The sequence below is a fragment of the Streptomyces showdoensis genome (assembly GCF_039535475.1).
GTDB classification, from domain to species: domain Bacteria; phylum Actinomycetota; class Actinomycetes; order Streptomycetales; family Streptomycetaceae; genus Streptomyces; species Streptomyces showdoensis.
Genome location: NZ_BAAAXG010000026.1, coordinates 1,414,914 through 1,468,754, shown reverse-complemented (window position 1 = coordinate 1,468,754; position 53,841 = coordinate 1,414,914). Strand labels below are relative to the sequence as shown.

Here is a 53,841-nt window from a genome sequence, read left to right as displayed (position 1 = left end):
AGCCCGAGCACGTCGACCGCTTCCTCGAGATCTGTGAGAAGTGGGACGTCATCGCGGTCGTCATCGGTGAGGTCACCGAGGGCGAGCGGCTGGAGATCTTCTGGCACGGCGAGCAGATCGTCGACGTCCCGCCGCGCACCGTCGCGCACGAGGGCCCGGTCTACCACCGGCCGTACGCGCGCCCGGAGTGGCAGGACGCGCTGCAGGCCGACGACGCCGGCAAGCTGCCCCGGCCGCAGAACGGCGCCGAGCTGAAGGACCAGGTCCTCCGGCTCGTCTCCTCGCCGAACCAGGCCTCGAAGTCCTGGATCACGGACCAGTACGACCGGTTCGTGCAGGGCAACACGGTCCTGGCGCAGCCCGAGGACGCCGGCATGGTCCGCATCGACGAGGAGACCAACCTCGGCGTGGCCATGGCGACCGACGGCAACGGCCGGTACGCCAAGCTCGACCCGTACACGGGTGCGCAGCTCGCGCTGGCGGAGGCGTACCGCAACGTCGCCGCCTCCGGTGCGAAGCCGCTCGCGATCTCGGACTGCCTGAACTTCGGTTCGCCCGAGGACCCGGCCGTGATGTGGCAGTTCGCCGAGGCCACCCGTGGTCTCGCGGACGGCTGCCTGCAGCTGGGCACCCCGGTCACCGGCGGCAACGTGTCGCTGTACAACCAGACCGGTGAGGTCGCCATCCACCCGACGCCCGTCGTGGCCGTCCTCGGTGTGATCGACGACGTCAACCGCCGCACCCCGATCGCCTTCGCGGAAGAGGGCCAGCTCCTCTACCTGCTCGGCGACACCAAGGAGGAGTTCGGCGGTTCGGCCTGGTCCGAGGTCATCCACAAGCACCTCGGCGGTCTGCCCCCGGCCGTGGACCTCGACCGGGAGAAGCTGCTCGGCGAGATCCTGATCTCGGCCTCCCGCGACGGCATGATCGACGCGGCCCACGACCTGTCCGACGGCGGTCTGGTCCAGGCGGTCGTCGAGTCCTGCCTGCGCGGCGGCAACGGCGCGCGCCTGGTGGTGCCCGAGGGCCTGGACGCGTTCACCTTCCTGTTCAGCGAGTCGGCCGGCCGTGCGGTCGTGGCCGTCCCGCGCAGCGAGGAGCTCCGCTTCACCGACATGTGCGGCGCGCGGGGTCTTCCGGCCACCCGCATCGGTGTGGTCGACGGTGACTCCGTGGACGTGCAGGGCGAGTTCGCGCTCTCCCTCACGGAGCTGCGCGAGGCGCACGAGGCGACGATCCCGGGCCTGCTGGCCTGATCGACAGCTCGACGGAGCCCCCGTCCGGACCTTCGGGTCCCGGGCGGGGGCTTTCCCGTTCCCCCGTGCAGCGCGACCACCTCAGCCGCGGCTCGCTGCCCGCGCCGGCCCGCGGGACGGGGAGGTCTTCGCCGCGCCGGAGCACGCGGCCTACGCGCCCTGACCCCAGAAGGAGTCCGCCTCCACGATGTCGGCCACGCACTCGTCGATGTCGGAGATCTTGTCGCCGACCAGCGTGAAGAACAGGCCGCCGTCCATCTCGATGCCCCGGTCGCCGCGGTCGGCGTGGAAACGGTGGGCGGTGATGGCATGGCCGCGCCCGTCCACGAAGACGCCCTTCAGCTCGACGCGGAAGGTGCCGCCGGTGAGCTCGGCCAGCTTGGCGTAGTAGCCGCCGAGGACGTTGTCCCGGCCCTTGTAGTGCCCCGAGATCAGGCTCTCGCCGGGGACGTGGTGGGTGCAGTCGCTGGTCATCATGGCGGCCAGCGTCTCCGTGTCGCCCGCGCTGAACGCTTCGTAACCCCGGCGGATCAGGGCGGCATCGGGGTGTTCGTGATGGGTCATGGTCCCCTCGCCTGCTTTCGCTGCGGTCGGCCCCTTCCCCCAGTCTCGCGGCTAGCCTCGGCCTATGCCACCCACCAAGAAGCGCGCCCAGCGCGTCCGCGGCTACGACTCCGCCAAGACCCGCGCCGCCGTCCTCGCCCAGTTCGGGCACGTCCGGGACGCGGTGCTCGCGCTGCCGCCGGAAGCGCTCGACGGGCCGACCCGGCTGGGCGCGTGGACGGTGCGCGAGCTGGCCGGTCACATCGCGTGGATGGTGGACTCGGTGCCCGCGCTGCTCGCCGCGCCCGAGCCGGCCCAGCGGGAACTCGCCCTCCTGGACTGGCCGTCCGTGACCTCCGCCGCGGCCGGGCGGATCGACGAGCACACCCGGGGGATCGGCACCGAGGACCTGGCCGGGCTGTACGGGCGGACCCTCGCGGCGTACGAGGAGGCGGTGGTGGCGGCCGCGGACACCCGGCTGCTCCCGGTGAGCTTCGGGGCGATGACCCTCGGCGACTTCCTGGTCACCAGGACCGTCGAACTCGTCGTCCACACCGACGACCTGAGCGCGGCGACCGGCGTGGAGATCCCGTACGACCGGCAGGCGCTCGCCGCCTGCACCCGGCTGCTCGCCGACGCCCTCGCGGCGAAGGCCCCGGGCGGGGCCGTGGAGGTGCGCGTCCCGCCGTACGCCGTGGTGCAGTGCGTCGAGGGGCCGCGGCACACCCGGGGCACCCCGCCGAACGTGGTCGAGACGGACCCGCTGACCTGGCTCCGGCTCGCGACCGGGCGGGCCGAGTGGGCGGTCGAGCTGGACGCGGCGCGGGTGAGCGCGAGCGGGGAGCGGGCCGATCTGGCGGAGCTGCTGCCGCTGATGGGCTGACCGGACGCCGGCCCCGGCACCGTACGGAATCCCGCGCGCCGCTCCCGGCACCGTACGGAACCCCGGACGCCGGCCCCGGCACCGTACGGAACCGTATGGGGAACTCGCCCGTCCCATCGGCATGAAGAAGCCGCTCGTGTGCGCCGCCCTGGTCCCGCTGCTCTTCCTCGCCGCCTGCGGTACGCAGCAGGGTGCGGGCCCGGGAGCCGGCAGCGTCGGCCCCGGCCTGCCCGTGGCGGGCACCCACTGGAAGATCGGCGCGGTCACGGTCGACGGCGCCCGGTCGGCGGCCCCGACCGGGGCGCGGGTGGAGATCACGGAGGACGGGCGGGCCCGGGGGAACAGCGGCTGCAACACCTTCGGCGCCGCCGTCACCGTGGCCGGGGACACCCTCACCGTCTCCCCCGCCGAGGTCACCGAGATCGGCTGCCCCGGCGATCTGGCCCGTTTCGAGACCGCCCTGCTGAAGGCCTTCAGCGGCAGGCTCACGGGCGAGCTGAAGGGGAAGGCGCTCACGCTGACCTCGCCCGACGGCCGCCGGGGCGTGGAGCTGACCGCCGAGCCCGACGCCCCGCTCGTCGGCACCACCTGGACCGTGGACTCGCTGCTCTCCGGCACCACGGCGGCCTCGCTGCCGGCCGGCTCCGAGGGCAAGGCGAAGGTGACCTTCGGCAAGGACGGCCGGCTCACCGGCAGCCTCGGCTGCAACCGGGTCACCGCGCCCGCGGAGATCAGCGCCGAGACGATCACGCTCGGCGCGATCGCGACCACGCGGATGATCTGCACCGGCCCGGAGATGGACCTGGAGACCAGGCTGTACGAGTCGCTCGACGGCCCCCTCGGCTACCGGGTCGACCACCGCACCCTGACCGTCACGGACGCGGACGGCCAGGGCTTCACGGCGACGGCGGCCTGAGCCTCCGGGCGGGGCGGGGGGCCCAGGTCCGGGGCCGGGGCCGGAGGCTCAGGCCGGGTAGGGCAGCAGTCCCGCGTTCACCCGCTCCCACGCGGCCCGCAGCTCGGCCAGGCGCTCCGGCTCGAAAGGTGCCCGGTCGGCCTGCTCGCGGGCGTCCTCGGTGAGGTGGAAGAGCTGGTCGCGCCCGCTCTTGCCCCGGTAGTACTTCCAGTCCCCGCGGCGCAGCGCCCGCTCGCCGCGGACCCGCCAGAACAGGTCGCGCTCGGCGGGCTCGTGGCCGCGCAGCAGGTGTCCGGCGAGGCTGGTGCCGTCCAGCGGGTAGGCGGGGTGCGGGCGGGCGCCGCCGATCTCCAGCAGGGTCGCGGTCCAGTCGGGCGAGAACACGGGTAGGTCGCTGACCTGGCCCCCGTCGATGGCCGCGGGCCAGCGCAGCACGGACGGGACGCGGATGCCGCCCTCCTGGAGGGAGCCCTTGTTGCCGGCGAGCGGCCAGTTGTAGGAGAAGCGCTCGCCGCCGTTGTCGCTGCCGAAGAAGACGAGGGTGTCGCGCTCGCGGCCGGCCCGGCGCAGGGCGGCGAGCACCTGGCCGACGGAGCGGTCGAGGTCCTCGACCATCTCCTTGTACTTCTCGACGGAGCCGCCGTCCTGGTGCCAGAGGGCGGAGCGGTCGCCGGCCTTGATCCGCCGCACGATCTCGGCGCTCGCCTCCTCGTCGCCGTCGGCGATCCAGGGCCAGTGCGGGGTGGTGAAGTTCAGGTTCAGGAGGAAGGGCCGGTCGTGGTCGCGGGCGACGTACTCGCTCGCCCGCTCGGTGAGGATCCGGGTGTAGTAGCGCAGGTCCTTGTACGTGGCGTCGCCCTCGTAGAGGTCGTACTCGCCGCCGAGGCCGAGCTTGGAGTAGTACTCCAGGGCGCCGCCGAAGTTCCCGAAGAACTCGTCCCAGCCGGAGCGGGTGGGGGAGTAGTCGGGCAGGTAGCCGCAGTGCCACTTGCCGATGAGGGCGGTGGTGTAGCCGGCCCCGCGCAGCAGGGAGGCGAGCGTGGGGTGGGTGGGGTCGAGGCCGACGGACTTGTCGGCTATGGGCTCGGCCAGTCCGCCCTTGGTGCGGCCGGGGTAGCGGCCCGTGTAGAGGCTGAAGCGGGTCGGGGAGCAGGTCGCGGAGCCGGAGTAGGCGTCGGTGAAGCGGACGCCCTGGCGGGCGAGCCGGTCCAGGTGCGGGGTGCGGATGTGCGGGGAGCCGTACGAGGAGAGGTCGGCCCAGCCGAGGTCGTCGCCGAGGATGAACAGGATGTTGGGGCGCTTCGGGTGCCGTCCGGGCGCCGCGCGGAACGGGCGCTCCTCCGTGGCGGCGGCCTGAGCGGCCTGAGCGGTGGGGGCCTGGGTGCCGAGCGCGACGGCGGCGGCGGTGCCGACGGCCGCCCCGCCCAGGGCGCGGCGGGACAGGGACGAGGAGGACATAGGGGTCTCCAAGGGGGAAAGCGGGGTGAGGAGCGCGTGCGGGCGCGCGGAAGCAGGCGCGGGAGCGGGGCGCGCGGCACGCGCGGTGATCCCGGCGGAGGGGGAGGGGCGGACGCCTGCGAGGGGCTCAGGGCCCCGAGGCGGTCAGGCGCAGCGACAGATCGCGCTGGCGACGCGGGCGAGGTCCACGTGCCGGCGCGCCACGAGGGTGACCGAGAGGTCGAGGTCGCTGACGGGCTGCATGATCACGAAGCCTGGCGGAGGGGCGTCGGGGGTGTCAACGGCCGTTCCGCCCCGTGGACTCCGTCACATCCCGACCGTTCGCTCCGGACCGTACGAGCGTCCGCTCGGTACGGTCCTGACCCTTGCTACCGACTGGTAACCCTTGCGTCCCTTGCTTTGTGGGCTCCGACAAGAACCGAAGGATCAGTTCGTGGGAACCTACGAGAGATCCGCGAGGGTGCCGGAGGGCCTACCACGACCCGCTCGCGCATTCGGACCGATGGCCGATCTCGCCTACACTCGGAGCCGTGCCACGTGGTGACGGTCGACTCAATCACGATCTGCTCCCCGGCGAGAAAGGCCCCCAGGACGCTTGTGGCGTCTTCGGTGTCTGGGCTCCGGGTGAAGAGGTCGCAAAGCTCACGTACTTCGGGCTCTACGCCCTCCAGCATCGGGGTCAGGAATCCGCGGGAATCGCGGTAAGCAATGGCTCCCAGATCCTCGTCTTCAAGGACATGGGCCTCGTGTCCCAGGTCTTCGACGAGACCTCTCTCGGTTCCCTCCAGGGTCATATCGCGGTCGGTCACGCCCGCTACTCGACCACCGGAGCCTCCGTGTGGGAGAACGCGCAGCCGACGTTCCGGGCGACCGCCCACGGCTCGATCGCGCTCGGCCACAACGGCAACCTGGTGAACACGGCGAAGCTCGCCGAGATGGTCGCCGAACTTCCCAAGCGGGAGGGCCGGTCCACCCGGGTCGCCGCCACCAACGACACCGACCTGGTGACCGCGCTCCTCGCGGGCCAGGCGGACGAGGACGGCAAGCCGCTCACCATCGAGCAGGCCGCCGCGAAGGTCCTCCCCGAGGTCCGGGGCGCCTTCTCCCTCGTCTTCATGGACGAGCACACGCTCTACGCGGCCCGTGACCCGCAGGGCATCCGCCCGCTGGTCCTCGGCCGGCTGGAGCGCGGCTGGGTCGTCGCCTCGGAGTCCGCCGCCCTCGACATCTGCGGTGCGACCTTCGTCCGCGAGGTCGAGCCGGGCGAGATGGTGGCCATCGACGAGAACGGCATCCGCACCTCGCGCTTCGCAGAAGCGAAGCCCAAGGGCTGTGTCTTCGAGTACGTGTACCTGGCCCGCCCCGACACCGACATCGCCGGGCGCAACGTGTACCTCTCCCGCGTGGAGATGGGCCGCAAGCTCGCCAAGGAGGCCCCTGTCGAGGCCGACCTGGTGATAGCGACGCCGGAGTCCGGCACCCCGGCCGCCATCGGCTACGCCGAGGCCTCGGGCATCCCGTTCGGCGCCGGCCTGGTCAAGAACGCCTACGTCGGCCGGACCTTCATCCAGCCCTCGCAGACCATCCGCCAGCTGGGCATCCGGCTGAAGCTGAACCCCCTCAAGGAAGTCATCAAGGGGAAGAAGCTCGTGGTCGTGGACGACTCGATCGTCCGCGGCAACACCCAGCGCGCCCTGGTCCGGATGCTCCGCGAGGCCGGCGCGGCCGAGGTCCACATCCGGATCTCCTCGCCGCCGGTGAAGTGGCCCTGCTTCTTCGGCATCGACTTCGCCACCCGCGCGGAGCTGATCGCCAACGGCATGACGGTCGACGAGATCGGCAAGTCGCTCGGCGCCGACTCACTCTCCTACATCTCGCTCGACGGGATGATCGAGGCGACCACCATCCAGAAGCCCAACCTGTGCCGCGCCTGCTTCGACGGCGAGTACCCGATGGAGCTTCCGGACCCCGAGCTGCTCGGCAAGCAGCTCCTGGAGACCGAGCTGGCCGCAGGCCCCGCCGCCACCGCGGCCGCGGACGCCCTGCGCCGCCCGTAAGACCCCCGCCGCTCGTGCCGCGACCCCGCGGCACGAGCGGTACGAGCAGTACGACGACACGAAAGCTCTGAAGCCATGTCTCAGACCACCGGTGCCAGCTACGCGAGCGCGGGCGTCGACATCGAAGCGGGCGACCGCGCCGTCGAGCTCATGAAGGAGTGGGTGAAGAAGACCCAGCGCCCCGAGGTCCTCGGCGGCCTCGGCGGCTTCGCCGGACTCTTCGACGCCTCCGCCCTCAAGCGCTACGAGCGTCCGCTGCTCGCCTCGGCGACCGACGGCGTCGGCACGAAGGTCGACATCGCCCGCCAGATGGGCGTGTACGACACGATCGGCCACGACCTGGTCGCCATGGTCATGGACGACATCGTCGTCTGCGGCGCCGAGCCGCTCTTCATGACCGACTACATCTGCGTCGGCAAGGTGCACCCCGAGCGGGTCGCCGCCATCGTCAAGGGCATCGCCGAGGGCTGCGTCCTGGCCGGCTGCGCCCTGGTCGGCGGCGAGACGGCGGAGCACCCGGGCCTCCTCGGCCCGGACGACTTCGACGTCGCCGGCGCCGGCACCGGTGTCGTGGAGCACGACCGGCTGCTGGGCGCGGATCGCATCCGTACGGGTGACGCGGTCATCGCGATGGCATCCTCCGGTCTTCACTCCAACGGGTACTCGCTCGTCCGCCACGTGGTCTTCGACCGCGCGGGCATGACCCTGGACCAGCAGGTCGAGGAGTTCGGCCGGACCCTGGGCGAGGAGCTCCTGGAGCCCACCAAGATCTACTCGCTGGACTGCCTGGCGCTGACCCGGACCACCGACGTCCACGCCTTCAGCCACATCACGGGCGGCGGCCTGGCCGCCAACCTGGCCCGGGTGATCCCGGACGGTCTGCACGCGACCGTGGACCGTTCGACCTGGGCCCCGGGCGCCGTCTTCGACCTGGTCGGCAAGGCCGGACAGGTCGAGCGGCTGGAGCTGGAGAAGACCCTGAACATGGGCGTCGGCATGATGGCCGTGGTCCCCGCCGACTCGGTGGACGCGGCCCTCGCCACGCTGGCCGACCGCGGGGTCGAGTCCTGGGTGGCCGGCGAGATCACCGAGCGCGGCGACCGCACGAGCGGCGCGGAGCTGGTCGGCGACTACGCCAAGTAGAGAAACCTATGAAGGGGTGCCCCCTCGGGGGGTGCCCCTTCGTCGTTTCCGCCCAAGGAGGCCCCCAGGAGGCCCTGAGGGCGGCCCCTGGACAGCGCAAAACCCGGTCCGGGGGTCCCCGGACCGGGTTGCGATGTTCAGAAGGTCAAGCGCGACGCTGAGTGGACGCCGGACCGGACTCGTCGTCCTCGTCCTCGTCGTCCGTGTTGTAGAGATCCGCGTACTGAGCGTACGGGTCGTCTTCCTCGTCGTCGTCCTCGAACGGCTCGCCATTCGGCGGCTGCTGCGAAGTCGATGCGCCCAGCTCGTTGGCCAGACGCGACAGGTCAGTCCCGCCGCTGCTGTACTTCAGCTGGCGGGCGACCTTGGTCTGCTTGGCCTTTGCCCGGCCGCGCCCCATGGCTCGACCCCCTCGGTGACGGGGCTCTCTGGCCCCAGAGTCTTGACACGCGTTCATGGTCCGGAACGGACTCTCGAATGAGAGACCGGTCCGTAGGGCTTCAACGGTACCTGTTTCCGTCGGTCTACGGTACGCCGCGCGCATCACATACCTCGGTACAGAACCATCGAGGTGCCCTGTCCTCGCTGGTCAATCGCGATTTTAACCCCTTCTTGAGGGGCGACCCGCCGATCGGCGTGAGCGAAGTCTCCCGAATCCGTCCGGAAGTGCTCCCCGTCGGCGGGCCGTCCCTGCCGGGGGTCAGGCGCGGCGGGCCTCGGCCATCCGCTGCTCGGCGATCCGGTCGGCCGCCGCGGCCGGCGGAATGCCGTCCGCCTTCGCACGTGCGAAGATTTCGAGCGTGGTGTCGAAGATCTTCGTCGCCTTGGCCTTGCAGCGGTCGAAGTCGAAGCCGTGCAGCTCGTCGGCGACCTGGATCACGCCACCGGCGTTGATCACGTAGTCGGGCGCGTAGAGGATGCCGCGCTCCGAGAGGTCCTTCTCGACGCCCGGGTGCGCGAGCTGGTTGTTGGCCGCACCGCAGACGATCTTCGCGGTCAGCACGGGCACGGTGTCGTCGTTCAGCGCCCCGCCGAGCGCGCAGGGGGCGTAGACGTCCAGGCCCTCGGTGCGGATCAGCGCGTCGGTGTCGGCGGCCACGGAGACCTGCGGGAACTTCTCGGTGATCCGGCGCACCGACTCCTCGCGGACGTCGGTCACGACGACCTCGGCGCCGTCGGCGATCAGGTGCTCGACCAGGTAGTGGCCGACCTTGCCGACGCCCGCGACGCCGATCTTGCGGCCGCGCAGGGTCGGGTCGCCCCAGAGGAACTGCGCGGAGGCGCGCATGCCCTGGAAGACGCCGAAGGCGGTGAGGACGGAGGAGTCGCCGGCGCCGCCGTTCTCGGGGGAGCGGCCGGTGGTCCACCGGTTGGTGCGGGCCACGACGTCCATGTCGGCGACGTAGGTGCCGACGTCGCAGGCCGTCACGTAGCGGCCGCCGAGGGAGGCCACGAAGCGCCCGTAGGCGAGCAGGAGTTCCTCGGTCTTGATCGTCTCGGGGTCGCCGATGATCACGGCCTTGCCGCCGCCGTGGTCGAGCCCGGCCATGGCGTTCTTGTACGACATGCCCCGGGAGAGGTTCAGCGCGTCGGCGACGGCCTCCGCCTCCGTGGCGTACGGGTAGAAGCGGGTGCCGCCGAGGGCCGGGCCCAGGGCGGTGTCGTGGAGGGCGATGACGGCCTTGAGGCCGGTGGCGCGGTCCTGGCACAGCACGACTTGTTCGTGGCCGCCCTGCTCCGAGTGGAACAGGGTGTGCAGTACATCAGGAACGCCGGTCACATCGGTCACGGTGGTGACTCCCAAGTTGATGCGGCGGAAGGTCCCCCCTGCGGGTGGGGGTGGGACCAGGTCGGCACGAGGGTAAGTCCTACCTGGCCGTAGGGGGTACGCAGTGCTGAGGATCACCCCCTCGCGGAGTACCCACGTGGAAGGATTTGCGACATGCCGGACCCGTCCTCCCCCTCCCGGGCGCTCGTCCCGTACGCCTCCTATCTGCGGGTGTACGAGCCGCTGGACGCCTTCCCGGAGCCGGAGCGGGGCCACTGGGCGCGCTACGCCCGCCGTACGGACCTCCCGGGGGCGCAGCAGGAACTGCGGCGCTCGCTGGCCGACTTGGTGCGGGTGCCGCCGGCCCCGGTGCCGGCGCGCGAGAGCGGGGACGCGTTCGTGCTGACGGTGGACGGGGTGGTGCTGGTCTGCCCGTGGCGGACCCGGCTGCGGGGGCGGCTGGCCCTGGAGGAGCTGGTGGGCGGGACGCTGCCGGCTCCGGTGCTGGACGCGATGCTGCCGCCGGAGGAGCGGGCGCGGGTGACGGCGGAGCACGAGCGGTGGCGGAAGCGGAACCCGGACGCGCGGCCGTGGATCCGCGGGGCGGTGTGGCACGTGCCGCTGCGCTGGTTCGCGCTCTTCTCGGACGAGGAGCGGGAGTACGGGCCGGGGTGCGGCGGCCCGGAGGGCTCGGGCGGACCGGGGGACGGGGCCGGCGGGGCTGCGCCGTCGGCGTCCGTGGTGCTGCGCTACCGGACGCCGATGGTGCAGGCGCGGCGGCGGATCGCGCGGGCCCTGAAGGCGCTCCGGGGGGCTATCGAGGAGGGGCCCATGACGGAGGGTCTGGTCGAGGTGGGCCGCTGGCTGGAGGAGTTCCATCCGCGGGCGGTCGTGGAGCTCGACTACGGCGGCCTGGTGCACGCGGTCGCGGCGGAGGCGCTGGCGGCGGACCGGTCGGCGGCGGATCTGGCGGTGGGGATCGCGGCGTTGCGGGACGGCGACGAGGAGGCCGCGCGGGCGGCGTACGGCCGGCTCGCGGAGCGGTGGCGGGCGGTCCGCGACCTCCAGTTCGCCAACTGAGCCCGAGGACGGGTCCGACCGGGCCCGCGGAAGGGTCCGGCCCGGTCACGAATCGGCCTCGTGGCCGGTTTGTGACCTTCTCGAAACCGACCGCCGTCCCGGTTATCGACATAATGGGTCCACCTGATGTAAATGATCTTCATCGCTGGACGCCTGTTCGGGTCTTTGGTGTGTACGCGTGGGGACGTTGGGGCGGGTGTGGCAGGACGTAGGTCCCGATCCGGGCCTTTGGCTCAAGCGTGACGGATAGCACTTACCGCACCCTTGCGCCCATCACCCACCCTCGTGCCAAAATAGGACAAGGAGTCCGGGGAGGGTTCCTTCCGTCCAAGTAAGGGCGGAACGCTCAGCATTGCACTCTATGGGGGGTCTGAGGACTCCTGATCGCTCTGTGACTGATCGTCACAGTGGCGTGACTGTCCGTTATGGCATGGTCCATCGACTTCCGCCGCTGATGAACACCTGCGAGGGCAATTCCATCGGTTTGGCCGACGTGGCTGGACGGATGGTGTAGTTGTAGTGCCGAGGACAAGCCGTTCGTCCTATAACCGACTCGGCCCGCTTCTGCCATTTCGGGCAACGCGGGTCAAGGTGCAGAATTTAGAGGAAAGAACCGAGATGGTTCGGTTCTCCCGAGGAGGCCGCTCATGACCGCTCGCACCCCTGATGCCGAGCCGCTGCTGACCCCTGCCGAGGTTGCCACGATGTTCCGCGTGGACCCGAAGACGGTGACCCGTTGGGCGAAGGCGGGCAAGCTCACGTCCATCCGCACCCTGGGTGGGCACCGCCGGTACCGCGAGGCCGAGGTTCGCGCTCTGCTGGCGGGCATTCCGCAGCAGCGCAGCGAGGCCTGAGGCGCTCGCGACTTACGCAACACCCCGTAATACCTGCAACACCGGGCACGCGCCGGGTCCCCCAATCCGGTCCGCCCACCCCAAGCTCTGCTGACGAACTACCTGCCCCAACAGGTTCTCCGTCGTCGATCGCGCTGGACTCCGCCGGGTCCAGCGCGATCTTTTTATGCCCTCCGCCGGCCCCGTCCAGCCCGTGCAATTGCACATATTAAATTGGAGGCATGTAGGGAGGGTGTAAGCGAAGCACTTCCGAAAACGGATTGAGTGACACCCGTCACATCGTCAAACTCTTGTCACTCAACAGCCTTCCACCTCGGGACAGCCTGTCGACGCGCCGTTGGTCACCCCTTGCCGGGACCTTGGTCCCTCGGCGCCGGGAACGCAAGAAGGTCCGCACCGATCGGTGCGGACCTTCTTCTAAAGCGATCCTGACGGGACTTGAACCCGCGACCTCCACCTTGACAGGGTGGCGAGCTAACCAACTGCTCCACAGGACCTTCGCGGCCGCTTTTCAGTGGCTGCGAGGAAGACTGTACAGCAGGTCAGCGGTCTGGTCGAACTCGCCCGGCGCGCCCGCCGAACGGGCTACGGAACCGCCGCGTCGATGGCCTTCACGATCCGCTTGTCGGAGACCGGGTGGGCCGTGCCCAGGGCGTGCGCGAAGTAGCTGACCCGCAGCTCCTCGATCATCCAGCGGATGTCCGTGACCTGGGCCGGCACCGGCCGGCCCTTGGGCAGCTGCTCCAGCAGCCACGCGTACTCGTCCAGCATCTCGTGGACCTTCTCCATGCGGGTGGTGTCCCGCTGGACGCCCGTCGGCATCTGCTGGAGCCGCCGGTCCACCGCCACCAGGTAGCGCATCAGGTCCGGCAGCCGCTTCAGGCCCGTACGGGTCACGAAGCCGGCCGGCACGAGCCAGGACAGCTGGTCGCGGACGTCCTTCAGGTTGGGCAGCAGCGCGGGGCTGGACGTGGCCTTCAGGCGCCGCTCGCAGGCCTGCCAGGCCGCCAGCACCTGCTGCACCTGGCCCACGGTCCGTACGGTCAGCTCGACGAGGTCCGTGCGGACCTTGTCGTAGAGCTTCCGGAAGGACTCCTCGTCCCACGCCGGGCCGCCGTGGTCCGCGATCAGCTTGTCGGCCGCCGCGGTCGCGCAGTCGTCGAACAGGGCCTGGATCGAGCCGTGCGGGTTCGCGGACAGGGCCAGCTTCTGCTGGTTGGTCAGCCGGTCCGAGGCGAACTTCGCCGGGTTCACCGGGATGTTCAGCATGATGAGCTTCCGGGTGCCCCGCCACATCGCCAGCTGCTGCTCGGCCTCCGTGTCGAAGAGCCGTACGGCCACGCTGTCGCCCTCGTCGACGAGCGCCGGGTACGCCTTCACCGGCTGGCCGGCCCGACGGGTCTCGAAGACCCGCGTGAGCGTCCCGATCGTCCAGTCCTTGAGCCCCGTGCGCTCCAGGGAGGGCCCGGAGCCGTCCGGGCCGCCCGTCGCCGCCGCGGCGGCCTTGGAGAGCGCCTGGCGGGCCTTGGGGCGCAGCTTCAGCTTCAGCGCCTCCAGGTCCTTGTCCTCGGCCAGCTTGCGGCGCCGCTCGTCGACGATCCGGAAGGTGATCTTGAGGTGCTCGGGGAGCTTCCCCCAGTCGAAGTCCTCGGCGGTCAGCGGGACGCCGACCATCCGCTGGAGCTCGCGGGCCAGCGCGCCCGTCAGCGGCTCCTGGACGGGGACGACCGCGTCCAGGAAGCGGCTCGCGAAGTTCGGCGCCGGGACGTAGTGGCGGCGGATCGGCTTGGGGAGGGACCGGATCAGCTCCGTGACGACCTCCTCGCGCAGGCCCGGGATCTGCCAGTCGAAGCCCTCGTCGGTCACCTGGTTGAGCACCTGGAGCGGGACGTGGACGGTCACGCCGTCGGCGTCCGCGCCCGGCTCGAACTGGTACGTCACCCGGAACTTCAGCGCGCCCTGCCGCCACGAGTCCGGGTAGTCGTCCTTGGTGACCGCCCCCGCCTTCTCGTTGATGAGCATCTCGCGCTCGAAGTCGAGGAACTCCGGCTCCTCGTGGCGCTTGTGCTTCCACCACGAGTCGAAGTGCGCGCCCGAGACGACGTGCTCCGGCACCCGCTTGTCGTAGAAGTCGAACAGCGTCTCGTCGTCGACGAGGATGTCCCGGCGCCGGGCCCGGTGCTCCAGCTCCTCGACCTCGGTGAGGAGCTTGCGGTTGTCGGCGAAGAACTTGTGGTGGGTGCGCCAGTCGCCCTCGACCAGGGCGTTGCGGATGAACAGCTCGCGGGAGACCTCGGGGTCGATCCGGCCGTAGTTCACCTTGCGGTCGGCGACGATCGGCACGCCGTACAGCGTCACCTTCTCGAAGGCCATGACCGCGGCCTGGTCCTTCTCCCAGTGCGGCTCGCTGTAGGTCTTCTTCACCAGGTGCTGCGCCAGCGGCTCGATCCACTCGGGCTCGATGCGCGCGTTGACCCGCGCCCACAGGCGGGAGGTCTCCACCAGCTCGGCGGACATGACGAAGCGCGGGGGCTTCTTGAAGAGCGCGGAGCCGGGGAAGATCGCGAACTTGGCGTTGCGGGCGCCGAGGTACTCGTTCCGCGTGCCCTCCCGCTTGCCGTCCCGGCCGCCGCCGTCCTTGGACTCCTTCACGTCCTTCAGACCGATGTGGCTGAGGAGGCCGGAGAGCAGGGAGACGTGGACGGACTGCTCCGGGGCGTCCTCCTCGTTGAGGTGTATCCCCATCTGCTTCGCCACGGTCCGCAGCTGGGCGTAGATGTCCTGCCACTCCCGGATCCGCAGGAAGTTCAGGTACTCCTGCTTGCACATCCGGCGGAAGGAGCTGGAGCCGCGCTCCTTCTGCTGCTCGCGGACGTAGCGCCAGAGGTTGAGGAAGGCGAGGAAGTCGCTCGTCTCGTCCTTGAAGCGGGCGTGCTGCTGGTCGGCCTGCGCCTGCTTCTCGGACGGCCGCTCGCGCGGGTCCTGGATGGAGAGCGCGGCCGCGATCACCATGACCTCGCGCACGCAGCCGTTCCGGTCGGCCTCCAGGACCATCCGGGCGAGCCGCGGGTCGACGGGCAGCTGGGAGAGCTTGCGGCCCTGCTCGGTGAGCCGCTTCTTCGGGTCCTTCTCACTCGGGTCGAGCGCGCCCAGCTCCTGGAGGAGCTGCACGCCGTCCCGGATGTTGCGGTGGTCCGGCGGGTCGATGAAGGGGAACTTCTCGATGTCGCCGAGGCCGGCCGCGGTCATCTGGAGGATGACGGAGGCCAGGTTGGTCCGCAGGATCTCGGCGTCCGTGAACTCCGGCCGGGTGAGGAAGTCGTCCTCGGAGTACAGCCGGATGCAGATGCCGTCGCTGGTACGGCCGCAGCGGCCCTTGCGCTGGTTGGCGCTGGCCTGGCTGACCGGCTCGATCGGCAGCCGCTGGACCTTGGTGCGGTGCGAGTAGCGGGAGATGCGGGCGGTGCCCGGGTCGATCACGTACTTGATGCCCGGGACCGTCAGCGAGGTCTCGGCCACGTTCGTCGCGAGGACGATCCGGCGGCCGGAGTGGGCCTGGAAGACGCGGTGCTGCTCGGCGTGCGACAGGCGGGCGTAGAGGGGGAGGACCTCGGTGTTGCGCAGGTTCCGCTTGAGGAGCGCGTCCGCGGTGTCGCGGATCTCGCGCTCGCCGGAGAGGAAGACCAGGACGTCCCCGGGGCCCTCGGCCTGGAGCTCGTCGACGGCCTCGCAGATCGCGGTGATCTGGTCGCGGTCCGACTCCTCCGAGTCCTCCTCCAGGAGCGGCCGGTAGCGCACCTCCACCGGGTACGTACGGCCGCTGACCTCGACGATCGGCGCGTCGCCGAAGTGGCGGGAGAAGCGCTCCGGGTCGATGGTCGCGGAGGTGATCACGACCTTGAGGTCGGGGCGCTTCGGCAGCAGCTGGGCCAGATAGCCGAGCAGGAAGTCGATGTTGAGGGACCGCTCGTGGGCCTCGTCGATGATGATCGTGTCGTAGGCGCGCAGCTCGCGGTCCGTCTGGATCTCGGCGAGCAGGATGCCGTCCGTCATCAGCTTCACGAAGGTGGCCTCGGGGTTCACCTGGTCGGTGAAGCGCACCTTCCAGCCGACCGCCTCGCCCAGCGGGGTGCGGAGCTCCTCCGCCACGCGCTCGGCGACCGTGCGGGCGGCGATCCGGCGGGGCTGGGTGTGCCCGATCATGCCCCGGACGCCGCGGCCCAGCTCCAGGCAGATCTTCGGGATCTGCGTCGTCTTCCCGGAACCGGTCTCACCGGCGACGATCACGACCTGGTGGTCGCGTATCGCCTCGGCGATCTCGTCCTTCTTCTGGGAGACGGGCAGCTGCTCGGGGTACGTGACCGCGGGCAGGCGCGCGGCGCGCGCGTCGACCCGTTCCTTGGCCTTCCCGGCCTCGGCGGCGATCTCGTCCAGGACGGCCGCGCGGGCCTCGGGCTTGCGGATGCGGCGGGCGCCTTCGAGACGGCGGCCGAGCCGGTGGGAGTCCCGCAGCGAGACCTCGGCCAGGACGGACTGGAGGGCGGCGAAGGAAGTAGACATACGGGATCCAGGATCGCACCTGCGGCCGAGAAGCGGCGAACCGATTTACGAGGGCGGGCCCCGGAGCCTGCGTAATATTTCGGGCACACCGGCCAGCACCGTCCCGAAAGGTTTCCGCATGTCCCGCACCGCCCGCGCGCTGCTGGCGTTCGCCGCGCTGGCGGGCCTGGTGCTGGGACTCGTGGTCTGCGGGGCCGCCACGCCCCCGCCCGTGGCGGGACCGCCCGTCGCGGGCGCCCCGGCGCCCGGTGCGCCGGGCTGCGGCCAGGGCCATCCGGCCGACGAGGGGGCCGCGGGCCCCGTCGTACCGCCCCGCTCCCACGGCTTCGGCGAGCTGCTGCCCGCGCTCCTGGGGGCGCGGGGCGGTTGCGCGACCTGGGCCGTGGACGAGGGTCCGGCCGAGGCGACCCGGGGCCGGGAGCCGCCCGCGCTGGTGCCGCCCTCGCCGGTGGAGCTGTCGATCCTGAGGGTCTAGACGGCCGGCGCCCCTCCTCGCCGCCCGTCCTCTTCCTCCGCACTCAGGAGCGCTTCCGCATGCCCAAGCCCACGTCCACGCCCACGTCGAAGTCGGCGTCCAAGCCCACGTCCAAGGCGACGTCCAGGTCCAAGCCCGTCCTGATCGTCAGCGGGGTGGTCCTTGCCGCCACGCTGCTCGGCGTCGCCTCCTACGCGACCACCAGGCCCTCCGGCTCGCCCTCCGGTGCCGGTTCCTCCGCGGCCGAGGTCTCCGCCGACCCGTCCGCCGGCGTCTACCCCGAGCTGGAGGCCTACGCCCGCCGGGACGCCGCCGACAAGCTGGCCCTCGGCCGGGCCGACGCCCCGGTCGTCCTGATCGAGTACGCCGACTTCAAGTGCGGCTACTGCGGCAAGTTCGCGCGGGACACCGAGCCCGAGCTGATCAAGCGGTACGTCGACGCCGGCACCCTGCGCATCGAGTGGCGGAACTTCCCGATCTTCGGCGAGGAGTCGGAGGCGGCCGCCCGCGCCTCCTGGGCGGCCGGACAGCAGGGCCGGTTCTGGGAGTTCCACAAGGCCGCGTACGCGGAGGGCGCCAAGGAGAAGGGCTTCGGCACGGAGCGCCTGGCCGCCCTCGCGAAGGAGGCGGGCGTCCCGGACCTCGCCCGCTTCACCCGCGACACGGACGGGGCGGCGGCCCGGGCGGCGGTGCGCAAGGACCAGGAGCAGGGCTACTCGCTGGGCGCCACCTCCACCCCCTCCTTCCTCGTGAACGGACGCCCGATCGCGGGTGCCCAGCCGATGGAGGCCTTCACCGGGGCGATCGACGCGGCGGCGAAGGCGGCCGCCGCGAAGAAGCCGGGGGCCGCCCAGCAGCCGGGGTCCGGCCGGTGACCTCCGGGATCGGCTACTTCGCCGCCTTCCTCGGCGGGCTGCTGGCCCTGCTCAGCCCGTGCAGCGCCCTGCTGCTCCCGGCCTTCTTCGCCTACTCCGTCGACGGCCGGGCCCGGCTGGTGGCCCGCACCGGCGTCTTCTACGCGGGCCTGGCCACCACCCTGGTCCCGCTGGGCGCGGCCGGCTCCTTCGCCGGGCGGCTGTTCTACGGCCACCGCGACCTGCTGGTGGCCGTCGGCGGCTGGCTGATCGTCGTGCTCGGGGTGCTGCAGATCCTCGGCCTGGGCTTCGCGTCCCGCCGGATGAGCGAGGCGAGCGGCCGGATCCGGCCGACCACCGCGTTCTCCGTGTACGCCCTGGGCCTGGTCTACGGCCTCGCCGGATTCTGCGCGGGCCCGATCCTGGGCAGCGTCCTGACCGTGGCCGCGCTCAGCGGCAGCCCGGTCTACGGCGGCCTGCTCCTCGCCGTGTACGCGCTCGGCATGGCCGTCCCGCTCTTCGTGCTGGCCCTGCTCTGGGACCGCTACGACCTGGGGCGGCGGCGCTGGCTGCGGGGCCGGCCGATCCGGCTGGGCCGCCTGGAGCTGCACTCGACCTCGCTGCTCTCGGGGCTGTTCTTCATCGCCCTCGGCACGCTCTTCCTGGTCTTCGACGGGACCACCGCGCTGCCGGGGCTGCTGTCCGTGGACGACTCCTTCGCCGTGGAGGAGCGGGTGGGCGCCCTGGGCCGCACGGTCCCGGACTGGGCGCTGCTCCTCGCGGTGCCGGCCGTGGTGGCGGCCGGGTTCGCGGTGCGGGCCCTGCGGGCGCGGCGGCGCGAGGAGGCGTAGCCGTACGGGGAGGAGGGCGCCGTCCTCCTCCCCGTAACCGGGCCGTCGGGGCGGACGTCCTGGGCTCCTGTCCGAGGCGCACACGAAGAAGGCCCCCGTTCTTTCGAACGGGGGCCTTCTCTTTGTGGCTGGGGCCGGGGTCGAACCGGCGACCTATCGCTTTTCAGGCGATCGCTCGTACCAACTGAGCTACCCAGCCACGAGACTGTTTCCAGCCTCAGCGACTCTGACGGGACTTGAACCCGCGACCTCCACCTTGACAGGGTGGCGAGCTAACCAACTGCTCCACAGAGCCATATGTTGTGCGAGAACCAGTCTCGCACAGGATTGTGCGTGCCCCCAACGGGATTCGAACCCGTGCTACCGCCTTGAAAGGGCGGCGTCCTGGGCCACTAGACGATGAGGGCTAAGGGCCCACCTGGGCGCTTTCCAGCGCGTCGGGGACGTGAGAAGCATATGGGATGCCGGCCGGTATCGCCAAAACGGTTTCTCCCGGCAGGTCCGAGGGGCCCTCGGGGGAGGGAGAATGGGCCCGTGCTGGAGATGACGCGCGAGGAGTTCGAGGAGCTCGTCGCCGAAGCCCTGGACCGGATCCCGCCGGAACTGACGCGGCTGATGGACAACGTCGCCGTGTTCGTGGAGGACGAGCCCTCGCCCGACGACCCGGAACTCCTCGGGCTCTACGAGGGAACTCCGCTGACCGACCGGGGCGAGTGGTACGCCGGCGTGCTCCCGGACCGGATCACCATCTACCGCGGGCCGACCCTGCGGATGTGCGAGTCGCGCGAGGACGTGGTGGCGGAGACCGAGATCACCGTGGTCCACGAGATCGCCCACCACTTCGGCATCGACGACGAGCGGCTGCACGCGCTGGGCTACGGCTGAGCCGCGCGGGGCCGGCGGGCCCGACCGGGCGGGCGGGCGCGCGGGTTCGGCCATGGCTGGGGCGTGTCCCTTGCGGCGCCACGGGAGTTGGGCAGGGCATGGCGTTCGATCGGCCCGATCGGCGCCCCGTTCCCGCCTGTCTTGTCCTGGAGGTGCCTCCGTGCGCCATTTGCCCACCCCTGTGCGCTGGGCCGCCACCGCGTTGGCGGTCGCCGCCTGCGCGGGTCTGAGCGGCTGTATGAGTGTCAGCGACGACGGCGCGAAGCCGGCGCCCAGCAACTCCGCGGGGAAGCGGGGCGCGGCGGCCGGTGCCGAGGAGGACGGCGGCCTGACGGGAGGGCACGGCGGCGGCGGCTTCGACCGGACGGTCCGGAGCGGGCCGGACGCGGACGGCTCGGGCAAGGAGTCGCCGGTGCCGAGCGGCTCCCCGACGGCCCCGGCCAAGCCGGCCGGCGGCACGGGGCCGGCGGGCGCGGGCGGGCTGCCGAAGCCGCCGCAGACGCCGGGCGGGACGGGCGGGCCCGGGGCGGGGTCCGGGGGCGACTCGGGGGTGCCGGGTGGCGAGACCACGCCACCGGTCGATCCGCAGCCGACGCCGACGACGGAGCCGAGCACCGCCCCGCCGGAGCCGACGTCCGAGCCGACGGTCACCGAGACGCCCACGACGACGCCCGGAGCGGACACCCACATGGGTGCCATGCGGGCGGCGGACGCGCCCGGCGGGCCTACCGAGCCGGAGGCATCGCCGCAGGCCAGGCCGGTGTGAGGGTGATCGGTTTGCCTTGGGTGGGGGGGGAGTGCGTATGGTGGTAGATCGTTTGATCCCATTTGCCCGGCGCCACGACCGAAGAGCGCCGTGACTGGCGCGTACTCTCCCTTGCCGTGGCTGACCGCATTGAGGCGGTCCGTAGTGCGAAACACGGAGTTGACGGGCGCGTGCCGAGACTCCGGAAGGTTTCGCATTTCGCATGTCCATTTTCAGTTCTGATCACGCCGTCCTGCCCGAGAACGAGAACGACGAGACCGTCACCGAGGCCGTAGCGGCCGCGGACGCCGTCGACACCGTCGAGGCCGCCGAGACCGAGGCCGTCGACACGGCCGCCGTCGAGGCCGACGAGACCCCCGCCGACGAGACCCCCGAGATCACCTTCGGTGACCTGGGTCTCCCCGAGGGCGTCGTGCGCAAGCTCGCCCAGAACGGCGTGACCACCCCCTTCCCGATCCAGGCCGCGACCATCCCGGACGCCCTGGCCGGCAAGGACATCCTCGGCCGCGGCCGCACCGGCTCCGGCAAGACCCTCTCCTTCGGTCTGCCCCTGCTCGCCACCCTGGCGGAGGGCCGCACCGAGAAGAAGAAGCCCCGCGGCGTCATCCTCACCCCGACCCGTGAGCTCGCGATGCAGGTCGCGGACGCCCTCCAGCCGTACGGCGACGTGCTCGGCCTCAAGATGAAGGTCGTCTGCGGCGGTACGTCCATGGGCAACCAGATCTACGCGCTCGAGCGCGGCGTCGACATCCTCGTCGCCACCCCGGGCCGACTGCGCGACATCATCAACCGCGGCGCCTGCTCCCTGGAGCAGGTCCAGGTCGCCGTCCTCGACGAGGCCGACCAGATGGCCGACCTGGGCTTCCTGCCCGAGGTCACCGAGCTGCTCGACCAGGTTCCGGTCGGCGGCCAGCGTCTGCTCTTCTCCGCCACGCTGGAGAACGAGATCGACACCCTGGTCAAGCGCTACCTGGTGAACCCGGTCACGCACGAGGTCGACCCGTCCGCCGGCGCCGTCACGACGATGACCCACCACGTCCTGGTCGTGAAGCCGAAGGACAAGGCCCCGGTCACCGCCGCGATCGCCGCCCGCAAGGGCCGCACGATCATCTTCGTCCGCACCCAGCTGGGCGCCGACCGCATCGCCGAGCAGCTCCGCGACTCCGGCGTGAAGGCCGACGCGCTGCACGGCGGCATGACCCAGGGCGCCCGTACCCGCACCCTGGCCGACTTCAAGGACGGCTACGTCAACGCGCTCGTCGCGACCGACGTCGCCGCCCGCGGCATCCACGTCGACGGCATCGACCTGGTCCTCAACGTGGACCCGGCCGGCGACCACAAGGACTACCTGCACCGCTCGGGCCGTACCGCCCGTGCCGGCCGCTCCGGTGTCGTGGTCTCCCTGGCCCTGCCGCACCAGCGCCGCCAGATCTTCCGCCTGATGGAGGACGCGGGCGTCGACGCCTCGCGCCACATCGTCGGCGGGGCGGGCGCGTTCGACCCCGAGGTCGCCGAGATCACCGGCGCCCGTTCGCTCACCGAGGTCCAGGCCGACTCCGCGAACAACTCGGCCAAGCAGGCCGAGCGCGAGGTCGCCGACCTGACCAAGCAGCTGGAGCGCCTGCAGCGCCGTGCCGTCGAGCTCCGCGAGGAGGCCGACCGCCTGGTGGCCCGCGCCGCCCGTGAGCGCGGCGAGGACCCGGAGGCCGCGGTCGCCGAGGTGACCGAGGCCGCCGAGGCCGAGGTCGCGGAGGCCATCGCCGCCGTGGCGGCCGAGCCGGTCCGCGAGGAGCGCCGCGACTTCGACCGCCGTGACGACCGCGGTGGCTACGAGCGCCGTGACAACGACCGTGGCGGCTTCCGTCGCGACAACGACCGCGGTGGCGACCGTGGCGGCTTCCGCCGTGACAACGACCGTCCGTCCGGTGGTTTCCGTCGGGACAACGACCGTCCGTCGTTCAACCGCGACCGTGACAACGACCGCGGTGGCTTCCGTCGCGACAACGACCGTCCGTCCGGTGGTTTCCGTCGGGACAACGACCGTCCGTCGTTCAACCGCGACCGTGACAACGACCGTGGCGGCTTCCGTCGCGACAACGACCGTCCGTCCGGTGGTTTCCGTCGGGACAACGACCGTCCGTCGTTCAACCGCGACCGTGACAACGACCGCGGTGGCTTCCGTCGCGACAACGACCGCGGTGGCGACCGTGGCGGCTTCCGCCGTGACAACGACCGTCCGTCCGGTGGTTTCCGTCGGGACAACGACCGTCCGTCGTTCAACCGCGACCGTGACAACGACCGCGGCGGCGACCGCGGTGGCTTCCGTCGCGACGACCGCCCCTCCGGCGGCCACCGCGGCAGCGACCGTCCGTTCAACCGCGACCGTCGTGACGACCGCCCGTCGAGCGGCTTCCGCCGCGACGACCACCGCCCCTCGGGCGGCGGCTTCCGCCGTGACGACCACCGCCCGTCCGGCGGCGGCTTCCGCCGCGACGAGAAGCCGCGCTGGAAGCGCAACGGCTGACCGTCGGTGAAGCCGGTCCGCGAGGCCGGTCCGTAAGGCCGTGAGAGGGCCCGTATCCGCACTTCGGTGCGGGTGCGGGCCCTTTCCGTACCCCTCACCGCCCGCTGTTAGCATCGGCCGGTCCGCACGGGGCGGTCGCGGCCGGGGGGCTTCCACGACAAGGACCACCGTTCCCCGTGCACCGCTTCTTGTCTCCGGGGAGGATCCTGGTGCGCCGCAGCGCCCTCGTACGCCATTCCGTCGCCGCCGTGGCGGCGGCGACCGTGTTCGCCGGTCTCGGCCCGCTCGTACCGACGGCGACGGCCGCGGAGGGCGACACGGTCGTCTTTCCCGCCGCGACCGCCGCCCAGTCCCGCGAGGTGATCCCGCTCTCGGCGGGCCCGGGCGGCTACCTCCGCTACGAGCAGGGGCTGGGCCACTTCTGGTCCACCTGGGCGGGCGTCGAGACGGTCGTCCACAACGACCGCGAGGGCCCGGAGACCGGCGGCACCTACGGCGCGGGCTCCGACGTCGTCGCCGCGTACCAGTCGAACGGGCCGCTGACCCCTGCGGACATCCGGCTGTGGGACGTGACCGCCGGGAAGAACGCCTACCTCCGGCTGCCCTCGTTCGACCACACCTACGTGGGCACCTACGGCTCCACCGTCGTCACCTTCACCCGGAGCGGCGACGACGCCCCGCGGGAGTGGCACCTGCTCCGCCTGGTCGGCGGCTCCGTCCAGGACACCCCGGTCACCGGCTGGCCGGAGGGCGCGACGCACCCCGAGAAGGCCGTGGCGGGCGACGCGAACGGCATCCTGATCAGCTATCAGGTGGACGGCGTCTCCCGTCCGGCCTGGATCGACCTCGCCTCGGCGCGGGTCAGGACGGTCCCGCTGGACGCGAACGCCCGGGTCGGCTCGGCGATCCACACCCCGACCGAGGTCGTGGTGTGGACGAAGGACGGCACGGTGCGGTTCTTCCCCAAGGGGCAGCCGGGCGGGGAGGGACCGCTCGTCCAGGGCTCCACCCTGGACCTGCCCTACACGAACGACGGCGACGTCCTGCTGGGGGCCGTCGATCTGGACCTGGTCGTCGCCAGGGCCACGCACCGGTCCGCGACCGCCCCGTACAGCATCGTCACCGCGTCCCGGCTGGGCGGCCGCCCCGGCGAGATCCTCCCGTACGCCCGGAAGGACGCGCTGGCCACGCCGGACGGCGGGCTGCTCGTGGTCGGCGGCATGGGGCCCGACGAGCTGGGCCTCTACCGGCACAGCCCGGAGGGGCCCTCCACGACCACGCAGCGGATCCGTGAGGTGAGGCCCCTCACCTCGAAGGTGCGCAGGATGGTCTTCAGCCACGGCCGGCTCGACTCGCTGGAGCGCATGCCGGACGAGAAGAACAGCTTCCGCGCGCGCACGGTGTCCGTCGGCGGGCCCCTCGAAGCGGGACAGACGCAGGAGCGGGGAGACCTCGGTCTGGCCGTGGACGCGTGCACGGACGCGCAGTGGTGCGACGTGCCGCGCGCCACCGGCGACGGACGGCTGGTGGTCAACGACCCCTCGTCGGCCGGGCTGCCCGTCGTCGTGGAGCCCGGGGCCGCCGCGGGGCATCCGATCAGCGCCGGGTTCACCGCGTTCGACGTGTTCGACGTGTCGGGCCGCTACGCGCTCGGTGCCGGGCGCGACGCGAACGGCTTCCGGACGACCGTGATCGACCTCGACACGGGGAAGCCGACCGTCACGTTCGCGGCCGGCTACGAGCTCAGGCAGGCCGAGCTCTACGGTGACACCCTCTGGGTGCCGGGCGAGGGGGCGACGGCCGGCAAGGTGATCGGCTACGACGTGCGGACGGGCGCCGTGAAGCGGACGGTCGACCCGGGCGTCGGCTGCCGCGTGGAGAACGTCCGGGTGACGGCGCACTGGCTCGGCTGGGACTGCGCGACCGGAGCGGCGGGGATCTTCGACCTCGACACGGACACGAACCGCCCCTTCGGCGAGGGCTACTCCGTCCTCGGCGACGGCTACACCGTCCGGAACACCGGGGACGGCCTCCAGGTCACGGACTTCCGCGGCACCGAGCCCACGCCGAAGGGAACGTACCGGCCCAGCCACTTCAACGACGAGTCCGGCGAGTACGCCGTCGACACCGCAACCGGGCGCCTGGCCTACCAGTCGACGGCGGCCGGTGACGTGAGCGTCGTCGACCTCGGCGTCCCCGCCTCCCCGCTCGCCCGCATCGACGCCGACGTGCCCGCCACGGCCGACGGCGCCGACGGGGCGGGCACCTGGAAGCCGCGCTGGTGGCTGTCCAAGCCGGCCGCGTCCTGGCGGCTGACCCTGACCCACAAGGCGACCGGGGCCGTGGCCCGCACCCTGACGGGCGGCGAGGCGCGGGGCGTGCTCGCGGCCGCCTGGGACGGGAAGGACGGCGCGGGCCGGCCCGTCGCGAACGGCTCGTACACCTGGAAGCTGACGGCCGAGGCGGCGGACGGCGCCGGGGCCGACCTCGAGCAGTCCGGCGACGTGCTGCTGAGCGGGGCGTCGGCGGCGGAGTACGGCACGTTCGCGCCGCTCACGCCCACGCGGCTGATGGACACCCGGGCCGGCCTCGGTGTGCCGAAGGCCAAGCTGGGCCCGGGCCGGACCGTCTCGCTGGACGTGGCGGGCGCGGGCGGCGTCCCGGCGAAGGGCGTGACGGCCGTCGTCCTGAACGTGACGGCGACGAACGCGAGCTCCGGGAGCTACGTGTCGGTGTACCCGTCGGGCACGCAGCGGACGAGCGCCTCGAACCTGAACTTCACGGCGGGCCGGACGGTGCCGAACCTGGTGGTCGTCCCGGTCGTGGACGGCAAGGTCGACTTCTACAACCACGCCGGTTCGGTCGACCTGCTGGCCGATGTCGCCGGCTACTACACGAGTGCGGGCACCGGGACCACGTACCGGCCGGTGACCCCGGCCCGTCTGATGGACACCCGCAGCGGCCTGGGCGCGCCCAAGGCCAAGGTCGGCCCGGCCGGCACGGTGAGCCTCGCCGTCCCGGAGCCGGGTGCGACGGCGGTCGTCCTGAACGTGACGGCGACGGGGGCGACGGCGGGGAGTTTCGTGTCGGTGTACCCGTACGGGACGCAGCGCACGGCGGCGTCGAACCTGAACTTCACGGCGGGTCAGACGGTGCCGAACCTGGTGGTCGTGCCGGTGAAGGACGGCAAGGTCACGTTCTACAACCGGGCCGGTTCGGTCGACCTGCTCGCCGACGTGGCGGGCTACTTCAAGCCGGGTGCCTCGGGCGCCGAGTACAAGCCGGTCACCCCGGCCCGTCTGATGGACACCCGCACGGGCGCCCCGCTCGGCGCCGGCGGCACGGTGAGCCTGCCGATCGACCGTCCCGGCGCGACGGCGGTCGTCCTCAATGTGACGGCGACGGGGGCGACGGCGGGGAGTTTCGTGTCGGTGTACCCGTACGGGACGCAGCGCACGGCGGCGTCGAACCTGAACTTCACGGCGGGTCAGACGGTGCCGAACCTGGTGGTCGTGCCGGTGAAGGACGGCAAGGTCACGTTCTACAACCGGGCCGGTTCGGTCCACCTGCTGGCGGACATCGCGGGCTACTACGTCGGCTGACCCCGGTCCGGTCCCGGCGCGCCGACCGGTGCGCCGGGGCCGATACCCGATCGGTTTCGGGGAGCTCTCCCGCTATGCTGCACGGGTGTGCTTGTCCACGGGCCGTTAGCTCAATTGGCAGAGCAGTGGACTTTTAATCCATTGGTTGTGGGTTCGAGTCCCACACGGCCTACCGAACGGCCCCAGGTCAGAGACTCTCTGGTCTGGGGCCGTCCCTTTCTGAGGCCCCCTCAAGGTCACTTGCTGGCGCGCTGCTGGCGCGAGGGGACACGAAGAAGCCCCACCCGATCCGGAGTGAATCGGGTGGGGCTCCGTGTGCCCCGCCAGTCATTGGCGGCGTCCGGCGGGGCGCTTAACCCTGCCCGGGTGAGCTGGTGCTCGGATGTACGGGCAGGGAGTCAGGGATGGGGAGGGAACCCCTCCGCTTTCCGTGTGAATGCAGTTCACATCAGGATCGATGTATCGTCAACAGTACAGACATTCGATCTTGACCCGGCGAGCGTGGACGAGTGCCACGCTCCACCGGATCGCCCCCCTGGGTCGTCGACAACAGACGCCGAGTCGGTGAGCAGATCCGTGCGGCCCGGTTACGCGCCCAACTCACCCAAGAAGCCGTGGCGAACAGGTGCGAGATGGAGCGTCCGAACTACGTCCGCATCGAACGCGGCCAGGCCAGCGCAACCCTCGACACCCTGTTCTTGATCGCCAACGCGCTCGGCGTACCTCTTGCCGATCTTGTGAGGTAGCCCCGACCGGGGACGGGCCCGGCCGCGCCGGGGGAACGTGGCGCGGCCGGGGTAGAGGGCCTGCCTGCCGGGAGCGAAGACCGGCAGGCAGGAGACGGGGCTACTCCGTGGTGCTGTCCTCGGTGTCGGGGCCGGGGTAGAGGCTCTCCGGCGTGTGCGTCCGGGCGTGCCGGTCGCCGAGCGAACTCTGGGTGGCAGGCGGGTGGGGGTGGTCCCTGGTGTCCCGCGCGGTGTAGTTCTTCGCCGCCCTGATCGTGTCCTTCTTGCCCATCACGGGGTCCTTCCTTGCGCCGGCCAGGTGTGGACCTGCCCGTGGACGGCCGACGTGCTCGTCCACGGGCAGGAGCTCATCGGCCTGCGCGGCGGCGGGCCATGTCCTGGTACTGAGCGAGCGCGACAAGCGTGTCTCCAGGCGGCCCCGCAAGCTCCTTCTGGTGCTCGGCGCAGGCGTAGACGTCGCAGCCGTTGCGTACGGCGACCACGATCGTGGGGGCTCCGCCGGGGCTCGCTGTGTGGCGGCAGCGGGCGCAGGCGCGGCTGCGGGGCATCGGCGGCCTCCCTCGGCGTCGAGCGGTGGCAGGGGTAGGCGCAGACTGCGTGGTCATCCGCGGGGCCCCCGGATAGCGACGCGCGGCGACGCGACTCCGGACCACACCTGCCCGCGGGCCCGGGCGGCTGCCAGGTGGGCCGCAGCGTCGGTGCACTGGTCGTCAGGGCGCGGGTCGAGTGCCACGGAGATGTGGATCCGCCCGGTGCCGATGGCCGAGCGGTACCACGGCCCGGCGACCGTGACGTGCAAGGCCAGGTCGTCGTGCCCGTAGTCGAGCATCACGACGCCCTCGGTGAGGTACACGCGGCGGCTGCTCCGGGACGATCCCCACCCAGGGGTGAGGCCGAGGCCGGAGGCGATGGCGAGCATGTCCCGTGACGCCGCCTCGGTCTCCTCGTGCCCGACCGAATCGTGCACGAGGAGCAGGCGGCATTCGCGGCCGGCCGCCGTACCGAAAAGTCCGGGGACCGCAAGGACCCGAACGAGCCGGTCTCTGCCGGGCGGGAGCATGTACCCGGGCTTGCGTGTCTGGATCACCGGCTGCCGCCCTTCGCCAGGCGCAGCAGGTACTGGCCGCGCTCGACGAGGTCCTGCACCGCGCGCGGGTCACACAGGTCGCCGGGGCCCTTCATCGGCACCGCCCAGTAGCTGGCCCCGTCATACGGGGTGGTCCAGCTCGGGTCAGGGACGCCGACGTACGAGCCGGCGCCCAGGCACTCCGCGCCCGGGGAGTACAAGCCGTCACGCCACTCCCGCCGCAGGGACACGCTCGGCGGCATCAGGGCGTAGTACCGGCGTGCGCTCTGGTCCATCCACACGGGGCCGCCGTACAGCATGGCGTCGAGGACCCTGTCCGCCTCAACGGGCTTCGTCTTCCCGAGCACCGCGTGCACGACGTCGGCGTCGATCCGTACGACGCTGAACAGGGGCCCGCACTTCATGAGCGCGATGCGCTGGCTTCTCCAGTGGTGGCGTGCCTCGTCAACGCCAGCTGTCGACAGCAGGAGCCATGCCCGTACCGCAGCTTCGCGCTCCTGGCGGGTGACGATGGCCAGCGCGTCCTGCGCGGTTGGATCTTCGATGGGCGCGGTTTGCCGCGCGAGTGTGCCCTCATACATGGGGGTGCCTCCCGACCCGACTCGGTAGGCCCAACACGATCCGGTGCAACAGGAACTGATTCCATATCACCTTCGTATGCGGGGCCCGTATGGTCGTGCCATGAGTCGTCGGGACCTCTGGGATGACGCGCGCTTACGCGCCGCCGCGGCGCAGCGAGACTGGGCCGCCGTACTACGCCGCTACCGGCACCTCACGGGCCTGTCCCAGTCGAAGGTGGGCGAGCTCATCGCCATGACTCAGGGGTACGTGTCCAACATCGAGCGCGAGCAGCACACGATCACCAGCGCCGAAGTGATCCAGCGCATCGTGACCGGCCTCGGGATGCCGCCGGAACTCGGCGGTGTCGGACTATCGGGACCCACCCTTTGGGGGCCCGACCCCGAACTACGGGAACGCGTCGCTCACGCCCAGGCCCGCGGGCGCGTGGATCTCGGCACGGCCGAGCGCCTGAGCCGAGTCCTTGCTGAACACCGCCGCGCCGAGGACGAGATGGACGGCCCTGTCCTTTGGGCCGTCGTCCGGTCCCAACTCGACGCCGTAACCAGGCTCATCCCCGAATCGTCCGGCCCCACGGCCGACACCCTCCACGTCCTCGCCGCCGAGCATGCGCACTGGCTCTCCTGGGTCGCCTGGCAGGAAGAGCAGCGCGGGCCGGCGCTCGCCTGGATCGACGCGGCGCACGGCTGGGCGGTCGACGGGGGGCATCACGACATGGCGGCCTGGGCGGTCAGGGTGCGCGGCTGGTACACCCTCAGGGCCGGCGACCCTCTCCGTGCCCTGCGTACTGCGGAGGCCGCGCGCACAATGCCCGGCCTGTCGCCCGCGGCCGAGGCGATCGCGGCCCACACCGCGAGCATGGCCGCGGCGGCCGTCGGGGAACGGGACCGCGCGATGAGGCTCCGCGACCGGGCGCTCGCCCTCGCGCTGAGCGTCCCCGACGAGGGAGACCGGCCCGCGTGGCTGTACTACCTCACCCCCGACCGGGCCCGCCTCCACGCAGCTGATACCGCCGCAGCCTGCCACCGGTGGGCGGACGCAGCAGCCGAGCTGCGGCTCGTCTTGCCACGGCTGGAGGGCTACCCCCGCGACTACGCCCACTACGCTGCCCGGCTCGCTGAGGCCGAGCGGCGGTCCTAGTCGACCCGCCGCATCTCCTGGGGCCGGATAACCGGCTGCTCGCCGGGCGCCAACGTCGCCTTGATCCTCGCCTCGATGTCGGGGAACGCGGGCCCGTACGCCTGGCGGACGCCGCCGAGCTCGTAGTAGTCCTCGGGCCCGGGGTCCGGAAACTCGAAAACACCAGTTCGACGTTCGAGGTCGCCCGGCTCGTAGTCGTCCGGGCCAACACCGGCGGGGATGATCGCGTAGCTGATCTCGAATCGCTGCATCTCCGCACCGTAGCGCGGGAACTGACATGCCGTCCGGTGTCGGGACCGAACGGCATGCCCGTCACCATATCGCCCTCGCCTCCGCAGCGGGGAGACAGTAATCAGACGTTGGGCAAGAACGACAAATGGCCCCCGCCCGGCGCATGGCCGGACGGGGGCAAGGTGGGACGTCGGATGCCGATCAGCGGGCAGCGAGCTCGTACAGGGTGAGGCCGAGCGCGCACACGCCGACGAAGGCCGCGAGCGAGGGGAGCGGCCAGCGTGCCCGTTCCAGGGAATCGAGCCGCGCCTCATGGTCGGCGAGCTGCTTGTCGGTCTGGTCGCCTCGCTGGACCAGGAGCGCGAGGGCGCCGTCGACGCGGGCGAAACCGGCCTCCATGGTGCCGCGCAGCCGTTCCAGCTCGACGGCGACGGCCTGCTCGGTGGGCGGGGGTGTGGTCACGAGGCGGGCCCCTGCTCGTCGACGAGGCCGAGGCCGATGCGGTCGAGCAGCTGCTCGACAGCGGGCACGGCCATGACGCGGGCGAGGCCGCCGGCGACGGCGAGCGCCCCGGCGACCCACGGCAGGGAGGCAGGGATGCCCGAGGCGTCGACGATCGCGGGCAGGGCGACGGCCAGGCCCACCGCGCCCTGGAGGACGGTGCGGACGGTGCGGATGGTGGCGGTGTTCATGATGAGGTACTCCTACTACTTGGTGATCTTGGGGACCTTGAGGGCGTTCCAGGAGGCGCGGCCCGGCCAGCCGTCGGCGTCGCTGCCGGAGAATCCGAGCTTGCGCTGCCAGGCGGCGTACGACTGGCGGTCGGCCTCGGACCAGCGCGGGCCCGGCCCGACCCGGTAGCGGCCGCAGCCCTCGGCCGTCAGCCGGCGGCCCATCGCCGTGACAATCGGGCTGTTCGGGTTGACCTTGAAGAAGGCGGCTCCGGGGAACGCCTCGTACCGCGGGGCCGCGGGCTTGGACGCCGGCGGCTTGGCGGGGTCCTGGCCGAGGCGGCGCTGGATCCGGTCGCGCATGCCGGGCATGCCGAAGCCGCGGGGGTCGTTCTTCCAGTCGGACCACTCGGAGTGCCCGATCACCGAGCGGGCGCCCCAGCCGTGTGCGCGGCACAGCGCCGCCGAGACCCGCTCGATCGCGAGCAGCTGCTCGGGCGGCCACGGGTCCTCGCCGTTGCCGAGATTGATGCACTCGAACCCGTAGAAGCGCGGGTTGCCGTCGACGGCGCCGTCGCTGCCCTGGTGCTCACGCGGGGCCGGCGGGCGGGCGCCGTAGGTCTCGCTGGTGACGGCCTGCAGGACGGACGGGTCGCCGCCGCCCGCGTGGTTCGCGCGGCCCGCGGAGATCAGGTGCACCGTGCCGTCCTTGGCGATGACGCCGTGGCACAGCGGTCCGGGCAGGCCCGCGTAGCCGTCGTTGCAGATACGGACCGAGCTGGCGGTGCCGCTGCTCACGGTGTGGTGGATCATCACGCCGACCACGGGGCCCCAGGTGCCGACGTGGTTGCGGTTGTGGGTGCGCCATCCGTCGTGCTCGACGACGGTGACGCCTTCGGCGCGGAGCGCGGCGAGCAGCCGGTCCGGGGGGAGTGGTGCGGCCATGGTGGGGCCTCCAGAGATGAGGAAAGCCCCGGGCCGTGACCGGCGCGGGGCGAAGGGAAGAGAGGGAGGGGCGGGTCAGGAGACGCGGCGAAGGCGCAGCCAGGAGTCCGCGTGAACGATCGTCGCGGTGGCGGAGGTCGCGACCTGCGCCCAGCGCAGCGCGAAGACGCCGGCCGTGACGCTGGTGACGAGGGTGCCGACGGGGATGCCCGACATCCGGGTGCCGAGGTTCGACGGGAGGCCGCGGGTCGCGGCGAGATTCTGCACAGTGACGTCCTGCGTCGTGGTCGCGGTCGTACCGCTCGTACCGCCGGAGGTCCACTGGAACGAAGCCCCGGCCGGGGCGGACCAGCCGAGGTTGATGCCGCTGGTCGCGCTGGCGGCGAGGTTCTGGCTGTAGATGATGTAGCCGGTGACCTGGTAGGCGGCCTGCGCGGCGACGGGCACGAAGAGCGTGGAGTCGGGGGCCAGGGTGGCGGTCGTGCGCGGCTCGTCGGCGAGCTTGCGCGCTTCCAGCGGGATGAGCGCGGCCAGGAGCTCGGGGGTGATCTCTTGCCCGGAGAGCAGTTGGGGGTAGGGCATGGCACCTCCTACAGGGCGATGATGGCGGGCCGGGCGCGCCGGACCGCGGTCCCGGCGGTGTGCGCCTTGGTCACGCCGTTGCGGGAGCGGACGACGGTGGCGGTCTGGGTGAGGGTGGTGCCGGTGATCGAGGTGATCTGGATGCGCTCGCCGCCCATGACGACGTCGAACGGGAAGCTGGACGGGTAGGTGGCGGAGTCGATCCAGCGGCTGGCGCCGGCCGCGGTGACGAGCGTGAGGGTGGTGGCGCTGGTGCTCACCGAGCTGCCGAGCGTGCACCCGGAGGTGTTGCTGCGGCCTCGGTCCCGGCTGCCGAGCACGGCGACGTCCCAGGGGGCGCCCGGGGCGCACGTGAACGTGATCGTCCAGCGCTTCTCGCCGATGGTCTCGGTGTAGCCGAGGATGATGAGGTCGATGTCGTCGGGACCGTGGGATGCGGGCAGGCGGGTGAGCCGGATCTTGTCGCCGACGTCGGCGAGGTAGATGTCCCGGGCCATCGCCCACACGCGCGGGTTGCCCATGTTGAGGGTGATCTTGGGGTAGCGCAGGCCGTCGTACGTGCCCACATGCCGCCGCCAGCTGGCCTGTTGGGCGGGCTGGGTGTCGTCGGCGAGGGACAGGGTGTAGGCGACGTCGTAGCGGCCGATACCGTCCGGCGGGTCCTGGACGGACAGCGGCCCGTCCTCCAGGACGGCGTAGCCGAAGGAGCCGCCCCTGCGCTGCACCGCGACGTCGTTGCGGGTGAGCTTCTCGTCGTCGAGCGGCTTGAACGGCTGGCTGATCACCCCCTGGCTGAAGTCCAGGACGATCGTGGGGTCCTGGTTGTAGAGGGTGTCGTGGCCGCGGTAGACCAGGGCCCGCTCGTCGCGCCGCTCCAGGACGTAGCCGAGGTCGGCCTCGGCGCCGGCCTGCAGGACGTCGAGCAGCTTCGCGGCCCGCTGGGTCCCCAGCCGCACCTGCCTGTTGCCGTCGCCGAGGAGGTAGGCGGGGACGCCTGCCTCGCTGCACACGCGCAGGAACCGGATGCCGGTGCTCTCTCCGGGCCAGCCGGTGAGCGCGCCGTACACCTCGGACGCGGCGGGGGCGGCGGGGCCCCAGTAGGTGACGTACCCCAGCGCCATGGAGTCGCGCAGGGTGGCGTCGATCTGCTGCCAGTCGGCCTCGACGCGCTGCACGGCCCTGGGGGTGAGGGAGTCGGTGCCGCTGCCCGCGAGGACCCCGTCGACCCACAGCCTCCATGGGGTGCTGCCGGGCGTCGTGCTGTCCACCTGGAACCGCAGGTGGTGCGGGCCGGTGTTGAAGATGCCCACGTTGGTGATGGTGCCGAGGAGCGCGGTCGAGGACGAGGTCGCGCCCTCCGAGCTCCTGGTGATGAGGATCTGGTTCAGGGGCGCCTGCATGAGGATGGAGTAGGAGATCTGCGGGTCGGCGTCGGTGGCGGCGCCGCGGTCGTAGATCAGCCAGTACAGCAGGATGCCTTTGTCGGACCGGGCGAGGTCGACGGACCAGCCGCTCGCGGCCGCCGCGGCGTTGTCGGGGACGTGCCCGACGAGGGTGCCGGCCGTGCCCTGCGGGCACAGCGCCGTGGGCTCGATCCAGTCCGCGACGGTCCCCTTGGACCACTGGGGGACGTCGCCGTCGCGGGCAACGGTCATCGCCTGCCCGCCCTTGAGGGACGTGCCCCAGGTGGCCTGTACCCCGTCGGTGAGCGGCCAGCACTCCAGGGCGCTACTGGCCTGCAGGTAGCGGCGGATCGCGGAGTCCAACGGCTTGTTGCCCGCGTCGAGGCGGCGGGTGATCCCGGTCGGGGTGATGGGCACGGTCTGGTCGGCGCCGGTCAGGTCCTGCTGCGGCGGCCAGGCGGGGACCTCGGCCGCCAGGCGGACATGCGAGTTGGACAGGGCCGCCGCGCCCGCCCGGGTCCACACCAGGCCGGCGCCGTCCGTGAAGCTGGTGTCCCCGGCCTCGGCGGTGGAGAGGTCGAGGTCGACCTTGCGGGTGTTGGTCGCGCCGTCGTACAGCTGCATGGCGTAGATGCGGCCGGCGGCGCCGTTGCCGATGATGCCCGTGTTCGTGCCCAGCTGCAGGCCCGCCGTGCCGGTGGGCAGCGCGGTGGTGCCGGCGCCGCCGGTGTCGGTGTCGATCAGGTGCCACTGGGTGGCGTTGATCATCGGCGCCCAGTAGAAGGAGACGAGGTGTCCGCCCGCGCCGTTGTCGACGTCCAGGACCACGCGCAGCGCGATGCGCTGCCCGGGGTAGGCGGGCACCCGGGGCAGGCTGCCGGCGCTCTTCTGGCTGCCCGAGGTCCCGTCCGGGTACCACTCCAGCCACATCTGCCCGGAGTTGATCAGCCGGAAGGTGAAGTGCCTCTGATTCCCCGCCGCCACGAACCGCGCGGCGAGCTCCTGGTCGGCGGTGTAGCTGTCGAGGGCGACCTCGATGCGCAGGTCGAGGTCGGTGACGTCCAGCGAGGCGTGATCGGGGGTGGTGAGCGCGGAGGTGGTGTCCCCGGGCAGCAGCAGGTAGGGGTGCCCGGCCTCGACGGTGTAGCGCAGCGGCGTGTTGGGGCCGATCTTCCCGTACAGCGCGCTGGTGGGGTCGCGGCGGGAGTAGTCGCCGTGGCGGTTGTCGAGCAGCATGTCGGCCGCCGAGGGGGCGGCGCGCGACCCCTCGGCGGTCAGCCCGCGCGACATGGCCACATCGCTGGTGGTGCGCAGGTCGCCGGTCCGGTCGTGCCACTGCCCGTCGTAGAACAGCTCCAGCCGGTCCGGGGGCGGCAGGGTCACCATGGTCTATTCGTCCTCTCCTGCGTAGCGGGCGACCGACGATCCGGCCCGCGTGCGCACCTCGTACTGGAACGCGTCCTGGAACGCGCCGCCGTTGACCGTGGGGGTGATGAGGACCTGGACCGGCTGCATCCGTCCGGTGGACGGCGCGGCCATCGCGGCCGGGGTGTTGATCAACGCGTCGAGCTTCGACAGCGGCAGGACGGCCTCCTGTTCGGAGCCCTCGCCGATCATGGCGAGGGTGGGGCCGGTCGTGATCCCGCCCTCGGCCAGGAACGGGATGAAGGGGATGTACGGAATGTTCACCCCGGGGATCTTGTTGGCCCCGTAGATCAGGTAGTTGATGCCCTCGATCGCGTTGTTGATCAGGTAGATGGCCCCGTTGAGGGCCTTCTTCAACCCGCCGGTGATGCCGTCCCACATGCCGCCGAAGAAGCCGGCGATGTCGTCGATGGAGTCGCTCACGTTCTGGGTGATCGTGTCCCACTGCCGGTCGATCCAGCTGGTGACCTTGTCCCAGTTGGTGCTGATCCAGTCGAGCGGGTGGAAGCCCTCGAACAGGCCCTGGATCCAGTCCAGGCCCTGGTTGAACGACTCGGTGATGTCGTCCCACAGGTCGGTGAAGTACTGGGCGATCGGGTCCCAGATCTCCTTGGCCTTGGCGCTGATCCAGTCCCACAGGATCTCCAGCTGGGCCTTGACCCAGTCCCACTTGGCGATCAGGAGCACGATGACGGCGATGAGGGCGACGATGCCCAGGATGATCCACGTGATCGGGTTGGCGAGCATGGCGATGTTCACCAGCCAGATCACGGCGGCCATGATGCCGAGCGCGACGGCCAGGCCCAGGATGATCGGGGCGAGGGTCTTGATGAGCTCCTTGTGCTCGGAGAACAGCTCCGACGCCTTGAGCACGATCGGCAGCAGCGCCTCGCCCAGCGTCATCTGCAGCGTCCGCATCGCCGCGTCCATCTGCTGGGCGGGGTCCTTCTCCATGGCCTCGGTCAGCTTCTTGGACGCCCCGGCCGCCTGGTCCATGCCGGACGCGGCCTTCGCCGTCTCCGGGTTCATGGCGAGCAGCGCGTCGGCCGCCTCGCCGGCCATGTCACCGAACAAGGCGACACCGAGCTGCGCCCGCTTGGCCGGGTCCTCGACGCCGCGGAGCGTGTCGAGGGTGAGCTGCAGCGCGTCGGCGGCGGGCTTGCCGCCCTTGCCGATGTCGGCGAGCATCGCCGTACCGTCCAGCCCGAGGGACTTGAAGCCCTCCTTGGCCCGGTCGGTCTCCTCGCTCGTGATGCGGGCGAACTCGTGCAGGATGTCGCCCGCCTGATCGATGTCCTTGCCGCCGGCCTTCACGAACTGCGACATCATCCCGAACGCAGTCGAGGCGTCGAGGCCGATGCGCTTGAAATGCGTTCCGTACTCCTGCACCACTGCCGGGACGTCGGCGAGCATGCTCTTGGGCAGGACCTGCGCGGCGCGGGTCAGGACGTCGAACGCCTCGGTGCCGTCCTTGACGAGGCCCTGCTTGACCAGCTGTCCGGCCGCCGTCGAGGCGTCGGCGACGTCGACCTCCAGCGCCTTGGCGAGGCCGAGGGCGCCCTTGGTCATGTCCTGCAGCTCGGCGTCGGTGAAGTCGCCGAGCTTGCCCATCGCGCCGGTGACGGTCGCCAGGCCGCTGGTGACCTCATCGAGGGACTCGCCGAACCCGTCGGAGAAGACGTCACCGGCGAGGCCGCCCGCGCGCGCGGCCTCCTCGCTGGTCAGGTCCAGGGACTTCTGCAGCTCGCTGCGGGCCCCGGCAATGTCCATGGCCCCGGCGATGCCCACGGCGAACACGGCGCCGGCGGCCAGGCCCGCGGCGGCGGCCGGGCCGGCCAGGCCGTCGAGGCGGTTGGTGACCTCCTCGGCGCCCTCGTCGACACCGGAGGAGTCCATGCCGATGCGGACCAGGAGCTCGTCCAGGATCGTCATCGCGCGCGCTCCTTTCTGCGGCCGGCCCGGTCGAACCCGGTCTGGATACCGCGGATCGCGGCCAGCAGCTCGTGCCCCGACCGGCGGGGGCGGGCGGCCCGGCTCCACTGCACGATGTGGTCGCGCAGCTTGGGGCGCTGGCCCTTCTTCATGTGCGGGGCGGCGACGTCCATGCCGAGCCGGGCGGCGACGACGTCCATGCGCGCGGGCCCGATGGGGCCGTAGAGGTTCTGGTATGCGACGAGGCGGATGAGCTCCTCCTCGGTGAACCGTGCCAGGACCTCGGACGGGGGGAGGCGGAAGGCCGCGGCGAGGTCGTAGTGCAGCCTCAGCTCGGGCCGTCGCCGAAATCCGCCTCAGCCGCCGCGACCTTCTGCTCGAAGCTGCGGTCGTCGTCGGACAGGTGGCGGCACAGGTTGAACAGGCCGTTCACGATTCCGGCGGAGCGCTTGGACAGGATCGCGACGCCCTCGCGGACGTCAGGGAAGACCAGGTCGCCGGTCTCCTGCTCGCGCAGGCACTTGGCCACGATCCAGGCTTTGTGGGACTTGACCGACATCTCCACAGCCTTGGCGGAGTCCCGGCGGGTCATGGTGGACGCCCTGTTCTGGTAGGTCTCCCAGTCGTCCGACGGCAGGCCGCACACCTGGAACATGACGCCCGGGGCCCACTCGGGGATCTCGACGTCGTCCTCGGTCTTGATGTCGTCCGCGTTGCGGATGAGGTCCTTGAGAGAGCTCATGGTGGGTCGGTCTCCTGTCAGCCGGTCGGGGTGAGGGTGGGCATGCCGCTGATCTTGAAGGTGACCGAACGTTCCATCTTGTCGTCGATGGGGTACGCGTCTCCGAGGTCGGTGATCATGGCGGCGAAAGTCCAGGTGTGCTCGTCCGGGTGGCCCGGAAGGATGATCACCTGGTAGTTGCGCAGGTCCTTCTCCTCGAAGTCCCCGTCAAGGGCGGCGTGCGTGCTTTCGCCGGGGTCGTAGTTGATGGTGAGCTCGACCTCGCCGCCGTCCTTGAGGCCCTTGATGAACTCGCGGTAGTCGTTCGGGGAGTCGTGTGCGGTGACCTCGATGGCCTCGCGGGAGCGGGACGGCCCGGAGATGTCGGCGACGTTGGCGATCACGCCGTAGGCGCCGGCGCCGGTGGTGTCCCGCAGGAACTGGGTGCCGAACGCGTCTGTACCTGCCACGGGTCAGGCTCCGATCTTGAGGACGGCGACCTTGAGGGCCGTGACTCCGTCGTAGGTGAGGGAGGCGCGGCCGGTCGCGCCGCGGAACAGGGTGGTGAGCGGGATGAGGCCGCTCTTGCCGGCGGCGACGACGAGGGTGGCGTCGGCGATGGCGTGTCCGTCGACCGTGCCGGGGGTGGCGAGGGTGACGGTGTGGGCGGACGCGTCGGCGTTGGACACGTACAGGACGTGTCCGGGGCCGACCGGTGCGGTGTCGCCGCCGCCGGCCGCGGCGACGGCGGCCGCCGCCAGGTCGGCGACGCCTCCGAGGGTGGTGACGGGGATGGCGTTCAGGGCTGCCACTGGGGGTACCTCCAGTTCTGCGCATGGGCAGGGCCCGGGCCGCGGGCGCGGGCCGGGTGTGCGGGTGGGGCGAGGTCAGGTGGGCGGCTGCTCGGTGACGATGCGGTAGCGCAGCACCACGTGCCGCACGTTGCCGGGCGGCTCGGGGTCGGTGAGGGTCTGCGTGGTCTCCCAGCGGGTCACGATGTGGTCGTGCCCGGGGATCGTCAGCGGCTGGTGGTCGAGGGCCGCGGTGATGCGGGCCCCGATCGTCAGGCCCTGGCTGTAGCCGCGGTACTGCGACCACACGTGGATGGTGACGACGGTCTCCTGCCCGTACCGGTCGTGCGCGTTGTCCGGTGTGCCGGTGGCCTCGCCGACGACGACGAACGGATACGCGGCGGTCTCGGGCAGGTAGTCGTAGACGCCGCTGATGAGCGCGCCGAGTGCGGCGTCGCCCCCGAGCGCCTGGACGAGGGCGCCCTGGACCGGCAGCAGCGGGTCGGCCGCCCTCATCGCAGGGCCCTTCGGACCTCGTCGGTCAGCCGGGCCCGGTAGCGCCCGCGCTCGGCCTCAAGCGCCGGCCGCAGCGCGGGCCGCGCCGCGATGCGGCGGGTCCCGTACTCCAGGAACCGGCCGTAGTACTCGGCGTCGTTGTGCCAGCCGACCAGCGCGGTCAGGCCGTCGTCCTTGTACGTCACGCCGACCTTGTCGTGCAGGTTGCCGCTGTCCCTGGCGACGTCGCGCTGCGTGTCCGCTTTCACGGCCTCGGCGGACTCCGTCACGGCCTTGCGGATCGCGGCCACGATGTCCTCGCCGAGGTCCTCCAGCTGGGCCTGCAGACGGCGGGTGCCGAGGATCTCCACGGTCATCCCGGAGCGGGCCACCGGATCACCTCCCATCCTGTAGCAGCCGTCGGGCAGCTCGCCCACAGCGGCGAGCAGCGCGCCCGCGGCCGCGCCCAGCGGGCCCGACATCAGGCGGGCTCCTGCTGGATCAGCTGGCACTCGGCCCTGCTGTAGCGGGTCGCCGACGGCTCGACGACCTGCTTGACGCGCAGCCGCTGCCCGCGGCCGCGCAGCTCGTCACCGCGCTGCACGTCCGCGTCGGGCAGCAGGTACACGTCGTGGGTGTGCTCGGCGCTGGCCTGCTGGGCCAGCATCCGCTCGGACGCGCCCGGCTGGTCCACCTTGGCGCGGACGTCGGCCTGGTGGACCAGGGTGGTGCCCTGCCCGCCGTAGCCGTCGTCGGCGGTCACCGGCCGCCACACCTCCAGGGTGCGGTTCAGGTGGCGGCCGATCATGTCCGGGCCCGGTAGGCGCCCAGCGTGCGGATGTCGCCGGGCGTGAGCTCCATGCCGAGAGCCTCGGCGGAGAAGCTGCGGGAATGGTCGCCGAGGGTCTCGGCCGAGAGGAACTCAGGGTTGGACCAGCCCACCATCGCCAGGCGCAGGGCGATGCGCTTCGGCCCGGCCGGGACCGGGGCGTAGCCGGGGGTGTAGACGACCTCAACGGCCCGGTCGTGGCTGGGCCAGTGGGCGCCGCGGCGGTGCAGGATCCCGGCCGCCGACCACGTGTAGTCGGCGTCCTTGCCGAACGTGAGCTCCTCGCCGTCGTCGGTCAGGGTGACCGAGGTGACGGACGTGACCGGCCAGCGCGGCAGGATCAGCTTCCGTGAGCCGCTGCCCGCCTGGCGGGCGTCGTCCTCGGTGGGGCCGTCGAGGACCACGGTGTCGGTGGACTGCTCCAGCGGCTGCCCGATCTCGTCCTCGATGACGCCCTGGCCGAGCTCGATCAGGAGCTCGGCCGTCGCGGTCTCATCCTCCGTGAACGAGTCCATGCGCAGCAGGCGGCGCAGGTCGTCGGGGCTGGCGTACGCCATCAGCTGCCGCCCTCGCTCTCGCCCTCGTCGGCCTGGTCGCGGCGGCGCTCGACCTCGGCGACGACGGCGGCGAGGATGTCGGCCTTCTTCGCGGCGTCGCCGAGGTCGATGTCGTGCTCGGCGGCGTAGGTCTTGAGCTGCTCGACGGACATGCGCTCGATGGGCGTCTCAGGGTCCGCCGGCGGCTCGGCGGGCCCGGCCCGGCGGGTGGGCTTCTTGGCCTTCGGCGGGTCGACGGGGCGGCAGTCGCCAGCCGCGATCCGGCGCTCGGCGTCGGCGTCGTCCATGTCGACGATCGCGCCCTCGGGCTGGTTGCCGTACCGGGGGTTGGACATCAGCCGCAGCATCTCGACACGCATGGTGGTGCCTCCTTAGGTGTGGCCCCCGCCCGGCCGCCCGCGCGGAGACGGGCGGCTGGGCGGGGTGCGGGCTCGGCGGTCAGGGCTTGACGCGGCCTCGGCCGCGGATGACGGTCACGCCGAACGAGGCGTCGCCGGTACCCGCGTCGGTGGCCACGGCGCGGATGTACCGCTTGATGCCGTGGTAGCCGATCACGGTGATGGTGGACGCGGTGAGCGTGGCGGGCTCGGTGCCGTCGAGGTCGGCATTGGCGACCGCGGTGTAGCCGGAGCCGAGCGTGTCGGACTCCTGGACCTCGATGGAGAACGCCGCGTTGGCGACGACGCCCGTGGAGATGACCACGGCGGCAGCGTCGTAGTTCGCCAGGTCCACCCCGGTGCCGGTGGCCGTGTCGACGCGGGCCGCCGGGGTCAGGGTGGTGGCGATGTCGAGGTGGTTCTTGATGTCGGTGCGCATGAGGTGTGCTCCTGTTCTGTGTGGGCCTGCGCGGGACGGGGCGGGTTACGGCACGACGTCGTTGGACTGCAGGCGCACGAACGCCTCGGCCAGGACCGGCATGCCGTCCGCCTCCTGGCGGCCGATGAAGCCCAGCTGATTCGTCTCGGCGTACAGCTCGTTGAGGCGCTGGACCTCGAAGTTGAGGGCCTCGGCGATCCAGTAGTAGGAGAAGTCGCCGAGCATGCCGACGTAGTCGCCGTCGCCGAACGTCGAGGGGGCGAACTCGCTGGTGAGGAACGGCAGGTCGAGGATCACGTCGGGGGCGTCGTTGGCGAGGCCGGCGCGCCAGATGTAGTTGCCGTCGCCGTCCTTGAGCTTGCGGATCGAGGCGATCATCAGCCGGTGGAACAGCCAGCGGGCGTTCTTGTGGTACGCGCCCTTGAGCGTGTACTTGGCGGTGATCAGGTCGTCCGCGGCGTTGCCCGCGGCCACGTTCGTGAACCCGGTGCCCGAGGTGGAGACGTCCACGTCGCGGGAGGTGGGGATGCCGTCGGCGTGCGGGGTGAAAAGACCGAGGGGCTTCTGGTTGCCGTCCCCGACCATGTACGCCTTCTCGGCGGTGACGCCGAACTTGTAGGCCATGCGCTCGCGGACGAGGTTCTCGGGGTTCAGGACCGAGGCGCGCATCAGCTTGCGGCTGATCTTGACGCGCTTGGCCAGCGGGTGCGGGCGCAGCTCCCGCTTGCCGAACCGCATCGAGTCGTCCTGGTTGCCGGTGGCGAGCTCGCTCGTCCAGTCGGCGTCGTTCAGGTCGGTGTCGAGGGTCGGCACGCCGAGGGACTCGGCCTGCGTGAGCTGCTGCACGGTGGCCAGGCCGCGCAGCTGCACCATGTCGTCGACGTTCTTGAGGAGGTCCTTGACGAACTGCTGCGGGGCGACGAGGAATCCGCCCTCCGGGTCGTGCCCGGCGTTCAGGGCGCGGGCCTGGCGCTCGGTCAGGACGGACCGGCCGCCGAGGAGGTAGGCGCGCAGGGCGCCCATGGCCTCCTCGCCGCCGCGCTGCCCCTCGTCGGGCAGGTCGTCCTCGGCGCGGGCGTCCTCGTCGAGCTTCTCGGCCCGCGCGATGGTGCGGTCCAGGCCGTCGCGCTCGTCCATGAGCTTGTCGAACCGGGCCTCTTCCTCGCCGGTCATCGAGCGGCCCTCGGACTCGGCGGCCTGCATGATGGCGCGGGCGTCCGCGCCGAGCTTGGTGCGCTTGCTGCGCAGCTCCCTGATGTTGGGCATCGGGGTGTTCCCTTCGGGTGTGGGTGTGCCCCGCGCGGCTGCGCGGCGCGAGGGGGTCAGATGCCGGCGAGGCGCCTGAGCCGGGTCTCGTCGACGGCGGGCGCGGCCCGCTCGTCGTCGTCGGTGCCGCCGGCGGCGTCGAGGAGTTCCTGCAGCGCGTCGCGGGCGCTGGTGACGATCTCCTTGTTCTTCTTGGACAGCACCGCACCCGCGCGGGCGCCGGCGGCGTCCAGTTCGGCGAGGCGGGCGAGGACGGCCTGCACGGTCTCGTCCGGGTCCTGGCGGACGTCCATGCCGCGCAGGAGGTCGAGCGCGGAGCGGCCGGACTCGACGATCGCGTTGGGGTCCATGGGCAGCGGGACGGCGGAGACCTCGAACAGCTCCCAGCCCTCGGGGACGCCTGCGTCGTCGATGTTCCAGACGTCGAACCCGATGCTGAAAGCGTTCATCATCCGGGCCCGGTACTTGCGCTCGACCTTGACGGCGAACTCGTCGTCCTGGTCGAACACGATGTCCATGCGCAGCTTGTCGCCGTCGATCCACGTCTTGTCGGACCGGCCGATCGGCAGGCCGTCGCGGCCCCAGTACGAGTGGCCGTAGCCGACGACCGGGTTGGCGTCGAACCGGCCGAGCTCGGCGCCGGCCATGGTCAGGTTGAGGCCGTCGCCCTTGCGGCCCTCGGTCGCGGCGATGATCGACAGCGGCTTGCCCGCCTCGTCGCCGTCCGCGCGCTCGACGTAGCCGCGCACGTAGCGCCGCTCCTTCATCGGTTCCTCCTCGGTTCCTCGGCCTGCCGGTCATGCGGCGGGCCGGTCTGGAAGCGGGCGGGTGTCCGTCCGCACGGTGTGCCCAGGTGCCACCAGGCGCCGGACGGGCCGCGCTCGGCGGGCCCGCGGCAGGCCGAGCAGCTGCCCGCCTCCATGGCGGCGGCCCCGCGGGGCGGGTCAGTCGACAACGGGGATCACCTCGCAGTTGCAGCCCGGGTGCACCGGGGGGTGGAAGGTGTCGCGCTTGGCGGTCAGGGCCTCGCCCTCGTCGCCCTCGACGTCGTCGCCCTTGGCCACGAAAGGCTTCTCGATGGCGCGCACGGCGCCGTCCAGGCGCTGGCAGTACGGGCAGTTCTGCGAGCCGCGCGCGACCCACTGGATCTTCTTGACGCCCGCCTCTTTCCAGGTCTCGCGGGCCGCGGCGTTCGGCAGCTGCGAGGACTCCCAGCGCGCGGTGTGCGCGGGCCGTTCCTCCTGCCACTTGGCCAGCCGCTCGACGACGGCCTCGGCGATGTCCTCGGTCGTCCCCTCGGTCTTGTCGACCACGGCCCGCAGCTGGCCGTAGGACGAGGACACCTGATAGCCGGCGTGGGACAGGGCGTAGGCGTTGGCCCATACGGACAGGTCGACGGGGTCCTCGTAGGCGACGGCCTCGGCGGCCTGGACTGCGATGTCGTCGGCGAACCCGGTCATGAGCGGCACCCAGAGTTCGGCCAGGCGCTCCATGATCGGGCCGTCCTCGGCGTACAGGACGCGGAGCGCGGCGAGGAATGCGCCCAGCGACCGGGCGCCGCGACCCGCCGTGAGGTGCTCGTCGACCAGGGCGCCGACCTCGTCGGCCTCGAGGTCTGCGACGTCCTGGTCGGACGCCTCGATCTTCTGGCCCCACTTGTCCGCGATGGTCTCGCGCACGGCGTTGCGGCCGGCCAGGAGCCGGGCGCGGCGGACGGCCGTCGCGTCGCGGCCCGCGCTGCGGCCGGCGGGCACCATGTTGAGCGGGACGAGGTAGTCGTCGCCGCCCTCGATGGGGTTGAGGTTCTCCTTGTCTCGCACGTCGTTCGCGGACAGCCACCCCCACTGGCGGCCGACCGCGTAGGCGGCGTACCGGGCGGCGGTGTCGCCGCGCAGCAGGGAGTCGACGAGGAACTCGGGGAAGTGCTGCTGCCGCTCGTCAGGGAGCAGCAGCTGCGTGAGGATCGCCTGTTCCCAGCGGACCAGCCACACGTTCAGGGCCGAGCCGATGTAGTCGAGTTGCTGCTGCTCGATGTTGGAGAACGTCGCCCGGTCCAGGTCCCCGACCTTGTGGGGCGGCAGTCGCAGCCAGCGCGCCATCTCGGTGACCTGCAGCTTCCGGGTCTCCAGGAACTGGGCGCTGTCGTTGGGGACGCCGACCTGCTGGAAGGTGACGCCCTCCTCCAGGACCGCGATGCGGTGCGCGCGGTCGATGCCCTTGTGGATGTTCTCCCAGTCGTCCGCCATGCGCCGGCGCGCCTCGGGCGACACGTTGCCCGGATGCGTCAACGCGCCGCCCGGGGCCGCGCCGTTGCTGAACACCTTCGCGCCGTGGTGCTCGGTGGCCAGGCCCAGACCGATGGAGTTGGCGGCGAGCTCGACGACCGGGTACCCCTGCACGCCGTCGAACCCGAGGCCGGAGATGTGCAGGACCTCATGGGGCAGGAGGACCGTGTGGATGCCGTTGACGTCGTCGTCGTACCGGTAGCGCCGCTCGAACCGGCCGGGCCCGGAGCGCTTCACGCCGATGGTGACCCGGTCGGGGCGCAGCGGCCAGATCTCCTCGACGACCCCAGTGCGCTCGTTGGACACGACGTACCCGAGGCCGTTGCCCCAGGTGATCGCGTGAGAGGTGAGTACCTCGCGCAGCCAGGCCGAGGACATCATGTCGTTGGGCTGGTCGTGCAGCAGCCGGTACAGCGGGTGGGTGGTGGCACGCTGCTTGCCGCGGGGCTGCAGCCGCTCGTACAGGAACAGCGGCAGTCCGGCGAGGTCTTCGGACAGGACCCGCACCCCGGCGAAGAAGGGGCTGTAGGTGAGGGCGGTGTCCTGGTCGACGCGGATGCCGGCGGAGTTGACGGACCCGCCGCGCATCCAGTCCTCGACCCATCGCTCGGGGGTCGCGAGTCCGGACAGGGCGCTGCGCAGGAATCCCACGGTCAGGCTCCCTTCTGCTGGTCGGGCGCCCTGCTCGCGCGCAGCTCGCCGAGGGCGCCGGTGACGCCGACGGCCAGGAGGACCAGGCCGGCCACGGCGACGCCGAGCCAGGGGGCGAGCAGGCCGAGGCCGATACCGAGGAGTGCGATGCCGAGCAGGGCGAGGACGTCCCAGCGGTCCACCTGCCTCACCTCCTTCACGGGGGTTACAGGGACATGCCCTGCGATTCGTAGATGGACGGGGTAGGCAGGCCGCGCAGGCCGCCGTCGATAGCGAAGAAGGCCGCGGGCATGCCGTCGATGCGCTTGCCGGTCTTGTCGCGCGAGGGCTTGACCGGGCGGACACGGTCGGGGTCGTCGCGAGGGCTCTTGCACTCCAGGTTGTCGGCCATCCACCTCGCGACGGGGTTGCCGAAGTGCGCGTACTCCCTCGCCTTGAGGCCGCGCATGAACTCGCTCATGGGCGGCGTCATGCGGGTGAACGTCGTGTCCGACTCCACCATCTTCATCCGGGTGCGCTTGGTGAGCGCCTGCCGCACGGGCTCGCCGCACCACTTGTCGTACGTGGCGTCGATGATCTTGTAGAGGTGGTGGTCGGTCTCGATGTCGTCGTAGATCGTGTCGTAGTCGATGGTGTCGCCGTCGGTGAGCGTGACCCAGCCGTCCTCGGCCCACTCGCTGAACTTCCCGTCGGTGAACTTGTCGAGGATCGGGGCGACGGACTGAGGGGCCCAGAACCGCCACACGAGCTCGCCGCCCGGGAAGTACAGGCACCAGGCGGTGAGGTCCAGCTTCGAGGAGAGGTCGAGGCCGCCCCAGCACCGCTGGCCCTCCAGGCGGCCGGCGATCCAGCCGGGGTTCGGGGCGAGCTCGCCCGTGTTCATGTCCCACAGGTCCATGGCGATCCAGCGCGACACTTCGCTCACGCGCTGGTTGAGCCGGAACTGCAGGAAGGCGTTCAGCGCCTTCCGGTCCCCAAGGGCTTCCTTGGCCTCCTCGCGCAGGGACTGGACGGACAGGAACGTCCCGAGCGCGGGGTTCGACCATGCCCAGTTCGCCTCGTCGGTCCAGTCGAGGGAGACCGGCAGGTCGGGGCGCCCGGGGAAGAGGCGGTGCAGCCGCTCCAGCTCGTCGGGTGTGCGCGGAGTCTTGCGTACGAAGGCGAAGTGGTGCGGCGCACGCTTCGGGTCCTCAAGGACGCGGTCGGCCTCGTCGATGAACTCGGCGCCGAACGAGTACTGCTGGCTGGTCTCGGTGGTGATCGCCAGCATGAGCGGTTGCGTGCGGGCGCCGGTGCCCGTGCGCATCGCCTGCCACAGCGAGTCGTCCGGCTGGGAGAGGACCTCATCGAGGATGAAGCAGTGCGGCGAGTGCCCGAGTTCGTTGTCGGCGTCGGCCGGGATGACCTCGTAGTGCGAGCCGGTCCGCTCGTCGACGATGCGCCGCGCGGCCTTGACGTGCTCAAGCCGCGCCGCGAGCAGCGGGCTCTTGAGCATCATCTTCCGGCATGGCTCGAAGACCTTGCCCGCCTGCCGGATCGTCGCAGCCGCGCCGTAGACCTCGGCGGACTCCTCGCCGTCCCCGCACAGCATGTACAGCGCGATCCCGGACAGGAGCGCGGACTTGCCGTTCTTGCGGGCCATGACGATCGTGGCGCGCGAGTAGCGGCGGACGTACCGGCCCCACTGCTCGGACCAGTGGACCTCCCCGAAGAGGGGCCTGATGATCTCGTGTTCCTGCCACGACGCCAGCACGAACTTGGTGTTGGCCAGGGCGCCGGCGGGGTGGACGAGGAGCTCGGCGAAGAACGCGACGACCCGGTCGGCGCGCGGCTCGCAGTAGTGCGCGCCGCGGCGCTCGCAGGTCTTGCCGTCGAGGGTGTACCCGCAGACGTCGCCCTTGCGGGACGCAGGCCGCCACCGCTTGTGGTGGTCGTACGTCACCGCCCGCGCGCGGCCCCGGGGCCGGGTGGCTGCCTTGCTACGGGCCGGGCGGGTAGTGGTCCCGGCGGTCATGGCACCCCCTCACGTGCGGTCAGGACAGCAGGCGCTCCGCCCCGCCGGGCTTCTCCTGTCCGCCGATGTGCAGCTGCGCGCGGTCGCTCGGGGTCAGGCCGAACCGGGCGCCGTACCGCTGCACCTGCGCGTCGGCGGCGTCGAGCGCGAGGAGCCAGGGGTTCTTGCCCATGCGGACGCCGGTCTGGTCGCCGTTCTTGTTGAACACGGGGTGCTCGACGACGGCGCCCTCCTGGTCGACGTGCTCGGCCGCCGCGCGCCTCCGGGCGACGGCGTCGCACCAGTTGGCGAACGCTTCGACGTCCCAGCCGGTCAGGACGCCGGTGGCGGTCAGCTGGTCGGCGAGCGTGTCCCAGACCTCGACGGCCTCGTTGCTGAGCCAGGCCGGCGGGGCGACGTCGCCCTCGGCGGGCCGCGGCTCCTCCGTGTTGATCCGATCCTTGCGGTCGCCGTGCAGCACGCGCAGCGCGGTGGGCTTCGGTGCCGGTCCTCGCTTCCCCATGGCCACCTCCAGTGACGTTCAGTTACGGCGGGTGGCCCGGTACGGCGGATCCCGAAACCTGTCGAGGCGTCTCTGGGCTCCCCCCCGCGTTCCGCGGGTCCCCGGGCCAGGGATTTGAGGCCCCCTCCCCCTCACGGTCAGTAGCGCGGGCCCGCGTTCCAGCCTCCGGGCTGGTGGCGGGCGGTCTCGCGCGAGTGGCACGGCGCGCACAGGCCGCGGCCTCTGCGGGGGTCGTGCTCGTCCAGGCCGCGCGCCTGCAGCTCGCGCTTGGACAGCGGGTAGTGGTCGGCCTGCGTGCTCGGCGCCCGCACGCAGACCACGCACACCGGGTCCCGCTCAAGGACGCCCGCGCGAAACCGTTGGACGTGCTCGGCGTTGTAGCCCTTGGACGAGGCCGAGCGGCGGGGCCGACGCTTGTCGTGCGCAGCGCACTTCGAGGCGGGCGGGGCGGCCATGGCGCCGCACCCGGGCGTGGTGCAGCGTCGCGGGGCGCGGCTCGGCACGGCTCACGCCCCCTTGCGTGTGAGGCGCAGCCAGGCGCCGTAGAGCGCGCCGCGGATACGCGGGATGTGCACGACCAGGTTGATGGCCAGGGAGCCGTCCGAGGTTCGTGTGCCGGTCGTGGCGTAGATCCCAGGGGACTCCATGACGAAGCGGGCGCCGACCCACCGGGGAAGCCCCGCACCGTAGTTCACAGAGGCCATGGCGCTACCTCGGGGGAGCGAACTGGTGAGGCACCCCGCAGCGCGTCGGCCACGGCGAGGAGCGCCGAGGCGATGGCCAGGTTGGAGTGTGCGGTGAGCACCGAGGCGGCGACCTCGCCCGACACGCCCCTGCCTTCGGTGATCAGGTTGAGGCGCGTGGACGTCTCGTTGATGGTGTGCAGTGCGTGCGCGTAGGGCGTACGCGAGTCGCTCACGGTTGCCTCCAGGGAGTTGGTGCCGCCGTCCAGCGCTGCGCGCTCACCGGGGCTCGGCCCGGAGGAGGCTCTACGCCCCATCGCCGGACGGCGGGGTATGGGAAGGCCCGTCCGCGTCGGGGATCGCGGACGGGCCGGTCTGGGAACGTGAACGGCCCCGACCGGATCATGGTCGGGGCCGTTCGTGAGCATGTGGGCCGCACCGTTTTCGGGCATGGCTGTCTGCCGAAAGCGTGGCGCATGGATCGCTCCAGGTCAAGCGGCCTTGACGGCGCGCTGGCCAGGGCGGGTGGGCTTTGCTGCGCGGCGGGCGACCTGGACGTCCTCAATGCGGTAGACGGGCCGCAGCGTGCTGCCTCCGCAGCGGGTGAGGACGCCGCGCCGGACCCAGTCGCGGATGGTGGCGGGCTGGACCCCTGCGGCGAGGGCCGCAAGGGAAGTGGTCACGGTGCCAGCGGGCGGCTGTAGGTACTCCATGTGACCAGTGTGCCGAGTTTTATCAGCCTGTCGGCTCGACGCACACGGTGACAGCCGCGAGCGGGATGCCATCGAGGGGGTTGGTGGAGTAGCGCGTTTGCACATCCACCACCCGCAGCGGTTCTCTGATCTCCCCGAGCAGGACGGTCTCGCCGGTCCGGGGTACGTGCACGGACCCGCTCACGAGGTACAGGCCGAAGAGGGTGCCCTCGGGCCGACGGTAGGCGAACCAGATGGACGGCTCCGACGGACGCAGCGGGCCGTCGGCCTCACTCGTTGCCAAGCCTCGCGCGTGGATCCGGGCGATCACGTCGGGCAGGTCGTCCGGTGCTCCCTCGACATAGCGGCCCACGGTCACTCCTTCGGTTGGGAGGCGTCGCCCAGGTGCCACGCCTCGTCGTAGTCGGCATGGTCGGCATACGGCAGGGCCAGCAGGCGGAGCGTGGCGCACGGCCAAGCCTGTTCGGGGAACTGGCGGGGCGGCTCGCAGGAGCGGCAGACCCTGGTGGTGTCGAAGTACGCGCCCCCGCCCCCGCTGCGAAGGATCACCGGGGTGTGCAGCTCAACGATCCGCCGCTTGGCGTCGACCTCGGCGAGGACACGAGTCGGGCTGTGGTGGGCAATGAACAGAGCATCAGCCCACTTGACGCGCTCCACGTGCTCGTCAGGCTCGTACCCGAACCACGGGTCGCGGGAAGAGACTGCCCTCTGAACTTCCTCGTCGAGCCGGGCCTTTAGGAACTCCACCAGGTCCGTCATGTGGGCCATCCTCTCTCGTCGGGCCCGGCTGCCGGGCCAGTTTCGCTCCAGCAGTTCAGGACAGGAACTCGGTGCGCGGGTCGGCGACGGCGGATGCGAGGAGACGGTACGGGTCGATGGGTGCCGGGGGCGGGAAGTGGTGGCCGCTGGGGCACATGAGGTGGCCGGCGCCGCCGTCGGGGCCGTAGACGGTCAGCTCCTTGTCGGTGCCGCAGTCGGGGCAGGCGACGGCGGATCCATCGGGAAGGGTGATGTGTCCCCGGACGGTGATGTCGTGGTCGGGCATGAAGGGCTCCTTCTGTGAGTGGGCGGAGGGTGGTCTACAGCCGGTCTCCGGCTGGTCTACAACCTCTTCCGGGAGGTGCTGACCTGCGTCTACAGGTCCAGAAGAGGTGTCCACAGGGGCGGGGGAGAGGAGGGCGGCGACGTCGGCGGCCTTGATGCCGATGCGGCCCCCGACGTCGCCGAGACGCATCTGCTGGGTCGGGACGCCGCAGCGGACGAGTAGGGCTCGGAGGCGGGTGTCGTCGAGGTGGGCGGCGGCGGGTTGGGCCTGGAGCCGGTCGTACAGCTCTCGGACGTGGATGCCGGGTCGGTCGCCGATGAGCTCCTGGACGCCGAGGAGGAACCGGCGCTGGAGCTCTTCCTCGGTCACCGGTGTGGGGCGGCTGGCTCGCCAGGCGGCGACGAGGTAGCTGCCGCCGGCCAGAGCGAGGAGCCGGGGGTCTTCGACGAGCGGGCGCCAGGTGGTGAGCGCCGCGAGGGCGAGGCCGCCGAGGCGCGCGCCCTTCGCGCGGCCGGCGGCGGGGTGGCCCTCGGCGCGGGTCCAGTCGCGGAACTGGCTGATGAGCTTGCGGTGGCCGATGCCGATGCGGCGGGGGTGGATGCGCTGCGCTGCCCAGCGGGGCCGCCCGCGCCCCCAGTCGGGCACGGGCGGCAGTTCGAGGGTGTCGGCCTCGGGGTCGGCCACGGTCAGACGTTCCCCGCGAAGCTGGCGACCATCGTGGCGACGTTGCCGAAGAGCATGCCGACCATGGTGCCGAGCTGGGTGCCGGACAGCGACAGGCCGAGCCCGAGGCAGACGAACCCGGGGAGCAGGTGGAGCTTCTTGTTCTTGTCGCCGTGCTTGAACATCCACCAGGCCACTCCGCCGAGGCCAAGGACCAGCAGGACGGAGACGGGGACGGATCCGCCCTGCCCGGGGACAGCGGTCGGGGCCGCGGTGGTCATGGAGTTGCTGACGGCGGTGTCGATGGCGGTGAGCAGATTGGTCTTCACGGCGGAGTCCTTCAGTACGAGAGCGCGGTGATCGCGGCGATGAGGATGAAGACGACGAGAGCGGCGCGGGCCAGGTAGCGGCGCGGCTGGGTGCCGGCAGGGAAGAGCCGCGCGGCGGCGGTGAGGCTGACGAGGGCGAACAGGCCGTGAAAGCCGAGCGTCTCGTAGGTCAGCACTCTGCGCCGTCCATGGCGCTTCGGGCGAAGAGGTAGTAGTCGGCGAACTGGTCGGCGAGCGCCGTCAGCTGGCCGGCGGCGGCGCGCAGGTCGCTGTGCCAGCGCCGCGCGGTCGCCTCGTCGGTGATGACGTAGGCCGGCCGCATGTCGGCGGCGCTCTGAGCTGCGGCGCATGCCTGGCTCACGGCCGTGTCGGTCTGCGCCGCACGCTCTGCGACGAGCTCGCGGAGCGAGACCTCGGGAGCTTCAAGGTCGCGTCGGACGGTGTCCTTGGAGATGCCGAGCCGTTCGGCGATGGCGCGGTTGCTGAGCTTCTGCGCCGCGAATCGGCGCACGGCGGCGCGTCGCTGCGCCACCTCGGTGGGGGTGGTCACTGGGTGCCGTCCTGCGGTCCAGCGAGGTCCTCGGCGTCGAGGGCGGCGAGCAGCGAGCGCAGCCTGTAGTCCAGGGTGACGGCGGCCTGGAGCATGGCGCCGTGGCTGTGGGTGTCGGCGGTGGCGCACGCGTCGAGGTCCTCGCGGGCGAGGCGCCGGGCGGTGTCGACGGAGAGGACGAGCACGCTCTGGTCCTGCTCGCGGTCGTAGAGCGAGTCCAGGCCGCTGGTGGCTACGGTGGTCACAGGGTCACCCCCTGCGCAATGAGGTGGAGCTGGGCGGCGTACTCGCCGCGGGTCTGCCCGGGCTGGACCGGGGGCAGGGCGGCGAGCAGGGCCTGCTCGGCGGTGTAGGCCGCCTCGGTGGGGCCGTGCAGCTGCTCGGCGAGGACGAGGGCACGGGCGAGGCGGATGCCGTCGCTCATGGCGGCCTCGGGCCGGAGACGGCTGAGGCCGTCGGCGAGCTGGAGCACCAGGCCCCGGGTCTCGTCGGAAAGGGGCGCCGGAAGCGCCGGCGGGGGTACGGGCGCGGGGGTGCCCGTGAAATGATCGGCCATGGCCGTGTCCTCCTGGTCAGATCAGGATGGGCTTGGTCGGGGCCGGGCGACGCGCGCGCCACCAGGTGTTCCACCACTTGGTGAGCTGTCGTCCGGCCCGCTATTTGGTTGTGTGCTTCTTGATCGCGTTGTCGATGGCGGTCCAGCTCTTGCCGGTGGCCTTCGCGACGGCGTACACGCTGCCGAGTTCGGCGACGCCGGCGGCGAGGGCCGAGGCCCTGCGTACGGCGGCTTCCAGCAGTTGGGACTGGAGCTGTTCCACCAGCTCGTCCTCCCGCGTGAATCGGACCCGCCAGGGTTCGGTGTTCACGTCGCAGACGCTATCACAGGGGGGTGTGATAGTCGAGAGCGGCACGACTCAACTCGCCTTTTCCAGCTCGGTGTTCGACTCCTCGTCGATCCATCTGCGGAGGTCGCCCCACTCGTGCGGCTCGAAGGCGCAACCGCACCACCGGCAGGTGACTGCGCGCTCGCCCGGGTAGTGCCGGAGGATCGCGCCGCAGACCAGGCCCTCGGGGTCAACGGCGGGGCACTTCCCGAGCCGTGTGCCCCGCTCCTCAGCCAGCTGCGGGTGGACGACGCTTGCGGCCGCCGCGTGGACGTCGCGGATCTCCCGGGCGAACTGGCCTGCCTCGGGCCAGCTGCGCGCCACCCAGTCCATGGAGTAGCCGAGCGCGGCGGCCGCTGCCGTAACGCGGTGGGGGATTCCCGTGGTGAGAACTGGGGCCGGCCAGCGGCGGGCATCGTGCATGGCCGAGCGCCAGTCCTCCAGGATTCCGACGATGCCACCGGGCCCACGCATGGTGAGGACGTGCTCGGCTACGGGGAGTGGGGCCGGGCCGCCCTGGCTGGAACCGCCGTGCCGCTGCGCCTGCGCGGCGGGCGCGAGGAAGGCCGCGAGGGCGGTGTAGAGGCGGGGCAGGCGGCCGAGGCGCTGCGCGGTCAGGTTGCTGCAGCTCGGGCAGAGGTAGCCGTCGGTCGGGTGGTGCTCGCACAGCAGGCAGGTGCTCATGCGTCAGTCCTTCGGGTGGTCGAGGGTGGTGAGGACCTCGCTGGGCGTGAGCTCGTCCCATCGGTCGCGTGCCATCTCGGCCAGGCGTCGGGTGGCCGCTTGCTCGGCGGCGAGCTGCCGGACAGCGTGGGGGAGGTCGGGCCAGGG

Annotated in this window: 64 protein-coding genes and 5 tRNA genes (2 of these 69 running past the window's edge); 17 read left to right on the top strand and 52 right to left on the bottom strand. The window is 71.6% G+C overall.

Annotated elements, in window-relative coordinates:
- Positions 1-1,256 carry the 3' portion of a phosphoribosylformylglycinamidine synthase subunit PurL gene (gene purL, locus ABD981_RS19540; RefSeq protein WP_046909017.1) on the top strand. It extends 994 nt beyond the left edge of the window, so the window shows 1,256 of its 2,250 coding nt (coding positions 995-2,250); the start codon falls outside the window, past its left edge; its stop codon occupies positions 1,254-1,256.
- A 150-nt stretch (positions 1,257-1,406) separates the two neighbouring features.
- On the opposite strand, the gene ABD981_RS19535 is transcribed toward purL, so the two are convergent.
- On the bottom strand, positions 1,407-1,820 hold the full coding sequence (locus tag ABD981_RS19535; protein WP_046909018.1) for a nuclear transport factor 2 family protein: 414 nt from the start codon (positions 1,818-1,820) through the stop codon (positions 1,407-1,409).
- Between the two features lie 64 nt (positions 1,821-1,884).
- Between ABD981_RS19535 and ABD981_RS19530 the strand changes: the two genes are divergently transcribed.
- Together ABD981_RS19530 and ABD981_RS19525 are read left to right on the top strand one after the other, a co-directional pair.
- A complete protein-coding gene (locus tag ABD981_RS19530; RefSeq protein WP_046909019.1) occupies positions 1,885-2,682 on the top strand; it encodes a maleylpyruvate isomerase family mycothiol-dependent enzyme in 798 nt (265 codons plus the stop codon).
- A gap of 121 nt (positions 2,683-2,803) precedes the next feature.
- Positions 2,804-3,598, top strand: a complete 795-nt coding sequence (locus ABD981_RS19525; RefSeq protein WP_046909020.1) for an META domain-containing protein — start codon at positions 2,804-2,806, stop codon at positions 3,596-3,598.
- A gap of 48 nt (positions 3,599-3,646) precedes the next feature.
- Here ABD981_RS19525 and ABD981_RS19520 read toward each other — a convergent pair whose 3' ends face one another.
- Positions 3,647-5,056: a sulfatase family protein gene (locus ABD981_RS19520; RefSeq protein WP_205628209.1), complete on the bottom strand. Its 1,410-nt coding sequence runs from the start codon at positions 5,054-5,056 to the stop codon at positions 3,647-3,649.
- 144 nt (positions 5,057-5,200) lie between these two features.
- Positions 5,201-5,299, bottom strand: a complete 99-nt coding sequence (locus ABD981_RS19515) for a putative leader peptide (RefSeq protein WP_338058644.1) — start codon at positions 5,297-5,299, stop codon at positions 5,201-5,203.
- A 287-nt stretch (positions 5,300-5,586) separates the two neighbouring features.
- Here ABD981_RS19515 and purF point away from each other — a divergent pair, with 287 nt between their 5' ends.
- The gene (gene purF, locus ABD981_RS19510) at positions 5,587-7,113 is read left to right on the top strand and encodes an amidophosphoribosyltransferase (RefSeq protein ID WP_046909022.1); all 1,527 of its coding nucleotides are present in this window, start codon (positions 5,587-5,589) and stop codon (positions 7,111-7,113) included.
- Between the two features lie 75 nt (positions 7,114-7,188).
- Positions 7,189-8,256: a phosphoribosylformylglycinamidine cyclo-ligase gene (gene purM, locus ABD981_RS19505; protein WP_046909023.1), complete on the top strand. Its 1,068-nt coding sequence runs from the start codon at positions 7,189-7,191 to the stop codon at positions 8,254-8,256.
- 145 nt (positions 8,257-8,401) lie between these two features.
- On the opposite strand, the gene ABD981_RS19500 is transcribed toward purM, so the two are convergent.
- Together ABD981_RS19500 and ABD981_RS19495 are read right to left on the bottom strand one after the other, a co-directional pair.
- Positions 8,402-8,656, bottom strand: a complete 255-nt coding sequence (locus ABD981_RS19500; protein ID WP_046909024.1) for a DUF3073 domain-containing protein — start codon at positions 8,654-8,656, stop codon at positions 8,402-8,404.
- Positions 8,657-8,956: 300 nt separating this feature from the next.
- Positions 8,957-10,045, bottom strand: a complete 1,089-nt coding sequence (locus ABD981_RS19495) for a Leu/Phe/Val dehydrogenase (RefSeq protein ID WP_046909025.1) — start codon at positions 10,043-10,045, stop codon at positions 8,957-8,959.
- Between the two features lie 153 nt (positions 10,046-10,198).
- On the opposite strand from ABD981_RS19495, the gene ABD981_RS19490 reads away from it, so the two are divergent.
- Both ABD981_RS19490 and bldC read left to right on the top strand, forming a co-directional pair.
- On the top strand, positions 10,199-11,104 hold the full coding sequence (locus tag ABD981_RS19490) for a DUF8083 family protein (protein WP_046909026.1): 906 nt from the start codon (positions 10,199-10,201) through the stop codon (positions 11,102-11,104).
- A 647-nt stretch (positions 11,105-11,751) separates the two neighbouring features.
- Positions 11,752-11,958 (top strand): developmental transcriptional regulator BldC, encoded by a 207-nt coding sequence (bldC, locus tag ABD981_RS19485; RefSeq protein ID WP_003949541.1) that lies wholly within the window; start codon positions 11,752-11,754, stop codon positions 11,956-11,958.
- A gap of 423 nt (positions 11,959-12,381) precedes the next feature.
- Here the strand turns inward: bldC and ABD981_RS19480 are convergent.
- A tRNA-Asp gene (locus tag ABD981_RS19480) sits at positions 12,382-12,455 on the bottom strand.
- A gap of 88 nt (positions 12,456-12,543) precedes the next feature.
- Positions 12,544-16,518, bottom strand: coding sequence for an ATP-dependent RNA helicase HrpA (gene hrpA / locus ABD981_RS19475; protein WP_046909027.1), 3,975 nt, complete (start codon positions 16,516-16,518; stop codon positions 12,544-12,546).
- Positions 16,519-16,636: 118 nt separating this feature from the next.
- On the opposite strand from hrpA, the gene ABD981_RS19470 reads away from it, so the two are divergent.
- Genes ABD981_RS19470 through ABD981_RS19460 form a run of 3 tightly spaced genes read left to right on the top strand, consistent with a single transcriptional unit; the run spans position 16,637 to position 18,698 of the window.
- Complete coding sequence (locus ABD981_RS19470) at positions 16,637-16,993, top strand: hypothetical protein (RefSeq protein WP_123954660.1); 357 nt, start codon at positions 16,637-16,639, stop codon at positions 16,991-16,993.
- Between the two features lie 59 nt (positions 16,994-17,052).
- Positions 17,053-17,868: a DsbA family protein gene (locus ABD981_RS19465; protein WP_046909028.1), complete on the top strand. Its 816-nt coding sequence runs from the start codon at positions 17,053-17,055 to the stop codon at positions 17,866-17,868.
- Positions 17,865-18,698 carry a cytochrome c biogenesis CcdA family protein gene (locus ABD981_RS19460; RefSeq protein ID WP_046909029.1) on the top strand — a complete coding sequence of 278 codons (834 nt, stop codon included), beginning with the start codon at positions 17,865-17,867 and terminating at the stop codon, positions 18,696-18,698. The genes ABD981_RS19465 and ABD981_RS19460 overlap by 4 nt, the downstream gene beginning before the upstream one ends.
- A gap of 125 nt (positions 18,699-18,823) precedes the next feature.
- Here ABD981_RS19460 and ABD981_RS19455 read toward each other — a convergent pair.
- From ABD981_RS19455 to ABD981_RS19445, 3 genes are all read right to left on the bottom strand, one after another.
- Positions 18,824-18,897: transfer RNA gene (locus tag ABD981_RS19455), tRNA-Phe, on the bottom strand.
- Positions 18,898-18,919: 22 nt separating this feature from the next.
- Positions 18,920-18,993 (bottom strand) — tRNA-Asp (locus ABD981_RS19450).
- 39 nt (positions 18,994-19,032) lie between these two features.
- Positions 19,033-19,105 (bottom strand) — tRNA-Glu (locus ABD981_RS19445).
- 127 nt (positions 19,106-19,232) lie between these two features.
- On the opposite strand from ABD981_RS19445, the gene ABD981_RS19440 reads away from it, so the two are divergent.
- The 6 genes from ABD981_RS19440 to ABD981_RS19415 all read left to right on the top strand — a co-directional run bounded on the left by ABD981_RS19440 (position 19,233) and on the right by ABD981_RS19415 (position 27,221).
- Positions 19,233-19,583: a metallopeptidase family protein gene (locus ABD981_RS19440; protein WP_046909030.1), complete on the top strand. Its 351-nt coding sequence runs from the start codon at positions 19,233-19,235 to the stop codon at positions 19,581-19,583.
- 238 nt (positions 19,584-19,821) lie between these two features.
- Positions 19,822-20,349 (top strand): hypothetical protein, encoded by a 528-nt coding sequence (locus tag ABD981_RS19435; RefSeq protein WP_046909031.1) that lies wholly within the window; start codon positions 19,822-19,824, stop codon positions 20,347-20,349.
- A gap of 202 nt (positions 20,350-20,551) precedes the next feature.
- The gene (locus ABD981_RS19430; protein ID WP_046909032.1) at positions 20,552-22,873 is read left to right on the top strand and encodes a DEAD/DEAH box helicase; all 2,322 of its coding nucleotides are present in this window, start codon (positions 20,552-20,554) and stop codon (positions 22,871-22,873) included.
- Positions 22,874-23,082: 209 nt separating this feature from the next.
- Positions 23,083-26,475, top strand: coding sequence for a FlgD immunoglobulin-like domain containing protein (locus tag ABD981_RS19425; RefSeq protein WP_123954661.1), 3,393 nt, complete (start codon positions 23,083-23,085; stop codon positions 26,473-26,475).
- Positions 26,476-26,574: 99 nt separating this feature from the next.
- Positions 26,575-26,647 (top strand) — tRNA-Lys (locus ABD981_RS19420).
- Positions 26,648-26,984: 337 nt separating this feature from the next.
- Positions 26,985-27,221, top strand: a complete 237-nt coding sequence (locus ABD981_RS19415; RefSeq protein ID WP_046909033.1) for a helix-turn-helix domain-containing protein — start codon at positions 26,985-26,987, stop codon at positions 27,219-27,221.
- A gap of 100 nt (positions 27,222-27,321) precedes the next feature.
- Here the strand turns inward: ABD981_RS19415 and ABD981_RS19410 are convergent, their stop codons facing one another.
- The 4 genes from ABD981_RS19410 to ABD981_RS19395 all read right to left on the bottom strand — a co-directional run bounded on the left by ABD981_RS19410 (position 27,322) and on the right by ABD981_RS19395 (position 28,889).
- Entirely contained in the window at positions 27,322-27,492 is a 171-nt protein-coding gene (locus ABD981_RS19410; RefSeq protein WP_165590961.1) for a hypothetical protein, read from the bottom strand.
- 76 nt (positions 27,493-27,568) lie between these two features.
- On the bottom strand, positions 27,569-27,769 hold the full coding sequence (locus ABD981_RS19405) for a hypothetical protein (RefSeq protein ID WP_131723886.1): 201 nt from the start codon (positions 27,767-27,769) through the stop codon (positions 27,569-27,571).
- A 53-nt stretch (positions 27,770-27,822) separates the two neighbouring features.
- A complete protein-coding gene (locus ABD981_RS19400; protein WP_131723887.1) occupies positions 27,823-28,188 on the bottom strand; it encodes a hypothetical protein in 366 nt (121 codons plus the stop codon).
- A 116-nt stretch (positions 28,189-28,304) separates the two neighbouring features.
- A complete protein-coding gene (locus tag ABD981_RS19395) occupies positions 28,305-28,889 on the bottom strand; it encodes a hypothetical protein (RefSeq protein WP_123954662.1) in 585 nt (194 codons plus the stop codon).
- Positions 28,890-28,989: 100 nt separating this feature from the next.
- Here ABD981_RS19395 and ABD981_RS19390 point away from each other — a divergent pair, with 100 nt between their 5' ends.
- Positions 28,990-30,027, top strand: a complete 1,038-nt coding sequence (locus tag ABD981_RS19390; protein ID WP_046909088.1) for a helix-turn-helix domain-containing protein — start codon at positions 28,990-28,992, stop codon at positions 30,025-30,027.
- Here ABD981_RS19390 and ABD981_RS19385 read toward each other — a convergent pair.
- From ABD981_RS19385 to ABD981_RS19200, 38 genes are all read right to left on the bottom strand, one after another.
- A complete protein-coding gene (locus ABD981_RS19385) occupies positions 30,024-30,278 on the bottom strand; it encodes a hypothetical protein (RefSeq protein WP_046909035.1) in 255 nt (84 codons plus the stop codon). The genes ABD981_RS19390 and ABD981_RS19385 overlap by 4 nt on opposite strands.
- Positions 30,279-30,459: 181 nt before the next feature.
- Entirely contained in the window at positions 30,460-30,720 is a 261-nt protein-coding gene (locus ABD981_RS19380) for a hypothetical protein (RefSeq protein WP_123954663.1), read from the bottom strand.
- The gene (locus tag ABD981_RS19375; protein WP_046909036.1) at positions 30,717-30,950 is read right to left on the bottom strand and encodes a hypothetical protein; all 234 of its coding nucleotides are present in this window, start codon (positions 30,948-30,950) and stop codon (positions 30,717-30,719) included. Before ABD981_RS19375 ends, ABD981_RS19380 begins: the two co-directional genes overlap by 4 nt.
- Positions 30,951-30,965: 15 nt before the next feature.
- Positions 30,966-31,874, bottom strand: coding sequence for a peptidoglycan-binding protein (locus ABD981_RS19370; protein ID WP_046909037.1), 909 nt, complete (start codon positions 31,872-31,874; stop codon positions 30,966-30,968).
- A 75-nt stretch (positions 31,875-31,949) separates the two neighbouring features.
- Positions 31,950-32,456: a hypothetical protein gene (locus tag ABD981_RS19365; protein WP_046909038.1), complete on the bottom strand. Its 507-nt coding sequence runs from the start codon at positions 32,454-32,456 to the stop codon at positions 31,950-31,952.
- Positions 32,457-32,464: 8 nt separating this feature from the next.
- Entirely contained in the window at positions 32,465-35,245 is a 2,781-nt protein-coding gene (locus tag ABD981_RS19360) for a hypothetical protein (RefSeq protein ID WP_123954664.1), read from the bottom strand.
- Between the two features lie 3 nt (positions 35,246-35,248).
- The gene (locus tag ABD981_RS19355) at positions 35,249-37,216 is read right to left on the bottom strand and encodes a phage tail tape measure protein (protein ID WP_046909039.1); all 1,968 of its coding nucleotides are present in this window, start codon (positions 37,214-37,216) and stop codon (positions 35,249-35,251) included.
- Positions 37,213-37,494, bottom strand: a complete 282-nt coding sequence (locus tag ABD981_RS19350) for a phage tail assembly protein T (RefSeq protein WP_425586500.1) — start codon at positions 37,492-37,494, stop codon at positions 37,213-37,215. Before ABD981_RS19350 ends, ABD981_RS19355 begins: the two co-directional genes overlap by 4 nt.
- A gap of 50 nt (positions 37,495-37,544) precedes the next feature.
- The gene (locus ABD981_RS19345) at positions 37,545-37,958 is read right to left on the bottom strand and encodes a hypothetical protein (RefSeq protein WP_046909041.1); all 414 of its coding nucleotides are present in this window, start codon (positions 37,956-37,958) and stop codon (positions 37,545-37,547) included.
- A gap of 17 nt (positions 37,959-37,975) precedes the next feature.
- Positions 37,976-38,407 carry a phage tail tube protein gene (locus ABD981_RS19340; RefSeq protein WP_046909042.1) on the bottom strand — a complete coding sequence of 144 codons (432 nt, stop codon included), beginning with the start codon at positions 38,405-38,407 and terminating at the stop codon, positions 37,976-37,978.
- 3 nt (positions 38,408-38,410) lie between these two features.
- Positions 38,411-38,749, bottom strand: a complete 339-nt coding sequence (locus tag ABD981_RS19335; RefSeq protein ID WP_046909043.1) for a hypothetical protein — start codon at positions 38,747-38,749, stop codon at positions 38,411-38,413.
- A gap of 75 nt (positions 38,750-38,824) precedes the next feature.
- On the bottom strand, positions 38,825-39,244 hold the full coding sequence (locus ABD981_RS19330; RefSeq protein WP_240495304.1) for a DUF3168 domain-containing protein: 420 nt from the start codon (positions 39,242-39,244) through the stop codon (positions 38,825-38,827).
- Complete coding sequence (locus ABD981_RS19325) at positions 39,241-39,705, bottom strand: HK97-gp10 family putative phage morphogenesis protein (RefSeq protein WP_123954665.1); 465 nt, start codon at positions 39,703-39,705, stop codon at positions 39,241-39,243. Before ABD981_RS19325 ends, ABD981_RS19330 begins: the two co-directional genes overlap by 4 nt.
- Complete coding sequence (locus ABD981_RS19320; protein WP_046909044.1) at positions 39,705-40,031, bottom strand: phage head closure protein; 327 nt, start codon at positions 40,029-40,031, stop codon at positions 39,705-39,707. The genes ABD981_RS19325 and ABD981_RS19320 overlap by 1 nt, the downstream gene beginning before the upstream one ends.
- Complete coding sequence (locus tag ABD981_RS19315; protein WP_123954666.1) at positions 40,028-40,609, bottom strand: hypothetical protein; 582 nt, start codon at positions 40,607-40,609, stop codon at positions 40,028-40,030. The genes ABD981_RS19320 and ABD981_RS19315 overlap by 4 nt, the downstream gene beginning before the upstream one ends.
- The gene (locus tag ABD981_RS19310) at positions 40,609-40,968 is read right to left on the bottom strand and encodes a DUF7302 family protein (protein WP_046909045.1); all 360 of its coding nucleotides are present in this window, start codon (positions 40,966-40,968) and stop codon (positions 40,609-40,611) included. The genes ABD981_RS19315 and ABD981_RS19310 overlap by 1 nt, the downstream gene beginning before the upstream one ends.
- Before the next feature lie 79 nt (positions 40,969-41,047).
- Complete coding sequence (locus tag ABD981_RS19305) at positions 41,048-41,425, bottom strand: hypothetical protein (RefSeq protein ID WP_046909046.1); 378 nt, start codon at positions 41,423-41,425, stop codon at positions 41,048-41,050.
- 45 nt (positions 41,426-41,470) lie between these two features.
- The gene (locus tag ABD981_RS19300; protein WP_123954667.1) at positions 41,471-42,691 is read right to left on the bottom strand and encodes a phage major capsid protein; all 1,221 of its coding nucleotides are present in this window, start codon (positions 42,689-42,691) and stop codon (positions 41,471-41,473) included.
- Between the two features lie 56 nt (positions 42,692-42,747).
- Positions 42,748-43,458, bottom strand: a complete 711-nt coding sequence (locus ABD981_RS19295) for an HK97 family phage prohead protease (protein ID WP_046909047.1) — start codon at positions 43,456-43,458, stop codon at positions 42,748-42,750.
- 177 nt (positions 43,459-43,635) lie between these two features.
- A complete protein-coding gene (locus ABD981_RS19290; RefSeq protein WP_123954668.1) occupies positions 43,636-45,627 on the bottom strand; it encodes a phage portal protein in 1,992 nt (663 codons plus the stop codon).
- A gap of 2 nt (positions 45,628-45,629) precedes the next feature.
- Entirely contained in the window at positions 45,630-45,809 is a 180-nt protein-coding gene (locus ABD981_RS19285; RefSeq protein ID WP_046909048.1) for a hypothetical protein, read from the bottom strand.
- A 23-nt stretch (positions 45,810-45,832) separates the two neighbouring features.
- Positions 45,833-47,641, bottom strand: a complete 1,809-nt coding sequence (locus ABD981_RS19280) for a terminase large subunit (RefSeq protein WP_123954669.1) — start codon at positions 47,639-47,641, stop codon at positions 45,833-45,835.
- Between the two features lie 19 nt (positions 47,642-47,660).
- The gene (locus ABD981_RS19275; protein ID WP_046909049.1) at positions 47,661-48,143 is read right to left on the bottom strand and encodes a phage terminase small subunit P27 family; all 483 of its coding nucleotides are present in this window, start codon (positions 48,141-48,143) and stop codon (positions 47,661-47,663) included.
- A 137-nt stretch (positions 48,144-48,280) separates the two neighbouring features.
- A complete protein-coding gene (locus tag ABD981_RS19270) occupies positions 48,281-48,598 on the bottom strand; it encodes a hypothetical protein (protein ID WP_046909050.1) in 318 nt (105 codons plus the stop codon).
- A gap of 51 nt (positions 48,599-48,649) precedes the next feature.
- Positions 48,650-48,847, bottom strand: a complete 198-nt coding sequence (locus tag ABD981_RS19265; RefSeq protein WP_131723888.1) for a hypothetical protein — start codon at positions 48,845-48,847, stop codon at positions 48,650-48,652.
- Positions 48,835-49,062 (bottom strand): hypothetical protein, encoded by a 228-nt coding sequence (locus ABD981_RS19260; RefSeq protein WP_131723889.1) that lies wholly within the window; start codon positions 49,060-49,062, stop codon positions 48,835-48,837. Before ABD981_RS19260 ends, ABD981_RS19265 begins: the two co-directional genes overlap by 13 nt.
- 255 nt (positions 49,063-49,317) lie before the next feature.
- Complete coding sequence (locus ABD981_RS19255; RefSeq protein WP_165590962.1) at positions 49,318-49,509, bottom strand: MerR family transcriptional regulator; 192 nt, start codon at positions 49,507-49,509, stop codon at positions 49,318-49,320.
- A gap of 52 nt (positions 49,510-49,561) precedes the next feature.
- Positions 49,562-49,891, bottom strand: coding sequence for a hypothetical protein (locus ABD981_RS19250; protein WP_046909053.1), 330 nt, complete (start codon positions 49,889-49,891; stop codon positions 49,562-49,564).
- Between the two features lie 2 nt (positions 49,892-49,893).
- A complete protein-coding gene (locus ABD981_RS19245) occupies positions 49,894-50,298 on the bottom strand; it encodes a DUF6221 family protein (protein WP_123954679.1) in 405 nt (134 codons plus the stop codon).
- A 55-nt stretch (positions 50,299-50,353) separates the two neighbouring features.
- Positions 50,354-51,268: a hypothetical protein gene (locus tag ABD981_RS19240; RefSeq protein WP_046909055.1), complete on the bottom strand. Its 915-nt coding sequence runs from the start codon at positions 51,266-51,268 to the stop codon at positions 50,354-50,356.
- A gap of 2 nt (positions 51,269-51,270) precedes the next feature.
- Positions 51,271-51,576 carry a hypothetical protein gene (locus ABD981_RS19235; protein WP_046909056.1) on the bottom strand — a complete coding sequence of 102 codons (306 nt, stop codon included), beginning with the start codon at positions 51,574-51,576 and terminating at the stop codon, positions 51,271-51,273.
- A gap of 11 nt (positions 51,577-51,587) precedes the next feature.
- The gene (locus tag ABD981_RS19230; RefSeq protein ID WP_165590963.1) at positions 51,588-51,752 is read right to left on the bottom strand and encodes a hypothetical protein; all 165 of its coding nucleotides are present in this window, start codon (positions 51,750-51,752) and stop codon (positions 51,588-51,590) included.
- A complete protein-coding gene (locus tag ABD981_RS19225) occupies positions 51,746-52,126 on the bottom strand; it encodes a helix-turn-helix domain-containing protein (RefSeq protein WP_046909057.1) in 381 nt (126 codons plus the stop codon). Before ABD981_RS19225 ends, ABD981_RS19230 begins: the two co-directional genes overlap by 7 nt.
- Positions 52,123-52,371, bottom strand: a complete 249-nt coding sequence (locus ABD981_RS19220; protein WP_046909058.1) for a hypothetical protein — start codon at positions 52,369-52,371, stop codon at positions 52,123-52,125. The genes ABD981_RS19225 and ABD981_RS19220 overlap by 4 nt, the downstream gene beginning before the upstream one ends.
- Positions 52,368-52,682, bottom strand: a complete 315-nt coding sequence (locus tag ABD981_RS19215) for a hypothetical protein (RefSeq protein WP_046909059.1) — start codon at positions 52,680-52,682, stop codon at positions 52,368-52,370. The genes ABD981_RS19220 and ABD981_RS19215 overlap by 4 nt, the downstream gene beginning before the upstream one ends.
- Positions 52,683-52,782: 100 nt before the next feature.
- Positions 52,783-52,992: a hypothetical protein gene (locus ABD981_RS19210; RefSeq protein ID WP_205628211.1), complete on the bottom strand. Its 210-nt coding sequence runs from the start codon at positions 52,990-52,992 to the stop codon at positions 52,783-52,785.
- 48 nt (positions 52,993-53,040) lie between these two features.
- Positions 53,041-53,694 (bottom strand): hypothetical protein, encoded by a 654-nt coding sequence (locus ABD981_RS19205; RefSeq protein WP_046909061.1) that lies wholly within the window; start codon positions 53,692-53,694, stop codon positions 53,041-53,043.
- Between the two features lie 3 nt (positions 53,695-53,697).
- Positions 53,698-53,841, bottom strand: partial view of a hypothetical protein gene (locus ABD981_RS19200; RefSeq protein WP_131723890.1) — the 3' end only. It continues 333 nt past the right edge of the window; the window shows 144 of its 477 coding nt (coding positions 334-477); its start codon lies beyond the right edge, outside the window; it ends in the stop codon at positions 53,698-53,700.

Bases quoted from the DNA above. Each gene is read 5' to 3' on its own strand.
- ABD981_RS19535 (WP_046909018.1), bottom strand. From the start codon at position 1,820: ATGACCCATCACGAACACCCCGATGCCGCCCTGATCCGCCGGGGTTAC.
- ABD981_RS19530 (WP_046909019.1), top strand. From the start codon at position 1,885: ATGCCACCCACCAAGAAGCGCGCCCAGCGCGTCCGCGGCTACGACTCC.
- ABD981_RS19525 (WP_046909020.1), top strand. From the start codon at position 2,804: ATGAAGAAGCCGCTCGTGTGCGCCGCCCTGGTCCCGCTGCTCTTCCTC.
- ABD981_RS19520 (WP_205628209.1), bottom strand. From the start codon at position 5,056: ATGTCCTCCTCGTCCCTGTCCCGCCGCGCCCTGGGCGGGGCGGCCGTC.
- ABD981_RS19515 (WP_338058644.1), bottom strand. From the start codon at position 5,299: ATGCAGCCCGTCAGCGACCTCGACCTCTCGGTCACCCTCGTGGCGCGC.
- purM (WP_046909023.1), top strand. From the start codon at position 7,189: ATGTCTCAGACCACCGGTGCCAGCTACGCGAGCGCGGGCGTCGACATC.
- ABD981_RS19500 (WP_046909024.1), bottom strand. From the start codon at position 8,656: ATGGGGCGCGGCCGGGCAAAGGCCAAGCAGACCAAGGTCGCCCGCCAG.
- ABD981_RS19490 (WP_046909026.1), top strand. From the start codon at position 10,199: ATGCCGGACCCGTCCTCCCCCTCCCGGGCGCTCGTCCCGTACGCCTCC.
- bldC (WP_003949541.1), top strand. From the start codon at position 11,752: ATGACCGCTCGCACCCCTGATGCCGAGCCGCTGCTGACCCCTGCCGAG.
- hrpA (WP_046909027.1), bottom strand. From the start codon at position 16,518: ATGTCTACTTCCTTCGCCGCCCTCCAGTCCGTCCTGGCCGAGGTCTCG.
- ABD981_RS19470 (WP_123954660.1), top strand. From the start codon at position 16,637: ATGTCCCGCACCGCCCGCGCGCTGCTGGCGTTCGCCGCGCTGGCGGGC.
- ABD981_RS19465 (WP_046909028.1), top strand. From the start codon at position 17,053: ATGCCCAAGCCCACGTCCACGCCCACGTCGAAGTCGGCGTCCAAGCCC.
- ABD981_RS19435 (WP_046909031.1), top strand. From the start codon at position 19,822: ATGAGTGTCAGCGACGACGGCGCGAAGCCGGCGCCCAGCAACTCCGCG.
- ABD981_RS19430 (WP_046909032.1), top strand. From the start codon at position 20,552: ATGTCCATTTTCAGTTCTGATCACGCCGTCCTGCCCGAGAACGAGAAC.
- ABD981_RS19410 (WP_165590961.1), bottom strand. From the start codon at position 27,492: ATGGGCAAGAAGGACACGATCAGGGCGGCGAAGAACTACACCGCGCGG.
- ABD981_RS19405 (WP_131723886.1), bottom strand. From the start codon at position 27,769: ATGCCCCGCAGCCGCGCCTGCGCCCGCTGCCGCCACACAGCGAGCCCC.
- ABD981_RS19395 (WP_123954662.1), bottom strand. From the start codon at position 28,889: ATGTATGAGGGCACACTCGCGCGGCAAACCGCGCCCATCGAAGATCCA.
- ABD981_RS19390 (WP_046909088.1), top strand. From the start codon at position 28,990: ATGAGTCGTCGGGACCTCTGGGATGACGCGCGCTTACGCGCCGCCGCG.
- ABD981_RS19385 (WP_046909035.1), bottom strand. From the start codon at position 30,278: ATGCAGCGATTCGAGATCAGCTACGCGATCATCCCCGCCGGTGTTGGC.
- ABD981_RS19375 (WP_046909036.1), bottom strand. From the start codon at position 30,950: ATGAACACCGCCACCATCCGCACCGTCCGCACCGTCCTCCAGGGCGCG.
- ABD981_RS19370 (WP_046909037.1), bottom strand. From the start codon at position 31,874: ATGGCCGCACCACTCCCCCCGGACCGGCTGCTCGCCGCGCTCCGCGCC.
- ABD981_RS19365 (WP_046909038.1), bottom strand. From the start codon at position 32,456: ATGCCCTACCCCCAACTGCTCTCCGGGCAAGAGATCACCCCCGAGCTC.
- ABD981_RS19360 (WP_123954664.1), bottom strand. From the start codon at position 35,245: ATGGTGACCCTGCCGCCCCCGGACCGGCTGGAGCTGTTCTACGACGGG.
- ABD981_RS19355 (WP_046909039.1), bottom strand. From the start codon at position 37,216: ATGACGATCCTGGACGAGCTCCTGGTCCGCATCGGCATGGACTCCTCC.
- ABD981_RS19345 (WP_046909041.1), bottom strand. From the start codon at position 37,958: ATGAGCTCTCTCAAGGACCTCATCCGCAACGCGGACGACATCAAGACC.
- ABD981_RS19330 (WP_240495304.1), bottom strand. From the start codon at position 39,244: ATGAGGGCGGCCGACCCGCTGCTGCCGGTCCAGGGCGCCCTCGTCCAG.
- ABD981_RS19325 (WP_123954665.1), bottom strand. From the start codon at position 39,705: ATGTCGGGCCCGCTGGGCGCGGCCGCGGGCGCGCTGCTCGCCGCTGTG.
- ABD981_RS19320 (WP_046909044.1), bottom strand. From the start codon at position 40,031: ATGATCGGCCGCCACCTGAACCGCACCCTGGAGGTGTGGCGGCCGGTG.
- ABD981_RS19315 (WP_123954666.1), bottom strand. From the start codon at position 40,609: ATGGCGTACGCCAGCCCCGACGACCTGCGCCGCCTGCTGCGCATGGAC.
- ABD981_RS19310 (WP_046909045.1), bottom strand. From the start codon at position 40,968: ATGCGTGTCGAGATGCTGCGGCTGATGTCCAACCCCCGGTACGGCAAC.
- ABD981_RS19305 (WP_046909046.1), bottom strand. From the start codon at position 41,425: ATGCGCACCGACATCAAGAACCACCTCGACATCGCCACCACCCTGACC.
- ABD981_RS19300 (WP_123954667.1), bottom strand. From the start codon at position 42,691: ATGCCCAACATCAGGGAGCTGCGCAGCAAGCGCACCAAGCTCGGCGCG.
- ABD981_RS19295 (WP_046909047.1), bottom strand. From the start codon at position 43,458: ATGAAGGAGCGGCGCTACGTGCGCGGCTACGTCGAGCGCGCGGACGGC.
- ABD981_RS19280 (WP_123954669.1), bottom strand. From the start codon at position 47,641: ATGACCGCCGGGACCACTACCCGCCCGGCCCGTAGCAAGGCAGCCACC.
- ABD981_RS19275 (WP_046909049.1), bottom strand. From the start codon at position 48,143: ATGGGGAAGCGAGGACCGGCACCGAAGCCCACCGCGCTGCGCGTGCTG.
- ABD981_RS19270 (WP_046909050.1), bottom strand. From the start codon at position 48,598: ATGGCCGCCCCGCCCGCCTCGAAGTGCGCTGCGCACGACAAGCGTCGG.
- ABD981_RS19265 (WP_131723888.1), bottom strand. From the start codon at position 48,847: ATGGCCTCTGTGAACTACGGTGCGGGGCTTCCCCGGTGGGTCGGCGCC.
- ABD981_RS19245 (WP_123954679.1), bottom strand. From the start codon at position 50,298: ATGACGGACCTGGTGGAGTTCCTAAAGGCCCGGCTCGACGAGGAAGTT.
- ABD981_RS19215 (WP_046909059.1), bottom strand. From the start codon at position 52,682: ATGGCCGATCATTTCACGGGCACCCCCGCGCCCGTACCCCCGCCGGCG.
- ABD981_RS19205 (WP_046909061.1), bottom strand. From the start codon at position 53,694: ATGAGCACCTGCCTGCTGTGCGAGCACCACCCGACCGACGGCTACCTC.